We start from the raw sequence: 55,869 nt of genomic DNA, 5'->3' as shown, positions 1-55,869 counted from the left end.
GCCGAGGCCGTCGACAGCCTCGATTCCGACTTCGAGCACCTGTTCGCGTCCTGGTTCAACCGCGGCTTCCTGGTGCTGCGCCGGATCGACTGGACCACCCCGGCCCACATCCTGGAGAAGATCATCCGCTACGAGGCGGTGCACGCGATCTCGGGCTGGGACGACCTGCGCCGGCGGATCGAGCCGCCGGACCGGCGCTGCTTCGCGTTCTTCCACCCGGCGCTCCTCGACGAGCCGCTGATCTTCGTCGAGGTGGCGCTGACCACCGGGATCGCCGCGGCGATCGCCCCGATCCTGGCCCACGAGCGCCAGCACACCGCGACCCGCGAGGCGACGACGGCGATCTTCTACTCGATCTCGAACTGCCAGAAGGGCCTGGCCGGCATCACCTTCGGCAACTTCCTGATCAAGCAGGTGGTGGAGGACCTCTGCCGCGAGATGCCGGCGCTCAAGACCTTCGTGACCCTGTCGCCGGTGCCGGGCTTCCGCACCTGGCTCGACCGCGAGCGCCGGGCCGATGCGCCGCAGGGACTGACCCGCGAGGACGTCGAGACCCTGCGCGTCCTCGACCAGCCCGACTGGCACGCCGACAAGGCCAAGGCCGACGCGGTGAAGAAGGCGCTCCTGCCGGCCGCCGCCTACTACTTCCTGCGCGCCAAGACCCCCCGCGGCAAGCCGGTCGACCCGGTGGCGCGCTTCCACCTCGGCAACGGCGCGCGGCTGGAGCGCCTGAACCACCTCGGCGACGTCTCGCCGAAGGGCCTCTCCCAGGGCTACGGGCTGATGGTGAACTACCTCTACGACCTCGCGGCGATCGAGAAGAACCACGAGACCTACGCCAATCTCGGCACCGTCTCGGCCTCGCTCACGGTCAACCGCGAGCTGCGCCAGAACCTGCCGCCGGCGCGGTCCGTGGCGCTGGCGGAGGCGTGAGAATCCTCCTCTCCCCGCGGGCGGGGAGAGGGCTGTGTTCCCGTTCAGGGAACGCAGCGAGGCGGCAGCCGAGGGTGAGGGGGAGGTGCCGGATGTGGCTCCTCCGGAAATACCCCCTCACCCTCGCCCTTCGGGCTTGCCGTATCTCCTGAACGGAGACACGGCCCACTCCCCGCCCGCGGGGAGAGGAGAGAGACCCGCGTTCTTCGAGTGGACGGCCTAGCCGCTCGTCTCGCCGACGACTGAAGAGTCCCCCATGTCCAACCACTTCTTCGACATCGTCCGCTCCCGCCTTCCCGCCGATCCGTCGGGCCACCTGTTCCTCGAGACGCCGGAGGGCGTGCGCTGGAGCTACGCCGACCTGGTCGCCGAATCGGGCCGTTACGCCGCGGCGCTCGTCGGCCTCGGCGTCGCGCCCGGCGACCGGGTCGCCGTGCAGGTGGAGAAGAGCCCGGCGGTGATCGCGCTCTATCTCGGCTGCGTGCGGGCGGGCGCGGTCTTCCTGCCGCTCAACACCGGCTACACCCCGGCCGAGATCGCCTACTTCCTGGGCGATGCCGAGCCGGCCCTGTTCGTCTGCGATCCGGGCAAGCGCGACGCCCTCGCGCCCGTCGCCGAGGCGGCGAGCGTGAAGCAGGTCGGCACCCTCGATGCGAAGGGCGAGGGCACCATGGCGGCCGAGGCCGCGGGCCAGACCGGCGACTTCGCCGACGTGTCCCGCACCTCCGACGACCTGGCGGCGATCCTCTACACGTCGGGGACGACCGGGCGCTCGAAGGGCGCGATGCTGACCCACGACAACCTGTCGTCGAACGCGCTCACGCTGGTCGATCACTGGCGCTTCACGTCCCGGGACGTGCTGATCCACGCGCTGCCGGTCTTCCACACCCACGGCCTGTTCGTCGCCACCAACACGGTGCTGATGGCGGGCGCAGGCATGATCTTCCTGCCCAGGCTCGACCCTCCGCTGATCCTGTCGCTGATGGGCCGGGCGACGGCGCTGATGGGGGTTCCGACCTTCTACACCCGCCTCCTCAAGGAGCCCGGCCTGACCCGGGAGGCGACCGCGGGCATGCGCCTGTTCGTCTCCGGCTCGGCGCCGCTGCTCGCCGAGACGCATCGCGAGTGGCAGGACCGCACCGGCCACGCGATCCTCGAGCGCTACGGCATGACCGAGACCAACATGAGCACCTCGAACCCCTATGACGGCGACCGGGTCGCCGGCACGGTCGGGTTCCCGTTGCCCGGCGTCTCGCTGCGGGTGGTCGATCCGGAGACCGGCAAGGGGCTCGCGGCCGACGAGGTCGGGATGATCGAGGTGCGCGGGCCCAACGTGTTCAAGGGCTACTGGCGCATGCCGGAGAAGACGGCGGCCGAGTTCAAGGCCGATGGCTTCTTCATCACCGGCGACCTCGGCAAGGTCGACCGGCGCGGCTACGTCCACATCGTCGGCCGCGGCAAGGACCTGATCATCACGGGCGGCTTCAACGTCTACCCGAAGGAGGTCGAGACCGAGATCGACGGGCTGCCCGGGGTGCTCGAATCGGCGGTGATCGGGGTGCCTCACCCGGATTTCGGCGAGGGTGTCACCGCCGTCGTGGTGCCCCGCGGGGGGGAGACGCCGAGCGAGGCCGCGATCCTCTCGGCCCTCGAGGGCCGGCTCGCCAAGTTCAAGCTGCCCAAGCGCGTCATCATCGCGGACGAATTGCCCCGCAACACCATGGGCAAGGTGCAGAAGAACCTGCTGCGCGAGACGCACAAGGGCTTGTACGGGGGCTGAGCGTCGGCTTCGTTCTCTCGATCGTGCGGACACTCCCTGCAATGTCATCCCGGGTTCTCGCCAGGGCGCGCCCCGGGATGACGGCGAGAATTGGCGACCGCAGTGGCGGATCGTCTCAGATGCTTGCCTTCATCTGAGACCGTATCGCCACATGCCTCCTTGACGCCTCCTCGGCCAAGATGCCGACTTGGCCAAGATGCCTACTTGGCCAAGGCCGCCAGGATCCGCGCCCAGCTCCGGGTGCCCTTGTGGAAGCTCTGCAGGTCGTATTTCTCGTTGGGCGAGTGGACCCGGTCGTCGTCGAGCCCGAAGCCGACGAGGAGCGTGTCGAGGCCGAGCGTCCGCTTGAAGTCGCCGACGATCGGGATCGAGCCGCCCGACCCGATCGTGACCGGGGCCTTGCCCCATTCCTCGGCGAGCGCGCCCTTCGCGGCCTCGAGGGCCGGCATGCCGTGGGGGAGCGCCAGCGCCCGCGAGCCCTTGTGGGTGAGGATCTCGACCGAGCAATCGGCCGGGATGCGGGCCTCGACGAAGGACCGGAAGTTGCGGTCCAGCGCCTCCGGATCCTGGTCGCCGACGAGGCGGAACGAGATCTTGGCGCTCGCCTTCGCGGCGATCACCGTCTTGGTGCCCTCCCCCGTATAGCCGCCGATGATGCCGTTGGCGTCGCAGGTCGGGCGGGACTGGATCTGCTCGATCAGCATCCGGTCGCGCTCGCCGGCCGGCCGGTCGAGGCCGACGGTGCCGAGGAAGCTCTCAGGGGTCAGGTCGAGGCCGCGCCACTGCTCCAGGACCTCGGGCGGCGTCTCGTGCACGCCGTCGTAGAAGTGGGGCACGGTCACCCGGCCCTGGTCGTCGTGCAGGTCGGCGATGATGCGCGACAGCACCCGGATCGGGTTGGCGGCCGCGCCCCCGAACAGGCCCGAATGCAGGTCCCGGTCGGCGCAGGAGACGGTGACCTCGAAATAGGCCAGGCCCCGCAGGGACGAGGTGATGGCCGGGGTGTCGCGGTCCCACATGCCGGTGTCGCAGACCAGCGCCAGGTCGGCCTTCAGCTCCTCGCGGTTCGCCGCGACCCATTCGGGCAGGAACTTCGAGCCGTCCTCCTCGGCGCCCTCGACCAGGATGGTGACGCCGACCGGCAATTCGCCGTCGATCGCCTTGAAGGCGCGGCAGGCCTCCACGAAGGTCATCACCTGGCCCTTGTCGTCGCACGCGCCCCGCGCGCTGATCACCTGGCGGCCGTCGGGCAGGGTCGCCATGCGGGGCTCGAAGGGCGGCGTTTCCCAGAGGTCCAGCGGATCGACCGGCTGCACGTCGTAGTGGCCGTAGAACAGCACGTGCGGGGCACCGGGCTTGGGGTAGTGGGCGAGCACCACAGGGTGGCCGCCGGTCTCGCGCAAGGACGCCTCGAAGCCCATGGCGGCGAGATCGCCCTTGAGCCACTCCGCCGCCTTCCGGCACTCCGCCGCGTAGGCCGGATCGGTCGAGATCGACGGGATGCGCAGGAAGGCGAACAGCCGCTCCAGCGAGGTGTCGAGATCGCGGTCGATGTCGTCGAGGATCCGGTCAAGCGCGGCCATGCGGTGTCTCCGGTCTGGCCGGGCCCCCGTGGGCCCGGCATGCGCGCGTCATCCCTAGCGCAGCGCCGCGGTCACCTGAAGCGGCGAGGTGCGGGCCGCCGGCGGCGTCGGACGCATGGCCCGCGGACGGCGGCCCGCGACCCCGCTCTCCCGAAAGCTCCCGCGTGAGCCCCACATCTCTGCGGGTTGTGCCGCATTCGCCTGGTTCGGCCCGAGCGTTCCGACGGTGCGCATTCACCTGTGTGACCCGACCAACGCGGCGGTCCGGGTGAGGCGGTGGCACATAGGTCCCCGCCGGCCGCCGCACCGTCCCTTTCACGCCGCCAGGACGCCCGCCGCTGCTTCAGCCACCCCATCCGTGGCGCGGTTCGCCGCGATCCACGTCGCGGCCGTCTCGGCGGGCAAGCCGCCCTTCGCCTCGTTCTGCGCCGTCACGGTCTCCCGCCGCAGCCGGGCCGCCACGGTCGCATCGGCGTCGCCGGTCGCCGCCGACCGCCGCGGCACCCCAGGTCTCGGCGAGCCCGGAGGGCACGGTGCGCGTCGCGGCGCCTCAGCGGGCGGGCGGCACCATGCCGAGGAAATCCGCCATCAGGGCGAGCTGACCCTCCAGCATCGGCAGGCCCGGATGGGTGCGGCAGCCCCGCGCCGCCGCCTCGCGCAGCAGCCTGGTCTCGGCCGGCTGCATGATGATCTCGGCCACGCGCTGGCCCGGCGCGAGCCGGCTCGCGTCGAGCGGCAGGGGATCGTCGGGGCGCAGGCCCAGCGAGGTGGCGTTGACCACGAGGTCGTGCCCCGTCGGGTCGGGATCGCCGCTCGCCAGCGGCAGGTCGGGAAAGAGCCGGCGCAGGCGGCCGAAGAGGTCCTCCACCCGCGCGGCGGTGCGGTTGTGGACCGTCAGGCGGGCGATCCCCGCCTCCGCCAGCGCGAAGGCGATGGCGTTCGCCGCCCCGCCCGCCCCGGCGAGGTAGGCGCTGCGGCCGCGCAAGTCGTGGCCGGCCGCCCGCAGGCCCGCGACGAAGCCGGCGCCGTCGAGGATCTCGCCGACGAGCCGGCCGTCGGGCTCGCGCCGCACGGCGTTGACCGCCCCGACGAGCCGGGCCGCGTCGCTGACGGCATCGAGGAGCGGCACGATCGCCGTCTTGTGCGGCACGGTGACGATCGCGCCGCCGAAGCTCTTCACCGCCCGCAGGCCCGTCAGCACCGTCGCGAGGTCGGCGGAGGCGACGTGGAACGGCACCATCACGCCATCGACGCCGCGCTCGGCCATGATGCGGTTGAGCCCCTGCGGCGCCTTCACCTGGTGGATCGGGTCGGCGAGGATCCCGAAGACGCGCGTGTGGCCGGTGATCTCGAGCATCGCGCTCAACCTCCGAATCGCTCGGTGCGGATCGTCTGGGGCGGCAGGCCGGCCTCGACCAGGAGGTCGGAGACGGCGGAGACGAAGGGGTTCGCCCCGCACACGAAGGTGTGGGCGGGCTGACCCAGGGCGGCGAGGGCCTCGCCGATCCGGCCCGCATCGAGGCGTCGGCCGCCCGGCACCCGGGTGAGGGTGAGCATCAGCCGGAAACCCGGCTCCTCGGCGTCGCGGCGGATCAGCTCCTCGCGGGCGATCACCTCCTCCTGCGTCCGGGCCGAGTAGAGCAGGAGCGCCGGCACCGCGGGCGCCGCCTCGGCGCGGTGGCGCAGTATGCTGAGGAGCGGCACCACGCCCGAGCCGCCGCCGACGAGGAGGAGCGGCCCGCCCTGCGGGGGATCCCACACGAAGGCGCCGCCGATCGGCCCGCGCAGCTCGATCGCATCGCCGGGCTCGGCCACGTCGGCAAAGAAGCCCGAGACCTCGCCGTCGTCGAGGCGCTCGATCAGGAGGTCGATCGCCTCCGGCCGCGACGGGGACGAGGCGATGGAGTAGCTGCGCTGGGCCTGGTAGCCGTCCGGTGCGGTCAGGCGCACGTCGACGTGCTGGCCGGCCCGGAACGGCCGCGACCAGCCGACCGCGAGCGTCAGGCGCCGCACCCGCGGCGTCTCGGGGGCGGCGGCGGTGATCCGCGCCTCCTGCCAGGTCAGGGCCATGGAATGCCGCTCAATCGCCGGTGAAGCGCTGCTCGCGCCAGGGATCGCCGTACATGTGGTAGCCGCGCAGCTCCCAGAACCCGGCCTCGTCCTTCTGCGTGAAGCGCAGGCCCTTCACCCACTTGGCGCTCTTCCAGAAGTAGAGGTGCGGCACCAGCAGACGGGCGGGTCCGCCATGGTCGGGCGGGATCGCCTCGCCGGCGTAGCGGGTCGCCACCATGCCCTTGCCGCCGGCGAGGTCGGCCACCGGCACGTTGGTGGTGTAGTCGTCGTAGCCTTCCGCGAGCAGGTAGGCGGTCGGCGCCTCGATCCCGGCTGCCGCCAGGATGTCGTCGAAGGTCACGCCCTCCCAGGCGGTGTCGAACTTCGACCACTTGGTGACGCAGTGGATGTCGCCCGCCCAGCGGGTCCGCGGCAGGGCCTCGAACTCCTCCCAGGTCCAGCTCGTCAGGGGCTTGGCCCCCTCGCGCAGGGTGAAGCGCCAGCGCGCGAGGTCGATCTTCGGCGTCGGCCCGAGCTGCAGCACCGGGAAGTCGTCGGTGAGGTACTGGCCCGGCGGCAGCCGCTCCGCGTCCGGCCGCGGTGGGCGGCGCCCCGTGAACCCTCGCGTCACCATCAGGCTTCTCCTCTCCTCCTGTCCTGTCGTCGCCGTGCCGATGGCAGGACGTCCGGCGCATCGGGGCCGACGCGTAGAGCATTTTCCGACGAAGTGGACAGCGGTTCGTCGAAGAAAATGCGGCAAAATCAGAAACCTAGCGCACAGTCCGATTGCAACGCGATCGGGCGGTGCGCTAGCCGGGCTTGCTCGGCCCTCGAAGGCCGAGGGATCATTCGGCCTCACCATCGATGATCCGCGCGATGGCGTCGAGGAGGGAGGTATCCTCCCCGGCCATCCTGTCCATCCCCGCCATGCGGGCGATCACGGTCGCGGCCACCCGCTCCTCGACCGTTCCTTCCGCGTAGGCGAACAGGATCGCGGCGCGCTCGCCGTCGCGGTGGCAGCGGCCCTCGATCTGGCTGAGCTGGATCGCGCTGTGGCGCATGTCGTGGATGATCAGGCTGCGCGGCCGCTCGCCGCCCGGCAGCTCGTTGCGGTGGAGCGAGATCGATTCGGTGACGGTGAACACCACCGCGTCGAGTTCCCCCCGCTGGAAGGCCACCCGCACCGCCTCGTTGGCCTCAGGCGTCTGCGTGCCGTCGATGGTGCCGGCGCGCCAGCCGCGGCCGGTGAAGCCCGCGGCCAGCGCCGCACCGGTCTCCAGGAACGCCACCGAGACCGCGACCTGCTCGCCGGCCTCGAGCAGGTCCTCGGCGAGGTCGAGCGTGCCGGCGACGCGGATCAGGCTCGCCTTCTGGCGAAAGCGCAGATCCGCCGCCCAGCCGGCGGCGCGCCGGTTCGAGCCGCCCGACAGGCCCCATTCCCGGCGGAACTCGCGCCAGGTCGCGTCGTAGAGGCGCTTGGCCGCCGCATCGAGGGCGGTGGGGGCGAGGTCCCGCTGCACCTCGGGCCAGCCCGCGATGTCGGCGGGCCGCCGCCGCAGCCCGATCGCGTCGGCGCCGCGATAGAGCAGGCCGGCCATCGTCTCCGCGTCGCGGGCGTTCGGCTCCCAGGACCAGTTCTGCCAGCGCCCCTTGGCCCGGCCGATCTTCAGGTGCTGCATCAGGGCGCGGAAATCGGCCATCGTCTCGACCGGGCGGCCGACGGCGTGGCCCAGCAGCGTGCCGAGATAGGACAGTTCGTGCGGCGCCTGGCCGGCGGTGGCGCTGGCATAGATCGTGAAGCGTGCGGCCTCGGCCATCCGCCGGCAGGCCTGGCCCTGTTGCGAGTTCGGGTTGCGCAGGCGGTGGGCCTCGTCGAACACCACGATCGGCCAGACCCGCTTCGGTTGCCCGAGCTTGGCGAGCTCGTTGTTCTTCGCCCGCACCGAGCGGCGGGCGCTGGCGGCGGGAAGAGCCAGCAGGGACTTGGTGCGCTCGTAGTTGAGGAGCGTCACGTCCTTGGTCGCCAGCCCCGAACCCCGGATCGTGCGCCGCCATTGCGGCATCGCCCCCTTCGGGCAGACGATGAGCACGGCGCTCTCGGGCATCGCCGCGACGGCCCCCCACACGGACAGCGTCTTGCCGAGCCCGGTCATGTCGCCGAGGAGGAACCCGGGCCGCCCCTCCGCCCGCGCCGCCAGGATGGCGCGGATCGCCTCGACCTGATGCGGACGGGGGATCAGGCGGGGGGCGTCGGGGAGGAAGGTCATGGCGCCCCTATGCCGGCGGCCGGGGCGGGGCTCAAGTCCGCGATCCCGCGGGCCAGCCGTCAACCGACCTCCGGGCACCTCACGCCCGCGGCAGCGGTCCTTCGCAGGCCCTCGCCGCCCGCCAGGCGACGGCGAAGCCAGGGTCGATGACGTAGCCTGTCCCGGCCTCGTCCCGCCGGTACCACCCGTTGATCGCCGGCACGTGGCCCTTGCCGTGAACGGCCGTCGTCACGTGGCCGAGGACGGTCGCGACGAAATCGTCCGATCCGTGCTGGCGCATCTCGGCCTTGGTCACGGTCCGACGCTCGGCGAACATGTCGATCAGCGCGAGGCACTCCCGGTCGGAGACCATACGCCTACGCGCCCCGATGTGCCGGCGCGCCCGGTAGGCCGCGGCTCCCCAATCCATGAAATGATTTCCGCTTGCTCCGTCTCAATAAAGATCGAGCGCGCCTCCCCTCTCCCACACGGGAGAGGGGATCCCGCGCTTTGTTCTGATCGGAATAGATCAAGCGGAGAGCGAATTACAGGCTCGGTCCATCACGGAGCGGCGTCGCATCCTGCCGCCCCGGGCACGATCAATCCTTAGCCGGCCCGGCCTCGGCGAGGTACGCCCAGGCCGCAGCCTCCTCCGACAGGTCGAAGGTCTTGGTCTCGACCGGCAGGACCGCACCCGACAGCGTGATCATGGCGCGGGCGAACATCGGCGCGCCGACCACCACGTAGTTCCGGATATGCGCGACCGAGCGGGCCATGACTCCGCTGGCGTAGCCGTCGAACCGCGCGCCGAGATCGGAGCCCTCGTAGTTCGACATGATGAGCAGCATGTCGATCTTGCCGTGCGTCGTCATGGCCGCGTCGGCGATCGACGACATCCACTCGATATCCGGCTTCGTGATCCTGTCCTTGATCTCGAAGGCGATGAGGTCGGGCCGGGGCGCGTCGCGCCGGATGATCGAACCGTCTGGTGCTGCGCTCATGGAAGCCTCCGCGGCGTCTCTGCGGGTCGTGTCGGGAAGCCGAAAGCCGGGAAGGACGGGGCTTCGTCGTGCCGGAGCCGGGAGCCGGCATGCCGAAGCTCCGTCGATCCCCTACCCCGTTCCCGGGTCGACCTCGACCTTCTGCCGGTCGCCCGCATTGGCGCCTGATGTGTTGGCCTCGCCCTCGCCGTCCTGCGGCACCGCCGCGACGCCCTTCAGGTCGTCCGCCGTGATCGTGTCCTCGCGGGCGGGCTTGCCGCCCCGGTCGTCCTTGCGCTCCGCCATGCCATGCTCCTCACCAATCGACCTTGCCGCCGGTCCTCTCGGTCCGGTATGCGCCGTCCGCGACCTTCTTCCCCTCCGCGGGCCCCTGCGCGGCGACCTGGTCGGAATGGCCGCCGGAGCTGCCGCCGACCGAGACCGGCGGCCGGCCCGGCGTGCCGGCCGAGGACCATTCGCGCGTCCGCTCGGCCTCGTCGCGGCCGCCGCTCCCCTGCCGGGTGATCGCCGCCTGCTCGGGCGTCTGGTGGCCGCCGCCGGCAGCCGGCTCGCCGCGGCTGCCCACCACGTCGTCGGGCTTGCGTGTCATCGCCTCACCCCTCCTCGTCCTTGCCCAAAGACGCGGTCGCCCGGTCGATCGCCTCGCTGGTGGCCGGGCTGCCGGTCGAGGGGTCGCTGATGCGGCGCAGGTTCTCGGGCGGCGTCTCGTCCGCGGTGGCCTGGCTGCCGTCGATCGCGCCGATCGCGTCGCGGCGATAGAAGTCCGAGGCGATCCGGGCGTCGCGGGCCTCGCCCATCGGGTCGTGGTCCATGTCCCTCTGCGTCCGCTGCGGCACCCCGAGGTCGAGGGGAGAATCCTGCCCCATGTCCTGGCCGTTGCGGTCGGTATAGGGGTCGAAATCGCGCAGCGAGGGCCGCGCCTGATCCGTCTTCGCCATGGCCATCTCCTGTTGCGGCGGTCTCGTCGTGTCGGAGACAACACGGGGCGCGGCATGTGGTTTCTGCGGGTCAGGCCCGACCCCGCCCGCTCCCCCCGTGACAATTGCCGCGCTTGCTGGCAGGACGGCGCGAGTCCCACGGAGATCGTCCGCCCGTGACATCCGCCAATTCCCGCACCGCCGACCACCCGATCGACCCGCTGTTTCTCGAGCGCTGGTCGCCGCGCGCCTTCACCGGCGAGGCGGTGCCGCAGGCCGACCTCATGACGATGATCGAGGCGGCGCGCTGGGCCCCCTCGTCCTACAACTCGCAGCCCTGGCGCTTCGTCTACGGCTTACGCGACACGCCCGCCTGGGAGACGCTCCTCGGCCTGCTGGTGCCGTTCAACCAGGGCTGGGCGAAGAATGCCGGCGCGCTGGTCTTCCTGGTCTCGAACGAGATGATGCCCGGCAAGGACGGGCCGCAGCCCTCCTACAGCCACTCCTTCGATGCCGGCACCGCCTCGGCCCATTTCCAGCTCCAGGCGATCCGGATGGGCTGGCACGCCCACGGCATGGTCGGGTTCGATCAGGAGCGGGCGCCCGCCGCCCTCGGGCTGCCGCCCCACCACCGGGTCGAGGCCGCCTACGCGGTCGGGCGCCGGGGCGACCCGGCGATCCTGCCGGAGGGCATCCGCGCCCGCGAGGCCCCGAGCGGCCGCAACCCCCTCTCCGCCATCGCCTTCGAGGGCGGGTTCCCGACGGGCGAGGCGTGAGCCCCACCTCCTACGACGCGATGGTCTCCGGGTTCCGCTGGCGGATCCCGGACCGCTACAACATCGCGGTCGACGTCTGCGACCGCTGGGCCGCGGCCGACCCGGAGCGCCCGGCGATCCTCGACGTCGCCGCGAACGGCCGGGTCGAGACCTGGACCTACGCCGCCCTGCGCGAGGCCTCGAACCGCTTCGCGAACGCGCTTCGCGCTCACGGCGTCCAAGCCGGCGACCGGGTGGCGGTGCTGCTGCCGCAATCGCCCGCCGTGGTGGTGGCCCACCTGGCGATCTATAAGCTCGGCGCCGTGGCGCTCCCGCTCGCCGTGGTGTTCGGGCCCGAGGGCCTGCTCCACCGGCTGCGCGACGCCGGCGCGAAGGCGGTCGTGACCCATGCGGCCGGGGTCGCCAAGCTGACGCCCCTGCGCGGCGAGTTGCCGGACCTCGATCTCCTCGTCTCGACCGACGGGGCGTCGGACGGGGCGCTGGGCTATGCCGACCTGATGGCGGCGGCCTCGCCCGACCTCGTCCCGGTCGACACCCTGGCCGACGACCCGGCCCTGATGATCTACACCTCCGGCACCACCGGCCCGCCGAAGGGCGCGCTGCACGGCCACCGGGTGCTCCTCGGCCACCTGCCGGGCTTCGCCATGATGCACGAGTTCATGCCGAAGGCCGGCGACCGGATGTGGACACCGGCGGACTGGGCCTGGGCCGGGGGCCTGCTGAACGCGCTCCTGCCGAGCCTGCATCACGGCGTCGCCGTGGTGGCGCGCAAGGCGGAGAAGTTCGACCCCGAGGAGGCCTTCCGGCTGATGGCCGACCTCTCGGTCGCCAATGCCTTCGTGCCGCCGACGGCGCTCAGGATGCTGCGCATCGTCGAGGATCCGCGCCGGCGCTTCGACCTTCGCGCGCTGCGCACCCTGGCCTCCGCCGGCGAGATGCTGGGGCCGGAGACGTTCCACTGGGCGAAGGGCGCGCTCGGGCTCACCATCAACGAGGCCTACGGCCAGACCGAGTGCAACCTGGTGCTCGCCTCCTGCGCGGCGATCGGCGTCGCGCGGGCGGGCTCGACCGGCCGTCCCGTGCCCGGCCACCGGGTGGCGGTGATCCGCCCGGACGGCAGCCCGGCTTCCATCGACGAGACCGGCCAGATCGCCGTCGCCCGGCCCGACCCGGTGATGTTCCTGCGCTACTGGAACGACCCCGACGCCACGACGAGGAAGTTCCTGAGCGATGGACTTTCGGGCGACTGGATGACCACTGGCGACCAGGGCCGGGTCGATGCGGACGGCTACGTCCACTTCGTCGGGCGCGACGACGACGTCATCACCTCGTCGGGCTACCGCATCGGCCCGGGCGAGATCGAGGATTGCCTCCTGCGCCACCCGGCGGTGGCGCTCGCCGCCGCGGTCGGCAAGCCCGACCCGGTCCGCACCGAGATCGTCAAGGCCTTCGTGGTGCTGCGCCCCGGTCACACGGCCTCCGACGCACTCGCGGCCGAGATCCAGGCCTTCGTGCGCACCCGCCTCTCGGCCCACGAATACCCGCGCGAGATCGCCTTCCGGGGCAGCCTGCCGCTCACCACCACCGGCAAGATCATCCGTCGGGTGCTGCGGGACGAGGCGTAGGGCCATCGAGCCGGATCAACGATCGGAACTCGGCCGTGGCGAGACGGCGGGTCGCGCCTCTGCATCACGGCAGGGCGGAGGCGAGCCGCGCACCGCCAATGCAGCGAAGACTTGTCAGAACAAGAACATCGTCTTCTTCGAAAACCATTGATTTGATTGCAAAACAATCTTGCACTCGATCGCTTCACGCGCGAGTGGCAATGTCTGGACCGTCGAACGACCATAAACAAGACTGATTACCTACAGTTAGTCCATGGATGTCGTCGTATTGCAATCGCTTGTTAACGCGTGGCAGGCGAAAAATTCTACCTGCCCCAGCGTCATACACCTGCGATCTGCTCCGTGCCTCTGCGACCTCTCCGAGACGTTCCGGTCGCCGCCATGCGGAACCGGAACAGCATGCTCCTGCTCGTCGGCGGCCTGCTGCTGCCGAACGCCCTCGCGCTGGTCGCGGGCCTCGTGGCGGGCGTTCCCCCACGCACGAGCGCCATCGCGCTCTACGCCGCCCTCGGCCTCCTGGCGGGGCGGATCCCGGGCTGGCTGCTCGGGCTGCTCTGCCTGCCGGTGCTGATCCTCGACGTCGTCCTCGTCATCGACCGGATGTTCTTCCTCGGCCTGCCGGTCCTCGTGGACCTGATCGACTCACGCGTGCTTGTCGGCCTCCTGGCCTCGCCCCTCTATGCCGGCCTCGCCCTGGCGCTCCTCGGTTCCACGGCTGCATACCTGGCCTTCATGGTCCGGGCCGGCGCGGCGATGCGACGGGGCAGCCGTCCCGTCTTCGCGGCGGCCGCGGCAGCGCTGCTGATCGGCGACGCCGTGCTCAACGGTTCGGCGGCCTACGATTTCGGCCCGCTCGCGAGCGCCGCCAAGCCGTTCGAGTCGGCCAGCATCCAGTCCGGATTCGACGCCCTGCCCGACCAGACGCGACCACCCCGCCGGGTCCTGCTGGTCATGGTCGAGAGCCTCGGCGTCCTGCGCGATCCGGCCCAGCGCGCGGTCCTGACGGCGCCGTTCGAGGATCCGGCGCTGCGCCAGCTCTACGCGGTGGCGACCGGCACGAGCCCCTTCTTCGGCGCGACCGCCTCGGGCGAGATGCGCGAATTGTGCCGGACCTATGGCGGGCCCCGGCAGCTCCTTGGCGGGGAGGACCCGGCCTGCCTGCCCGAGCGGTTCGCCGCCCGCGGCTACCGGACGGCGGCGGTGCACGGCTTCCACGCCGGGTTCTACGACCGCGCGCGATGGTACCCGCAAGTGGGCTTCCAGCGCAGCCTGTTCGGCGAGGCCCTGGCGCCGCGTTTCGCCCGCCGCTGCCCAGGCCCCTTCCCGGGCCCCTGCGACACCGACCTGGTGGAGGCGGTCGGTGCCGAAATGCGGGAAGGGCAGGCCTCGTTCGTCTACTGGCTCACGCTGAACTCGCACGTGCCGGTACCGGGCGGGCTGGCGACGCCGAGGCTGGGCTGCGGGCGGCCAGGCAGCGTGTTCGCCGACGCGGAGGTCTGCGCCATGGTGGAGATCTGGCAGGACCTGTTCGGGGCGGTCGCCCGTCTCGCCCTCGCCCACCCGGGCACCGAGATCCTGCTCGTCGGCGACCACGCCCCGCCGCTGTGGCGCCGGGCCGCCCGCGAGGGCTTCGAGCCGGGTCAGGTCGCCTGGATCCGGCTCTCGCCGCTCCCGGTCGCGACCGCCGCCCTGCCCTGACGCGAAAGGGGCGGCGGGATTCCTCGATCCCGCCGCCCCTTTCGCGACGTCCCTCGCCGACAGCTCGGCGATCAGAAGCTCAGCGCCACCTTGGCCTCGCGCAGCTGGGCGATCTGACCCTCGATGTCGCGCTTGCGGTCGTAATCGTCGGTGGCGTCGTACTGGAGCTCGGCCGCCGCGATGTCGGCGTCGATGATCTCGGGCGTCAGCTCCTCGACCGGGGTCGCGCGCTCGGCGATCACGGTGAGCGAGGTGGCGTTGATCTCGGCGAAGCCCCCGCGCACCAGCACCCGCTTGCCGTGCTGCGGGCTCTCGGTGATGACCAGCATGCCGGTCTTGAGGGTGGTGAGCACGGGCGCGTGCCCGGGCAGCACCGTCATCTCACCCTCGGAGCCCGGCAGCTGCACGGCATCGACCGCGCCGGAATAGAGGATCCGCTCGGGGCCGACGAGGTCGAACTGGAAGGTGGCCATGGGGTCAGGTCGATTCCGGTTTCGGCAGACGCAAGAAGGGGCTTTGCGCGAAAGGGCCCGGCCGTGAGGCCGGGCCCGCTTTGGACGTTGCCGATCAGGCCGCGGCGGCGAGGCGCTGGGCCTTCTCCTTGGCCTCCTCGATCGAGCCGACCATGTAGAAGGCCGCCTCCGGGAGGTTGTCGTACTCGCCGTCCACCAGGCCCTTGAAGCCCTTGATGGTGTCCTCGAGCGCCACGAGCTTGCCGGGCGAGCCGGTGAAGATCTCGGCGACGTGGAACGGTTGGCTCAGGAAGCGCTCGATCTTGCGGGCGCGGGCGACCGTCAGCTTGTCCTCCTCGGACAGCTCGTCCATGCCGAGGATCGCGATGATGTCCTGGAGCGCCTTGTAGCGCTGCAGCACCTGCTGGACCCGGCGGGCGACGGTGTAGTGCTCCTCGCCGAGGATTGCCGGCGAGAGCATGCGCGAGGTCGAGTCGAGCGGGTCCACCGCCGGGTAGATGCCCTTCTCGGCGATCGAGCGCGACAGCACGGTCGTGGCGTCGAGGTGGGCGAAGGAGGTGGCGGGCGCCGGGTCGGTCAGGTCGTCGGCCGGCACGTAGATCGCCTGCACCGAGGTGATCGAGCCCTTGGTGGTGGTGGTGATGCGCTCCTGCAGGGCGCCCATGTCGGTGGCGAGCGTCGGCTGATAGCCCACCGCCGAGGGGATGCGGCCGAGCAGCGCCGACACTTCCGAGCCCGCCTGCGTGAAGCGGAAGATGTTGTCGACGAAGAACAGCACGTCCTGGCCTTCATCGCGGAAGTGCTCGGCGACGGTGAGGCCGGTCAGCGCGACGCGGGCGCGGGCGCCCGGGGGCTCGTTCATCTGGCCGTAGACCAGGGCGCACTTGGAGCCTTCCGCGGAGCCGTGCTCCTTGGGGTCCATGTTCACCTTGGACTCGATCATCTCGTGGTAGAGGTCGTTGCCCTCGCGGGTGCGCTCACCCACGCCCGCGAACACCGAATAGCCCGAATGGGCCTTCGCGATGTTGTTGATGAGCTCCATGATCAGCACGGTCTTGCCGACGCCGGCGCCGCCGAACAGGCCGATCTTGCCGCCCTTGGCGTAGGGAGCCAGCAGGTCCACCACCTTGATGCCGGTGACGAGGATCTGCGCCTCGGTCGACTGCTCGGCATAGGAGGGGGCCGGCTGGTGGATGGCGCGGAGCGCCTCGGTCTTGATCTCGCCGGCCTCGTCGATCGGCTCGCCGATGACGTTCATGATGCGGCCGAGCGTGTTGTTGCCGACCGGCACGCGGATCGGCGAGCCGGTGTCGGTGACCTCCTGGCCGCGGACCAGGCCCTCGGAGGTGTCCATGGCGATGCAGCGCACGGTGTTCTCGCCGAGCTGCATGGCGACCTCGAGGACGAGGCGGTTGCCCTGGTTCCTGGTCTCGAGGGCGTTCAGGATCTCGGGCAGGTGGCCCTCGAACTGCACGTCGACGACCGCGCCGATGACCTGGGTGATGTGGCCGACCTTGTTCGAGCCGGCGCCGGGGGTGGCAGTGTTCGCCATGATGCTAATCCCTGATTACGTGCGGTCAGAGCGCCTCGGCGCCCGAGATGATCTCGATCAGCTCCTTGGTGATCATCGCCTGGCGCGTCCGGTTGTAGATCAAGGTCTGCTTCTTGATCATCTCGCCGGCGTTGCGCGTGGCGCTGTCCATGGCGCCCATGCGCGCGCCCTGCTCGGAGGCGGCGTTCTCCAGGAGCGCCCGGAGGATCTGAACGGTGAGGTTCTTCGGGAGCAGGGCAGCCAGGATCTCGCCCTCGCCCGGCTCGTACTCGTAGACCGCATCGGCCGAGGCGCCGCTGGCGGCCGCGGTCGTGGCGATCTCGGCCGGGATGATCTGCTGCGCCGTCGGGATCTGGGCGATCACCGAGCGGAAGCGCGAGTAGAACAGCGTGGCGATGTCGAACTCGCCCGCGTCGAAGCGGCCGAGCAGGTTGCGGGCGATGCCTTCCGCATTCTCGAAGCCGAGCTGGCGCACGCCGCGCAGCTCGATCAGCTCGATGATCTGGTCGCGGAACTCGCGACGCAGGACGTCGTAGCCCTTCTTGCCGACGCAGATGATCTTGACCGTCTTGCCCTCCGCCATCAGGCGGCGGGCATGGTCGCGGGCGAGACGCGCGATCGAGGAGTTGAATGCGCCGCACAGGCCGCGCTCCGCCGTGCAGACGAGGAGCAGGTGGGTGCGGTCCTGGCCGGTGCCGGAGAGCAGCCGGGGCGTCTCCGCCCCGGGGGTCAGGTTGGCGGCGAGGTTGCCGAGCACCTGGGCCATGCGCTCGGCGTAGGGCCGGGCGCTCTCCGCCGCATTCTGCGCCCGGCGCAGCTTGGCGGCGGCGACCATCTGCATCGCCTTGGTGATCTTCTGGGTCGCCTTCACCGAGGTGATGCGATTGCGCAGGTCCTTCAGACTCGGCATCGGAGAGTCCCTTGCTGTCGAGCCGGAAGCTTACTGGAACGACTTGGCGAAGGACTCGACCACGCCCTTCAGCTTGGCGCCGCTGTCGGCCGACAGCTCCTTCGAGGTGCGGATCGTGTCGAGCAGGTCGGCGTGGCGGGTGCGCAGGGTCGAGAGCAGGCCGTCCTCGAAGGCCCGGACCCGGTTGACCGGGACCGCGTCGAGGTAGCCGTTCACGCCGGCATAGATCACCGCGACCTGCTCCTCCATCTTCAGCGGCGAGAATTGCGGCTGCTTCAGGAGTTCGGTCAGGCGGGCGCCACGGTTGAGCAGCTTCTGGGTCGAGGCGTCGAGGTCCGAGCCGAACTGCGCGAAGGCCGCCATCTCGCGGTACTGCGCCAGCTCGCCCTTGATCTTGCCGGCGACCGACTTCATCGCCTTGGTCTGGGCGGCGGAGCCGACGCGGGACACCGAGAGGCCGACATTCACCGCCGGGCGCACGCCCTGGTAGAACAGGTCGGTCTCAAGGAAGATCTGGCCGTCGGTGATCGAGATCACGTTGGTGGGGATATAGGCCGAGACGTCGTTGGCCTGGGTCTCGATGACCGGCAGCGCGGTCAGCGAGCCGGCGCCGGCGGCGTCGCCCATCTTGGCGGCGCGCTCGAGCAGGCGGGAATGCAGGTAGAACACGTCGCCCGGATAGGCCTCGCGGCCCGGCGGGCGGCGCAGCAGCAGCGACATCTGGCGGTAGGCCACGGCCTGCTTCGACAGATCGTCGTACACGATCACGGCGTGCATGCCGTTGTCGCGGAAATACTCGCCCATGGCGCAGCCGGCAAACGGCGCCAGGAACTGCATCGGCGCGGCGTCCGAGGCGGTGGCCGCGATGACGATCGAGTATTCGAGGGCGCCGTTATCCTCCAGCACCTTCACGAACTGGGCGACGGTGGAGCGCTTCTGGCCGACCGCGACGTAGACGCAGTACAGCTTGGCCTTCTCGTCGGTGCCGGCATGGGCCGGCTTCTGGTTCAGGATGGTGTCGAGGGCGACGGCGGTCTTGCCGGTCTGGCGGTCGCCGATGATCAGCTCGCGCTGGCCGCGGCCGATCGGGATCAGGGCGTCGATCGCCTTGAGGCCGGTCGCCATCGGCTCGTGCACCGACTTGCGCGGGATGATGCCCGGGGCCTTCACGTCGACCCGGCGGCGCTCCTCCGCCACGATCGGGCCCTTGCCGTCGATCGGGTTGCCGAGCGCGTCGACGACGCGGCCGAGCAGGCCCTTGCCGACCGGCACGTCCACGATGGCGCCGGTGCGCTTGACGGTCTGGCCTTCCTTGATCTCGCGGTCGGCGCCGAACACCACGACGCCGACATTGTCCTGCTCGAGGTTCAGGGCCATGCCGCGCACGCCCGACTCGAACTCGACCATCTCGCCGGCCTGGACGTTGTCGAGGCCGTAGACGCGGGCGATGCCGTCGCCGACCGACAGGACCTGACCGACCTCGGTGACTTCGGCCTCCTGGCCGAAGTTCTTGATCTGCTCCTTCAGGATGGCGGAGATCTCGGCGGCACGGATGTCCATCTGGACCTTCCCTCGTTCTTTCGGTGTCGGGCGTTGTTCAGAAGCGGCGGGTGCGTCGGGGGCCTTAGCGGGCGCCCTGCATCGCCAGGCGGATGCTGTTGAGCTTGGTGCGCAAGGAGGCGTCGACCATGCGGCTGCCGAGCTTGACGACGATGCCGCCGATCAGGCTCGGGTCGATGCGCAGGTCGAGGTCGACCTCGGCCTTGGCGACGTCACGCAAGGACGCCTTGATGTCCTGGAGCACCGCGTCGGACGGCTGCTCGGCGAGCCGCACCTCGGCGCGGACGATGCCCTTCGATTCGCGCACCAGCTCGCGATAGGCGCGGATCATGTCCGGCAGGGCGAAGAGCCGGCGGTTGGCGGCCGACAGGCGGATGAAGTTGGCGGCCAGGCCCTGGATCCCGGCCTTGGCAAGCACCGCCTCGATCGCCTTGACCTGGTCCTCGGCCGAGAAGGCCGGGCTGCGCACGAGGCGCCGCAGGTCGGCGCTCTCGGCCAGCAGGGCGTCGAACCGATCGAGCCCCTCGGCCACCGCGTCGACGGCCCGCTCGTCGCGGGCGAGCTCGAACAACGCCGAGGCGTACCGCCCGGCCACGCCCGCCAGGGGAGAACCCGATTCCGATGCGTTCTGAGCCACCAGCGCTCTCTCTTCGTGTCCTGGCCCGACGGGTCCGGCCGCATCGCGCCGGTCTTGGAAAAGAGCGGCGGCGGCGCGCGGCCCGTCGATGATGGGAAAGGCTCCGGCGCGAGGAGACAGCCCCCTCCCCCGGCGCGGCGCCGGCCTAGCATGGGTTCACGGGGGGCGCAAGGCGAGCGGGCGCGCGCGCAATCGCGAGGCGGGGCGTGGGCTTAAACCCGCCCGAGGGTGCCCCGCGATGGTCCGGCGGCGCCGGTTCGACGATGGTCGGATCGCGCGCGGGGGTCGCGCCGATGGCGGCGCGCGGCGCCGGTCTCCGGCCGTGCACAGGTTTCGGCCGGGTTTCCGAACGATTCTGCCTTCCCGCCGGGGCGGATCAGCTCGCGCAGGCGATCTCGTCGCACTCGGCCACCGCCGCGATCACCCGGGCGAGGCTCCTGGGTCCCGGATAGCCGAGCAGCGCCGAGGTGCCGACGACGTAGGACGGGGTCGCGTGCAGGCCGAGATTCGCGGCGAGCCGCATCTGCTCCTTGAGGGCGTCCCGCACCTCGTCCGAATCCGCCGCCTGCTCGATCCCCGCCCGGTCGTGGCCGAGGCGCGCCGCGGCGTCGAGCGCCCGGGGCCCGTCGATGCGCCCGGATGTGCCGGGCCCGAGGAGCGTGGCGTAGAGCTTCGCGGTCGCCGGCGAGCCGCCGGCGCGCTGCACCGCCAGCGCCACCTTCGCGGCCTGGGCCGACTGCACCGAGAGGATCGGGTTGTTGACGAGGCCCAGCCGCAGGTCCGGGTTGGTCGTGACCAGGTCGTCGAGGTCGCGCGCCGCCGCCCGGCACCACGGGCAGTTGTAGTCGAAGAACTCGTAGAGCGTGACCGAGGCCTCCCGCGGCCCGAGCCAGGTCACGCCGCGCAGACGGCCGATCTCGGAGGCGAGCTCGCCCGGCAGGCGGGTGTTGGGGATCGGCTGGCCGTTGTCGCCGGTGACCGCGCGCCACTGTCCCTCGGCCTGCGCCTGGGCCCTGGTGGCGAGGGCGGGGATGGCCGCCAGGGAGGCGGCAAGGAGGGTGCGGCGGGAGAGCGGCATGGTTCTGCGTCCAGGGCGACGGGACCTCGTCACCCCATGGGACTAGCTCGGCCATTTTGGCCGGATGATGGCCTCACGCCGCCTCCGCCAGCGCCTTCACCACCGCCGCCTCCAAGGCCTGCGGCGTCACCCGAGGCGCAAAGCGCGCGATCACCCGCCCGTCGCGGCCAACCAGGAACTTGGTGAAGTTCCATTTGATCGCCCGGGTCCCGAGGAGACCCGGCCTGGCCTCCTTGAGGTGGGCAAACAGCGGCTCGGCCTTCGCGCCGTTGACCTCGACCTTCGCGAGGAGCGGGAAGGTGACGTCGTAGTTCACGGTGCAGAACCGGGCGATCTCCTCCGCGTCGCCCGGCTCCTGGGCGCCGAACTGGTTGCAGGGAAAGCCCAGCACCACGAGGCCCGCGTCGCGGTGGCGGCGCCACAGCGCCTCAAGACCGGCATAGTGCGGGGTGAAGCCGCAGCGCGATGCGGTGTTGACGACGAGGAGCACCTTGCCGCGGTACTGCGCCAGCGGATGGGGCGTGCCGTCCGGGGCGGCGGGGGCGAAATCGTGGACCGTGCTCATGGTCCGCTTATGCCCCACCCGGCAGCCAGGGTCTCCTTACCCCGCCAGCACCCGCTCGGCCGCCGCCCCCAGCACCCGCACGCCGAGAGCCAGGTCGTCCTCCTTCGTGTCCTCGGCCCAGTGATGGCTGATGCCGCCGATCGAGGGCACGAACAGCATCGCGGCGGGCATCACCTTGGCGACGTTCTGCGCGTCGTGGCCGGCGCCGGACGGCATCGCCTGCCAGCCGCCGGGACACAGGGCCTCGGCCGCCTGCGTGAGCGCCCCCATCAGGCCCGGATCGCACAGGGCCGGGGTGGCGCGGGAGATTTCCTGGAGGGTCGCGGTGCAGCGCTCGCGCCGGTTGCTCTCGCGGATCAGCGCCCGCAGGGTCGCCTCCATCCGCTCCAGCACCGGCACGGAAACGTCGCGGAACTGGAACAGGATCTCGGCCCGGCCCGGGATGATGCTCGGCGCGCCGGGATCGAGGCTGATGCGGCCGGTGGTCCAGGTGCTGCGCTCGCCGCAGACCGTCGGGAAGGCCTGGTCGATGGCGGCGAGCAGGCGCACGGCGGTGAGCCCCGCATCCCGGCGCTCCGCCATGGTGGTGCCGCCGGCATGGTCCTGCTGGCCCTCGATGACGATCCGCCACTGCCAGATCGCCACGATGCCGGTCACGATCCCGAGGCGCAAAGCCGCCGATTCGAGCTGCGTGCCCTGCTCGATATGCATCTCGAGGAAGCCGCGGTAGCGCCCGGCCTCGAGCTGCATCCGCGGCAGGCCGGCGAGACCGGCGGCGGACAGCGCCTCGCGCAGGGGCGTGCCGTCGGTGCGGTTGCGGCTCCGGTCGATCTCGGCCTCGGTCACCTCGCCGATGGCCGAGCGGCTGCCGAGGAAGCCGACGTCGAAATGCCCCTCCTCGTCCGCGAAGGCGATGACGTCGACCGGCAGCCCGGCCCGGGCCAGCGCGATCCCGGCCACGACGCCGAGCGCCCCGTCGAGCCAGCCGGCCTCGTTCTGGCTCTCGATGTGGCTGCCGACGAGGAGGTGCGGGCCTCGCCCCGGATGCCGCCCGAGAACGGTCCCGACGCCGTCGATCGTGGGCGCAAGCCCGCATTCCTCCAGGCGCCGCATCAGCCAGCGACGGGACTCCATGTCCTGGGGCGAGTAGGTCGGACGGTGCACGCCGGTGCGGAAACGGCCGATTCCGCGCAATTCGTGCAGGCCGCGCAGGAAGGCCTTCGTGTCGATCTCGGGCATGGGACTCAAGACGTGTCGGGGTTGCCGCCGGACCGCGCGGGCGCGGTCAGGGTCGCGATCCCGGATGCGGTCGCACGATCCATACCATCACGATCTGATCCGCAAGATCTAACACACTGCCATGGGGCGGCCGCTTCAGCCGAACGCGGCAAAAAAAAGGCCCGCGAGAGCGGACCTTGGTCGCAGTTCCCGCCCGGGAACCGCGCGGCAGGGGACCGGGTTTGTCCTGTGCAGGGCGGTGGCGATGCCGCTGCGCTGCTCGCGCCCTCCTCGGGCGTTTCCTCCCCAGACTCGGGCCGCCTTCTCGTGGGCGGCCCTTTTTTCGTCCAGGATCGTTAACCTAACTCAAAGATGCGCGTCGGGTTGCATCATCCGTTGGCAACCTGCCGCACGATCGCCCGTCCGTCCCTTGGCGGATCACCGCTCCGCCGCAAGATACCCCCCGGTTAGGCCTGCGGCCGGTCGTCCGGCATCAGCTCCTTCGGGACATGGCCGCCATTCTCGGCGAGCTTGCGCATCACCTGCCCGTGCAACCAGACGTTCATCGCGGCGGAATCGCCCGTGTCGCCGGGATAGTGCAGCTCGCGCGCCAGCTCCTGGCGGGCCGGCAGGCTGCTGTCGAGACCGAGCAGCTTCATCAGGTCGACGATCGAGCGCCGGTAGTCGAGCGTCTGCCCCGACCGGGCGGCGAGGTCCCGCAGCACCGCGCCGACATCCACCCCGGCCGGCGTGCCCGCCGTCGGGTCGTTGGCCACCGGGGACGGCGCCCCGCTCATCGCCGGGACCGCGGCGCTGCTCGCGCCGCCGGACGGCCCGCCCCGGCCGGTGCCGCCCCCCGCCGCGACGGTCGGCATCTCGGCCGCGTGCGGGGCGGCGGCCTGGGCGGCCGCGGGGCCGCCGAAGATCCTGGTCATGATCGACCCGAAGATGCTCATCGTCATGCTCCTCGCGCGCGCTCGGCTGAAAGCCCTCAGGCCGTCGCCCACTCGTCCTTGGCCTCGTCGGTGGTGCGGTTGAGGCGCACCTGCCCGCCCTCGACGCTGGCGATGGAATCGACGTGGATGAAGTGATGGCGTCCGCCCGCCGCCGGGTCGGTCCTGGTCAGCTTGATCCGCTGCCCGTCGAGGTGGTCGATCGTGCCGACATGGCCGCCGTCGGAGCCGACGACCGGCATGTGCTCCTTGATGCTGCTGGTATCGACCATGGCGCGCGCTCCTGCTGATGCGGCGACCAACGGGGATACAGGGGGTGAGTTCCGGGCCCTGTGGTGCGCGGGGGCGTTCCGGCGTCCGCCGGACGAGGCGCGGGTTACCCCTCTCCAATCCTCTAAGGATCAGGCACGGGATCCCCTCTCCCACACGGGAGAGGGGATCCCGCGCCAGTCTCGTATCCCGACAGCCCTGCGCCCGCCGGGAGACGGCTCACGCCCCCGGCGCCACGAGTTTCCCGTCCTGCCGCCGCCACAGCTTGAGCGGGTTGCCGTCGCGCAGAGCCGCCGGCAGCAGGGCCTCGGGGAGATCCTGGTAGCTCACGGGCCGCAGGAAGCGGTGGATCGCCAGGCTGCCGACCGAGGTGGTGCGGCCGTCCGAGGTCGCCGGGTAGGGCCCGCCATGCACCATCGCGTGGCCGACCTCGACGCCGGTGCCGAAGCCGTTGACCAGGATGCGGCCGACCCGGCGCTCCAGCACCGGCAGCAGCGCCCGGGCGGCGTCGTGGTCGCCCTCGTCGAGATGCACGGCCGCGGTGAGCTGGCCCTCCAGCCGCTCCAGCACCGCGCGGATCGCCGCGAGGTCGGGGCAGCGCACCACCAGGGAGGCGGCGCCGAAGACCTCCTCGGCGAGACTGTGGTCGGCGAGGAAGGCTTGCGCCGTGGTGGAGAAGAGCGCCGCCTGGCCCTGATGCGTGCCGCCGGCGAGGCCCTGCGCCAGCGTGGTCACGGCGGGGTTGGCCTCGAGCGCCGCGACGCCGGCGCAATAGGCCTTGTGGATGCCGGGCGTCAGCATCGTGGCGGCCTGGGTCTCCCTGAGGGCGGCGGAGGCCGCCTGCAGGAAGCCGTCGAGGCCGGCGCTCTCCACCGCCAGGATCAGGCCCGGATTGGTGCAGAACTGGCCCGAGCCGAGGGTGAGCGAGCCCACGAAGGCACGGCCGATGTCGCGGCCGCGGGCCTCGAGCGCCGCCGGCAGCAGGACGACCGGGTTGATGCTGCTCATCTCGGCATAGACGGGAATCGGCTGCGTGCGGGCAGCCGCCGCCTGCATCAGCGCGACGCCGCCGCGGCGCGAGCCGGTGAAGCCGACCGCCGCGATGCGCGGATCGGCCACCAGCGCCTGGCCGACCGCGATGCCGGAATCCATGAGGAGCGAGAACACGCCCTCCGGCAGGCCGCATTCCTTCACCGCCGCCTGCACCGCGCGGCCGACGAGCTCCGAGGTGCCGGGATGGGCGGGGTGCGCCTTGGCGACCACCGGGCAGCCGGCGGCGAGCGCCGAGGCGGTGTCGCCGCCCGCGACCGAGAAGGCGAGCGGGAAGTTCGAGGCGCCGAACACCGCGACCGGGCCGACGGCGATCTGGCGCAGGCGCAGGTCCGGGCGCGGCAGCGGCTTGCGGTCGGGTTGGGCCGGATCGATGCGGGCCTCGAGGAAGCCGCCGTCGCGCACCACCCCGGCGAACATCTTGAGCTGGCCGACGGTGCGGCCGCGCTCGCCCTCGAGGCGCGCCCGCGGCAGGCCGCTCTCGGCCATGCAGCGCACGATCAGCTCGTCGCCGATGGCGACGATGGCGTCCGCCACCGCCTCGAGGAAGCGGGCACGGTCCTCGAGCGAGGTCTCGCGGTAGCTGTCGAAGGCCTCGGCGGCGAGCGCGCAGGCCCGCTCGACATCGGTGGGCGTCGCCGAGGCGAAGGCCGGCTCCAGGCTGTTGCCGGTCGCGGCCTCGACGGCGCGGAACGTCTCGCCTGCGCCGCGGCGGGTCGCGGCGCCGATCAGGTTCTCTCCGGTGATGGGCATGGGTCGCGTCCTCTCCTGTGTGGCGGGTGTGGGGCGGGCTTATGCCCCGCCGGGCGGGGGATGATCCACCGGCTGCCCGAGAAAATTCGGCGCCGTCCCCGCTGCGACGGTCTGTCCCGAGGGGCCGGCGCTTGCCGTGGGGGTCATTGGGCCGATGTGCCCCCGACCGGCGTTACAGGTCTAACGCCGCCGGGACGAACCCGATCGAAGGACCCGATGCAGATTCATCTCGACGCCGTCGGAGGCGTGGCCGGCGACATGGTCGTGGCGGCCCTCCTGGACGCCTTTCCGGAGCACGAGGCGGGCGTGCGCGAGAGCGTGGCGCGGGCGAGTCGCGGCCGCACCGCCTGCACGCTCCTCGCCCACGGCGACGGCGTGCTCCAGGGCCGGCGCTTCGCCGTGACGGGTCCGGAGGGCGAGGCGCCGGAGCATCCGGCCGACGACCATGGCCACCACCATCACCGCCACGACGAGCACCACGAGCGTCACGGCCACCACCACCACGACGGCGGCCGCCACGCGCACCGGCACTGGTCGGGGATCAGGCGCGACCTCGAGGCGAGCGGGCTCTCCCCCGCCGTGCTCGCCCACGCGCTCGCGATCTTCGGGCACCTGGCGCAGGCCGAGGCGCGGGTGCACGGCATCCCGGTCGAGGAGGTGGCGTTCCACGAAGTCGGGGCCTGGGACTCGATCGCCGACATCGTGGCGGCGGCGCATCTCGTCGACGCGCTTCGTGCCACGGCCTGGTCCGTCTCGGCCCTGCCCCTTGGCTCCGGCCGGGTGCGGACCCAGCACGGGCCCCTGCCCGTCCCCGCGCCGGCCACCGCGCTGCTCCTCCAAGGCTTCCTCACCGTCGACGACGGCGTGCCGGGCGAGCGCGTGACACCGACGGGCGCCGCGATCCTGCGCCACCTCTGCGACGACCAGCCCCGCAGGAGCGGGCCGCGCCGCCTCCTGCGCAGCGGCCTCGGCTTCGGCACCAAGGTGCTGCCGGGCCTGAGCAACGTCCTGCGGGTGCTGGCCTTCGAGGAGCAGGGCGAGACCGGATCGCCCGGCCACCGCGAGCTCGGCATCATCGAGTTCGAGGTCGACGACCAGTCGGCGGAGGACCTCGCCATGGGGCTCGACCGGCTACGGGCGCACCCCAAGATCTTCGACGTCGTGCAGATGCCGGTCTTCGGCAAGAAGGGCCGGATGATGACCCATGTCCGGGCGCTCGCCCGGGCCGACGCGATCGAGGAGGCGATCGAGGCCTGCTTCCGCGAGACCACCACGATCGGCCTTCGCCACCACACCGTCTCGGGCGCGGCGCTCCGGCGGCGCCTCGACACCGTCGAGGTGGCGGGCCGGCCCGTGCGGGTGAAGAGCGTCGAGCGGCCGGGCGGGCGCACCGCCAAGGCCGAGGCCGACGACGCGATGGGCACGGAGGGCCACGCCGCCCGCCAAGACCTGCGCCGCGAGGCCGAGCGGCTGGCGCTCGAACTGCCGGAGGACCAGCGATGAGCGCACGCCTCGAATCCGTCCTGTCGGGATTGGGGCCGGTTGCCGTCGCGGTGAGCGGCGGGGTCGACAGCCTGACGCTCGCGACGATCGCGCATCGGACCGCGCCCGAGCCGCCCCTGATGGTCCATGCGGTCTCTCCGGCGGTTCCGGGCGAGGCGACCGCGCGCGTGCGGGCGGAGGCGGCCCGCGAGGGCTGGCGGCTCCGGGTGATCGAGGCCGGCGAGTTCGCCGACCCCGCCTACCGCGACAACCCGGTCAACCGCTGCTTCTTCTGCAAGACCAACCTCTACGGGGCGATCCGCCGGGTGACCGAGCGCCGGATCGTCTCGGGGGCCAACCTCGACGACCTCGGCGAGTACCGCCCCGGCCTCGACGCCGCCCGCGAGCACGGGGTGCGCCATCCCTTCGTGGAGGCGTCCTTCAGCAAGGCGATGGTGCGGGCGCTCGCCCGCGACCTCGGCCTCGGGGCGGTGGCGGAGCTGCCGGCCGCGCCCTGCCTGTCGAGCCGGGTCGAGACCGGCATCCGCATCGAGCCCGAGACCCTGGCCTTCATCCACGCCGTCGAGCGGCTCGTGGGCGAAGACCTGGACGTGACGGGCGCCAGGAGTGCGGTGCGCTGCCGGGTGCGCGCCGCCGGCATCGTGGTCGAACTCGATGCCCAGAGCCTCGCCAGCCTGCCGGAGACGGCGCAGGCCGATCTCGGCCGCCGTATCTCCGAGCGCGCCCCGGCCCGGCTCTCCGACGCACCGGTCTCCTTCGCGCCCTATCGTACCGGCAGCGCCTTCCTGACCGGCGGTTCACGACCCGGAGGGTCACCCCGGTGAGTGTGCAGGACGAGTTCACCCTCGACTTCGCCCGACCTGAGCGGATCGGCCTCGAAGAGGCGGTGTTCGCCGCCGGCAAGTCGCCGGCGCAGATCGACGCCATCCTGGCGGCGGCCGAGGAGCGCGGCGCGCGCTTCCTCGTCACCCGCCTCGACCCGGAGCGCTTCGCGGCCCTCCGGTACAGGGACAGGCTCGATTACTGCCCGGTCTCGCGCACCGCGTTCTTCGGCGAGGCGAGGCGGGTCGAGGGCCCGGCCCGCATCGCCATCGTGGCGGCCGGCACCTCGGACGTGCCGGTGGCGCGCGAGGCGGAGCGCACCCTCGCCTATCAGGGCCGTGCCACCACGCTCATCGCCGATGTCGGCGTCGCGGGCCTATGGCGGCTGACCCGGCGGATCGAGGAGATCCGGGCCCATCCGGTGGTGATCTGCGCCGCCGGCATGGACGCGGCCCTGCCGAGCGTCCTGGGCGGCCTCGTAGCCGGGGCGGTGATCGCGGTGCCGACCTCGGTCGGCTACGGCGTCGCGGAGGGCGGGCGCGCCGCCCTCGACGCGGTCCTGGCGAGCTGCGCCCCGGGCATCGCGGTCGTCAACATCGATAACGGCTACGGCGCCGCCTGCGCGGCCCTGCGCCTGCTCCACGCGGCAGCCCGGCTCGCGGAGGCCTCCCGATGACTCAAGGAGAATTCCCATGGAACGTCGCAGCTTCCTGCAGGGCGCGGCCCTCGGGGCCGGTCTCGCGGTCACCAGCGGCGCGGGGGCGGCCGTGAACGCCCCGCCCGCCCCGCTCCCCGGCACCCGGCCCACGGATCCCGCCGACCTGCCGCTCGTCACCGATCCCGGCGAGCGCCGGGGCGAGATGCTCTACCGCGCCTTCGGGCGGACGGGCGAAAAGATCTCGGCGATCGGCATGGGCGGCTTCCACCTCGGCAAGAGCGCCGTGACCGACGCCGAGGCGACGCGGCTGATCCACGAGGGTGTCGACCGCGGCATCACCTTCATGGACAATTGCTGGGACTACAACGAGGGCCGCTCCGAGGAGCGGATGGGCATCGCCCTCGAGCAGGGCGGCTACCGCAACAAGGTCTTCCTGATGTCCAAGATGGACGGGCGGACCAAGCAGGAAGCCATGAAGCAGATCGACCAGTCGCTGCGCCGCCTGCGCACCGACCGGATCGACCTCGTCCAGCACCACGAGATCCTGCGCTACGACGACCCCGACCGGGTCTTCGCCGAGGGCGGCGCCATGGAGGCGTTCGAGGAAGCCAAGAAGGCCGGCAAGCTGCGCTACATCGGCTTCACCGGCCACAAGGACCCGCGCATCCACCTGCAGATGCTCGAAGTGGCGGCCGAGCGCGGCTTCCACTTCGATGCGGTGCAGATGCCCCTCAACGTGATGGACGCGCATTTCCGCAGCTTCGGCCACCTCGTGCTGCCCTACCTCGTCCAGAACGGCATCGCGGCGCTCGGCATGAAGACGTTCGGCGACGGCGTGATCCTGAAGAGCGACGCGCCGATCAAGCCGATCGAGTACCTGCACTTCTCGCTCAACCTGCCGACCGCGGTGGTCATCACCGGCATCCAGAACCAGCGCGACCTCGACCAGGCCTTCGAGGCGGTGAAGACGTTCAAGCCGATGGACAAGGCGGCGGTGGCGGAACTCCTCAACCGCAGCCGGCCCTACGCGCTCGAGGGCAAGTACGAGCTGTTCAAGACCAGCGCGACCTTCGACGGCACCGCCAAGAACGCCGCCTGGCTCGGCGAGGACGTGCCGGGGGTGAAGAAGCTCGCCCCCACCATGGAATGAGGCCGGCGGGGTGAGATGACACAACCATGACGGCGGCCGGCGCGTTGACGTTCGTCTTCACGCCGGCACGAGGCCGCCCCCATGAACGCTTCCACGAGCGACATCCCCGCCCCTTCCCGCAACCCGTCCGCCGAGTTGCGCACGATGAACGACCGCCTCGCCGCCTGGGCCGCCTGCACGGCCGAGGACAGCCCGGCGCTGATCGAGCGCTTCGAGGCGATGGGCTACGCGGTGCGGGGCAGGTCGCGGGAGGAGGTGGAGGCGGTGTTGCGCTGCGCGCCGACGCGGGCGGGGCGGGCGTGAGCGAAATCCCTCTGCAAGATAACTTCCGCCTGAACCGACCGTTTCAAGGGAGAGCGCGTCTTCCCTCTCCCGTTCGGGAGACGGAGTTCCGCGCGCGATCTCCAGAGGGGTCTTATCCCTGAGAGCCTGTTTGATTGCCGAGAACCGCGTCACATGGGTCTAATCCGTCCAATCCACGACCTCATCCTGAGGTGCTGGCGATCGAAGATCGCACGTGAAAGGAGCCTCGAAGGAGGGCTCCAGAAGGCTCAGTGATCCCTGGAGCCCTCCTTCGAGGTCAGTCGATCTTCAATCGTGCGCGATCTTCGATCGCCGACACCTCAGGATGAGGTTGAGGGTGGGATAATTTTGGAAGGCACGTCAAACAGGCTCTGACAGCCCGGCGGACCACGGCACCGCTCACCGCCCTCACCCCTTCGGCCCCCCCGCGATCACCACCCGGCGATGGGTCGCGAGGAGCCCCGGCAGGGCGGCGTCGAGCATCGCGGCGCGGACGGCGTCGCGATCGGGGGTGCCGTCGATGCCGTAGACCCGGGAGCGCAGGCCGACATAGACCAGGGCGCCGTGGATGCCGAACAGCAGCTCGAACTCGTCCGGGGCGAGCGGCTGCTCGCGCGGGCTCGGCAGGTTCGATTCCGCCCGCATCCCCTCGAGCAGCGGCGCGAAGATGCGCTCGCGGACCATTCCGAGATAGCGGCTCGGCAGGTCGAAGCCCTTGAGCCCCGCCGAGACGAAGATCCGCAGCCAGGCATAGTCGTCGATCCGGCGCTGGTAGTCGATCTCGAAGCGCCGGAAGCGTTCGAGGCAAGGCAGCGCACCGTCGCGCACGACCGCCTCCCAGCCCGCGTCCCAGCGCCGGAGATAGACCTCCTGGTAGATGCGCTCGATCAGCGCGGCCTTGGTGGGGAAGTAGCGGAAGAGCAGCGGCTGCGCGATGCCGAGCCGGCGCGCCAGCTCGCGGGTATGCCCGTCCAGCCCGACCTCCGCGAAGTAGGCGATCGCCCCCTCGACGATCTGCCGCTCGCGGTTCTCCGCGGTGAGCCGGCGGCCGGTCGGGCCGCCCGTCGTGGTCTCGCGCCTGCTTGACACCATCGCCGCTTGGCCTTCTATTGAGCGAACGATCAACAAGGGCTTCCAGCGTGTCCCATCGGGGGCCGCCAGAGCAAGCCCAGCGGGGAGGACGAGGGCTTGAAGGCGCCCGACTTCGCCTATGCGCGCCCGGCCTCGCTCGACGAGGCGCTGGCCCTGCTCGCCGCCCATGGCGGCGACGCCGTCCCGCTCGCCGGCGGGCAGAGCCTGATCACGACCCTCAACATGCGCCTCGCCGCGCCCGCCCTGCTGGTCGACCTGAACGCGATCCCGGGTCTCGCCGGGATCTCGGAGGCGGACGGCGTGGTGCGGATCGGCGCGATGACGCGCCACCGCGACGTCGGCACCGACCCCCTCGTGCGCGAGCGCCTGCCGCTGCTGGCCGCCGCGCTGCCGCACATCGCCCATCCGGCGATCCGCAACCGCGGCACGATCGGCGGCTCGGTGGCGCTCGCCGATCCGGCGACCGAGTGGCCGGCCTGCTGCCTCGCCGGCGAGGCGACGATCGTCGTGCGGGGCCCGCAGGCCGAGCGGCGCATCGCGGCGGAAAACTTCTTCCTCGGCCTCTACACGACGGCGCTGGAGCCCGGCGAGATCGTCACCGCGGTCGAGTTCCCGGTGCCGGGCCCCGACGCGGTCTGGGGCTTCGAGGAGCTGTCGCGCCGCCACGGCGACTACGCGCTCGCCGGCCTCGCCGCCACGGCGCGGCGGGGCGCGGGCGGCCTGACGGGGGTGCGGCTCGCCTTCTTCGGCCTCGCCGACCGGCCGGTCCTCGCCCGTGCGGCCGCCGCGGCGATCGAGGCCGGCGACGTCAAGGGCGCGCAAGGGGCCCTCTCCGGCGAGCTCGACCCGCCGGAGGATCCGGCCTTGAGGCCCGCGACCCGGCTGCACCTCGCCCGCGTCATCCTGGGCCGCGTGGCGGGCCGGATGCTGGACAAACCTGCTCAGGATGGGGTCCCGCATGCCGTCTGACGCCCCGGACCGCGACACCGCAGTCGCGCGCGAGCATGCGGTCAGCTTCACGCTGAACGGCGAGCGCGTCCGCTGCCAGGTCCCGGCCCGGACCCATCTCGGCGACCTCCTGCGCGGGACGTTCGGCCTCACCGGGGTCCATCTCGGCTGCGAGCACGGCGTCTGCGGCGCCTGCACGGTCCTGGTCGACGGGCGGGCGGTGCGCGCCTGCCTGATGCTCGGGGTCCAGGCCGAGGGCGCGACGATCGAGACCGTTGAGGGCTTGAGCGAGAGCGGGCGCATCCGCGACCTGCAGGACGCTTTCCACGCCCGCAACGCCCTGCAATGCGGCTACTGCACCCCCGGGATGCTGGTGACGGCGGCCGAGCTTCTGGCGGAGTGCGCGGGCGAGATTCCCTCGCGCGAGGCGATCCGGGCGGCGATCTCCGGCAATTACTGCCGCTGCACCGGCTACCACGCCATCGTCGACGCCATCGCCACCACCGCCGAGGCCCGCGCCGCCCGGGAGACCGCCGAATGAGCACCGACCCGGGCGGCCTCACCTTCCTCGACCGGCCCAACAGCTATATCGGCCGCTCGGTCCCGCGGCCGAACGCCCGGCGCCTGCTGGAGGGCCGCGGCGTCTACGTCGACGACGTGGCGATGGCGCGCCTCGGCCACGTCGCCTTCCTGAGGAGCCCCCACGCCCACGCCCGGATCCTGTCTCTCGAGACCGGCGCGGCCCGGGCGATGCCCGGCGTGATCGCGGTGGTGACCGGAAGGGAGCTGGCGGAGGTCTGCACGCCCTGGATCGGGGTGCTCGGGCACTTCAAGGGCCTGCGCTCGGCGCCCCAGCACGCCCTCGCGGTCGACAGGGTGACCTGGGTCGGCGAGCCGTTCTGCGCCGTCGTCGCCCGCAGCCGGGCCGAGGCCGAGGACGCGCTCGCACTCATCGCGGTCGAGTTCGAGCCGCTGCCGGCGGTCGTCGACATGGAGACGGCCCTCGACCCCGGGACGCCGGCGATCCACCCCGATCTCGGCGACAACCTCGCCTTCGAGCGCGTCCTCGATGTCGGGGACGTCGACGCCGCCTTCCGGGACGCGGCCTGCGTCGTCGAGGAGACCTTCCGGTTCGGCCGCCACACCGGCGTGTGCCTGGAGCCGCGGGCGATCATGGCCGACTGGGCGGCGGCGGACGGGATGCTGACCGTCCACCACTCGTTCCAGGCGCCGCACATGATGCAGGACATCCTGGCCAAGCACCTCTCCCTGCCGGAGGGCGCGGTCCGGGTGATCTGCCGGGACGTCGGCGGCTCGTTCGGGATCAAGGTCCACATCTACCCCGACGAGATGGCGACCTGCGCCCTGGCGCTGATGCTCAAGCGCCCGGTCAAGTTCGTGGCCGACCGGCTGGAGAGCTTCCAGAGCGACATCCACGCCCGCGACCACCGGGTGACGGCGCGGATGGCCTTCTCGGCCGAGGGCGACATCCTGGCCGTCGACATGGACGACCTGACCGGGATCGGCCCCTACTCGGTCTATCCCCGCACCAGCGCGGTCGAGGCCAACCAGGTCGTCAACCTGACGGGCGGTCCCTACCGGCACCGGCATTACCGCGCCCGGGCCCGGGTGGTGCTCCAGAACAAGGCGCCGACCTGCCAGTACCGGGCGGTGGGCCACCCCATCGCCACCATGGTGGCGGAAGGGCTCGTCGATCTCGGCGCCGCGCGCCTCGGGCTCGATCCCTTCGCGGTGCGCGAGCGCAACGTCATCCGGGACGACGCCTATCCGTGCGCGGGCGTCTCCGGGATCAAGCTCGAGACGCTGTCGCACCAGGCCGCGCTCGCCAAGCTCAAGGCGATGATGGATTACGAGGCGCTGCGCGCCGAGCAGGCCGCTCTGCGCGAGCGCGGCATCCACCGCGGCATCGGGCTTGCCGCCTTCATCGAGATCACCAACCCGTCGGCGGCGTTCTACGGGGTCGGCGGCGCCCGCATCTCGTCCCAGGACGGCTGCACGATCCGCCTCGACCCGCAGGGCGGCATCGTCGCCGCGGTCAGCGTGACCGAGCAGGGCCAGGGCACCGAGGCCATCATCGCGCAGATCGTCGCCACCGCCACGGGCGTGCCGATCGAGAAGGTGCGGGTGATCTCGGGCGATACGCAGGCAACGCCCTATGGCGGCGGCACCTGGGCCTCGCGCGGGGCCGGCATCGGCGGCGAGGCCGCCTGGCAGGCCGGCAAGGCGCTGCGCGAGAACGTCGTGGCGGTGGCGGGCGCGATCCTGCAGGCCGATCCCGCAAGCCTCGACGTGCGCGGCGGCGCGGTGGTGGATGCCGCGACCGGCACCGAGCGGATGCCGCTCGCCGAGCTCGGCCGCATCGTCTATTTCCGGCCCGACACCCTGCCGCCGGGCGTGCAGCCCGAATTCGTCGCGACCCGGCACTACGTGCCGAAGGACTATCCCTTCGCCTTCACCAACGGCGTCCAGGCCTCTTACGTCGAGGTCGATCCCGAGACCGGCTTCGTGCGCCTGCTCAAGCACTGGTGCGTCGAGGATTGCGGCACGGTGCTCAACCCGCTCCTCGTCGACGAGCAGATCCGCGGCGGCATCGTCCAGGGGATCGGCGGGGCGCTGTTCGAGCACTGCCTCTACGACGCGGACGGCCAGCTCCTCAACGGCTCGATGGCCGACTACCTGGTGCCGATGGCCGGCGAGATGCCGGACATCGCGGTCGCTCACGTCGTCTCGCCCACCGCCTCCTCGGAGATCGGCGCCAAGGGCGCGGGCGAGGCCGGCACCGCCGGCGCGCCGGCGGCGGTCGTCAACGCCATCAACGATGCGCTGCGCCCGTTCGGCGCCCGGGTCGCCCGCCAGCCGGTGACGCCCGAGGTGGTGCTGGAGGCGCTCGGCCTGATTTGAACGAGTGTCGGGAAACGGTCCGCGAGAGACCGGGCCCGAGGGACAACGCCACGCCGGATCGCCACGGCAAGCGGAGGGACGACAGGATGACGACGGGCATCGACAGGCGCGGGCTGCTCCGGGGCAGCGCGGCCGCATCCGCGCTGGCGCTCGCCGCCCCGGCGCTCCTGCGCTCGGCCGCCGCGCAAGGAGCGCCGATCCGGATCGGCTTTCCGGTGCCGCTCACCGGCGCCTTCGGGGCCGAGGCGAACGACCAGGTGCGCGCCGCCCAGCTCGCGATCAAGGAGTTCAACGAGGCCGGCGGCTTCCAGGGCCGCAATGCCGAGCTGATCGTGCGCGACGACAAGCTCAATCCCGGCGAGGCCGCCGGCCGCACCCTCGAGCTGATCGAGAAGGACAAGGTCAACTTCCTGGTCGGCGGCCTGTCGGCGGCGGTGACCCTGTCGATCAACAACGTCGCGCGCGAGCGCGGGGTGATCTACAACTCGATCAGCCAGTCCGACGCGATCAACGAGGCCAAGGATTTCGGCCGCACCACCTTCCACGAGGCGCTGAACCCGCACATGACCGCGGGCGCGGTCGGCCGCTACGTCTTCCCGAAATCCGGCAAGCGGGTCGCTTTCCTGAGCGCCGACTACGCCTATGGCCACGAGATGATGCGCGGCTTCAAGCGCGCCGGCGAGGCCTCCGGCATCGAGGTCGTGGCCGATATCCGCCACCCGATCGGCGCCTCGGACTATTCCGCCTTCCTGCCCCGTATCGCGGCGCTCAAGCCCGACGTGCTCTGCCTGTGCAATTTCGGCCGCGACCAGGTCGTGTCGATCCAGCAGGCGACCGAGTTCGGCCTCAAGCGCACGACGAAGCTCGTCGCCCCGATCCTGCTGTTCACCGCCCGCAAGGCCGGCGGCGACGCCTTCGACGGCGTGATCGGCGGGACCTCGTATTACTGGCGCCTGGAGGACAGCGTGCCGAGCGCCAAGGCGTTCAACGACCGCTTCCGCGCCGCCTATGGCGGGGCGGTGCCGTCCGATTACGGCGCGCTCGGCTATGCCGGCGTCCGCTCGGTGCTGGAGGGCGTGAAGGCGGCCGGCTCGGTCGAGACCGACAAGGTCGTGGCCGCGATGGAGACCCTCAAGGCCGACTTCTACAAGGGGCCGCAGAGCTTCCGGAAGTGCGACCACCAGCTGGTCCAGTCGGTGCTGATCGTCGAGTCGAAGTCGAAGGGCCTGAAGACCCCCGACGACGTCTTCACGATCCTCGGCACGGAGGGGCCCGACGAGCGGTTCCTGCGCAGCTGCGACGAGCTCGGCCACAAGGCGTGAGGACCCTGCGCGTGACGGCAGTCTCGAGGAGGGCGCGGCTGTGAGCGGCATCACGATCGGCGGCTTCCCCCTCGATCTCATCGGCCTCCAGCTCGTCACCGGCATCGCGCTCGGGGCGATCTACGTGCTCGTCGGCATCGGGCTGTCGCTGATCTTCGGGCTGATGAACGTCGTGAACTTCGCGCACGGCGCCTTCTTCATGGTCGGCGCCTATGTCGGGGTTTTTCTCTACGGCTATACCGGCAGCTTCTGGGTCAGCCTGGTGGCGGCCCCGCTCGCGATGGGGCTCCTCGGGCTCGCCGTCGAGCGGGTGCTCGTGCGCCCGCTCTACGGGCGCGGCATCGACGACCCGCTGCTCCTCACCTTCGGGCTGTCCTACGTCATGGTCGAGAGCGTGCGCATCGCCTTCGGGCTGACCGGGCTGCCCTTCGGGGCGCCGCCGGAGCTGCGCGGCGCGGTCGATATCGGGATCGGCTACTTCCCGCTCTACCGCCTCTTCCTGATCGCCTTCTCGCTGGCGGTGGTGGGCGCCCTGTGGCTGTTCATCGAGCGCACGCCCTTCGGCCTGGTGATCCGGGCCGGCGCCCGCGACCCGCAGATCGTGCAGGTGCTCGGCATCGAGATCGCGAAGGTCTGGCTCGCGGTCTTCGCTCTCGGCTGCGCGCTGGCGGGCCTCGCCGGCATCCTGGCCGCGCCGCTCCAGGGCGTGACGCCGGAGATGGGGATCCCGGTCCTGGCGGAAGCCTTCGTGGTGACGGTGGTCGGCGGCATGGGCTCCCTCGCCGGCGCCGTGCTGGCCGGCCTCATCGTCGGCATCGTGGTGGCGATGACCTCCCTCGTCGCCCCCGACATGACCAAGATGGCGATCTTCGCCCTGATGGCCCTGGTGCTGCTCGTGCGCCCGCGGGGCCTGCTTGGCCGGGCAGGAGCCCTCGGATGAGAGGAGCCCTCGGATGAGCGCACCGCTCACGCGCATCGCCGCCGCGGAGGACGGCGTCCCGGCGGCCCGCCCGGGCTCGGGCCGGACCGGGCGCTGGCTGCGGCGTGCCGGGCGCCACCGCGTCGCGCTGACGCTCGCCTTCCTCCTCATCCTGCCCTGGATCGCACCCTACCAGGCGCTCGCCGTCACCATCCTGGTGCTCGGGCTCTACGCCCTCGGGTTCAACCTGCTGTTCGGCTATACCGGGCTCCTGTCCTTCGGCCACGCCGCCTTCCTGGGCGGCGGCGCCTATGGCTGCGGCATCGCGATCGTCCGCTACGGGCTGCACCCGGTCCTGGCCCTCGTCGCCGGCACGCTGCTCGCCACCCTGATCGCCGCCGCGATGGGCGTGCTCGCCATCCGCACCCGCGGCATCTACTTCGCGATGACGACGCTCGCGCTGTCGATGTGCGTCTATTACGGGTTCTACCAGGCCGAATCGTTCACCGGCGGCGAGAACGGCCTGCGCGGCATCAACGTGCCGAGCCTGACCCTGCCGGGCTTGCGCCTCAGCCTCCTCGACCCGATCGTGAAGTACTACGCCGTGCTCGCAGTGGTCGGGCTCGCCGTCTGGCTCTTCTCGCGGCTCCTGTCGTCGCCCTTCGGCGCCGCCCTCGAGGCGATCCGCGAGAACGAGAGCCGGGCCCAGGCCTGCGGCTACGACGTGCGCCGCATGAAGCTTGTCGCCTTCGTGCTCTCGGGCGCCCTGTGCGGCCTCGCCGGCGCGCTCCAGGCGATCCACCTGTCGATCGTCCCGATCGAGACCATGCATTATTCCACCTCCGGCCAGGCGGTGATGATGGCGCTCCTCGGCGGCATGGGGACGTTCTTCGGTCCCTTCGTGGGGGCGGCGACCTTCGCGCTGCTGCAGGACGGGCTGGCGACGCTGACGAGCCACTGGCAGCTCTTCGTCGGCGCCATCTTCATCGCCTTCGTGCTGTTCCTGCCGCTCGGCATCTGGGGCGAGGTGCTGGCGCGCCTGAGGCGGGCCGGATGGTGAGCGCGGCCCCCCTGGCGGTGCCCGCCGCGCCTCCGATCCTCGCCGCGCAGGGGCTCGGCAAGCGCTTCGGGCATTTCCGCGCCCTGTCGGGCGTCACGGTCGACTTCTCCGAGGGCGGCATCACCGCGATCATCGGCCCGAACGGGGCCGGCAAGTCGACCTTCTTCAACCTCATCTCGGGCGCCTTCCCGCCGAGCGAGGGGCGGGTGCTGTTTCGCGGGCAGGACATCACCGGCCGGCCGCCGCACCATTTCGCCCGCATGGGCATCGCCAAGTCGTTCCAGATCACCAACCTCTTCCCGCACCTCAGCGTGCGCGAGAACGTGCGGGTGGCGGCCCAGGCGCGCCGGGTCCGCTTCGCCTTCTTCCGCGACCGCGCCGCCTACCCGGAGCTCACCGAGCGGGCGGAGGCGCTCCTCGCCGAGGTCGGGCTCGGCGACCGGATGGACCGGCTGGCCCGCGAGCTGGCGCATGGCGAGCAGCGCGCCCTCGAGATCGCGGTGGCGCTCGCCGCCGAGCCGACCCTGCTGCTCCTCGACGAGCCGACCGCCGGGATGAGCCCGGAGGAGACCCGCGACATGATGGATCTCGTGCAGCGCCTCGCCGAGACGCGCACGCTCATCCTGGTCGAGCACAAGATGAAGCTCGTCATGGGCCTGTGCCGCCGCCTCGTCGTCCTGCACCAGGGCGAGCTCCTCGCCGAGGGCAGCCCCGACGACATCCGCGCCCATCCCGAGGTGCGCCGCGTCTACCTGGGCACCCGGGCATGAGCGCCGCGCCACAAGCCGCGCCGCTCCTCGCGGTCGAGAACCTCCGGGCGTGGTACGGCCATTCCCACATCCTGCAGGGCCTCTCGCTGGAGGTCTGCCCGGGCGAGATCGTCACCCTGGTGGGCCGCAACGGCGCCGGCAAGACGACGACCCTGAAGGCGATCATGGGCCTCGTGCCGCGGCGCCAGGGCCGCGTCACCTTCGCGGGCGCCGACATCCTCGACCGGCCGCCCCACGAGCGCTTCCACCGCGGGCTGGCCTACGTGCCGGAGGAGCGGCGCATCGTGCCGGGCCTCACCGTCGAGGAGAACCTGCGCCTCGGCATCCTGGCCGCGCGCGGCGAGCGGGCGTCGCGCCGGGACGAGGCGCGGCGGATCGAGGCGATCGCCGAGACCTTCCCGCGGCTCAAGCAGCGCCTGCGCCAGGAGGCGATCACGATGTCGGGCGGCGAGCAGCAGATGCTCGCCATCGCCCGCGCGCTGATGGCCGAGCCCGTGATGGTGCTGCTCGACGAGCCCTCCGAGGGGATCATGCCGATCCTCGTCGAGGAGATGTTCGCGCAGTTCGTCGCGATGAAGCAGGCCGGCACCACGATCCTGCTCGTCGAGCAGAACGTGGAACTCGCGCTCGAGGTCTCCGACCGCGTCTACATCGTGGACGGCGGCGCGGTCGTCTACCACGCCCCGGCCGCCGAGCTGCGGGCGGATCCCGAGATCCAGGCGCGCTACTGCGCGGTTTAACAATTAGGAATGTCTCCAAACAAACGCTCAAGCACCTCATCGAGAGAATTCAATTTTTCATAGTATCTGCGTGGCACAACACGATGATTAGGTCGTTCTGTCTTCGTTCCCTGAGCATTCCCTTTGGTGTGACTAGCAATCTTGAAGCCCGTGATATCAGGCAATGGCTCACCCGGCCTACCTCCAAAATAATAAAATGAATGAAATGATAAATCATCATTGACGATCATCCAAATGACACAGCCGCTTGGTTTCGCCAATAGATTTAGATTGATATTTGCTTCTCTTGTCTTACCATCATACTTCGTTGTTTTAAATTGAATATGTCGTACGATTTTTCCACGCGCCATCACCAAATCGTATCCTCCAGCGTCGAATTCAGAACGCAGCACTTCGACGTCAAACACCCTGTGTTGCCAAAGTCGGCGCAGGGCATCGCCAATAAAAACATGCTCAATTATTCGCTCGCGCAGCGTGGATTGTATAGAATTGATACTTGAGTCATTGTCCATGTCCATATCAGGAAGCTTTCACATCATTTTGCTTGCTAATTTAAAAATTTACGCGCGATTATCCAACAGATTCATCAGGGCCAAGTTGCTCGCCATGCGAACATGCAGGGTGCACAGGTTGCGACAGCGAGGCTGGCTGGCCCGAATACTGTTTGGTGGCCGCGGGTTCATTGCGAGCGGGACGCCGGGTGAAGCGCCGGACGTCACGCCGCCGGGATGTCGGTTTGGGTGAAGTCGTTGCCCTTGAACAGCAGCGGCTCGCCGGTGGCCTTGGCCAGCGCGTAGGCGAAGCAGTCGCCGTAGTTCAGGCCGGCGCGGTGGCGGCCCTTGCCGAAATCGAGAAATCCCTGACGCGCCAGCTCGCCGTGCTCAAGGGTGAGGGGCTCGATGACGATGCCGGCGCGGTTCAGGAAGGCCTCGGCTTGGCGCATGCCGTCCGGACCGAGCTGGCTCTCGACCACGAGAGCGAGTTCGACCCAGGTGGCCACGCTCATGCGGCAGGTCTCGGCCGCGTGGATGCGGCGAACGAAGGCTTCTGCCTCCGGCTCACGGTAGAGGATGGCGACGAGGGCCGAGGTGTCGAGGATCATTTCGGCAGGCCGCTGTCGTCATAGAGCAGCTCGGCGTGCGCGGCGTAGGGCGGCTTCACGTGGGCGGCGGCGCGGTCGGCGATGGCGAGCAGTTCGTCGACGCTGGCGCGCGCCCGGCGGCGCTCGATGCGCATCAGGCGGTCGCGCAGAGCTTCGGTGACGGCGCGGGTCATGGTCTCGCCGGTGGCCTGGGCGATGGCCTGGGCGAGCCGATGGGCTTCCGGATCTTTGATGTTGAGGCTCATCAATGCGTCCGCGCGTCTACCTTGATGACGATACGTCTACCATTCTATCGAATGTCGCATCGTGCGCCAGCGATTGATCGAGTCGCGCTTGGCAAGGAAAATTGCCAGACCCCGCTACGCTGGCGAGATTGGTCGCACACAACCAGTCACGTCGCGATCCGGAGCCTTCACGGCATCCGAAGAGCATCGCCCCGCTCCAGGTCGGGCCGCTCACCCCGCGCGCAACCCCGCCGCGATCTCCCGCACCGCGGCCCAGGCGATCATCACATCCTCCCGGGTCGTCGCAGTCTGGCCGACCTGGAAGCGGATCACGAAGCGGCCGTCGTGGCGGGTCTGGGTCAGGTAGGTGCGGCCGTCGTCGTTGATCCGCTCGAGGAGGCGGGCGTTGAGCGCGTCGAGGGCGTCGGTGCCCGCACCGGTGCCTGCACCGGCCGGCGCGTAACGGAAAGTGAACAGGGACAGGATCGGCGCGGTGGTCAGCTCGAAATCGGGATCGGCCGCGATGATCCCGGCGAGTTCCCGCGCCCAGGCGACATGGTCGCGGATCATGCCCTGCAGCGCCTCGACGCCGTAGGAGCGGATCACGAACCACAGCTTCAGCGCCCGGAAGCGGCGCCCCAGCGGGATCGACCACTCGTTGTAGTCGACGAAGCCGTCCTGGCCCAGCGTGCGCAGGAAGGGCGGGCGGATGCCCAGCGTGTCCGTCAGCGCCTTCGGGTCGCGGACGAATTGGGCCGAGCAGTCGAAATGGGTGAACAGCCACTTGTGCGGGTTGAACACCAGGCTGTCGGCGGCTTCGGCGCCCCGCATCAGGTCGCGGAACTCGGGGCAGATCATCGCGCTGCCGGCCCAGGCGGCGTCGACGTGGAGGAAGACCCCATGCCGGCGCGCCACCGCGGCGACGGCCTCGATCGGATCGCAGGCGCCGATGCTGGTGCCGCCGAGGCAGGCGACGATCGCGGCCGGAACCAGGCCCGCCTCGCGGTCGGCCCGGATCGCCGCGTCGAGGGCGTCCGCGTCCATGCCGTGGAGCGGGCCCGAGACCGGGATCCGCACCAGGTTGGCGTCGCCGTAGCCGGCGATGCGCACCGCCTTGTCGACGGAGGAATGGACCTGCGCCGAGGCGTAGACCCGCAAGACCGGCCCGCCGGCGAGGCCCTTCTGGTTGCCGGAAAAGCCGAGGGCCCGCTCCCGCGCGGTGAGGAGCGCCGCGAGCGTCGCGCCGGAGGCCGAATCCTGGATCACGCCCGAGAAACCGTCCGGCAGGCCGATCATCTGGCGCAGCCAGTCCATCACCCGGGTCTCGAGCTCGGTCGCGGCCGGCGAGGTCTGCCAGAGCATGCACTGCGCGGCGAGCGCCGCGGTGACGAACTCCGCCACGAGCGAGGGCGGGCTCGCATTGGCGGGGAAGTAGGCGAAGAAGCGCGGGTGCTGCCAGTGGGTCATGCCAGGCATCACCACCCGGTCGAGGTCGGAAAAGATCCGGTCCATCGGCTCGCCCTCGGCCGGGGGGGCGGCGGGCAGCTGGCGAAAGATCTCGCCCGGCGCCACCTGCGCCCGCACCGGCCGCTCGCCGACGCCCGCGAGGTAATCCACCGACCAATCGGCGGCCCGATGCGCCCAGGCCCGAAACGTCTCGTCGTCCATGCCCACGCGATCCTCCCGCCGGCCCGGCCTTCCGGTTCCCGGCCGGGTGTTTAGCAGGTTTCGCGAGGCACGCCTCCCCGCCCGCAGCCTTGCGCGCGGAGGCCCGGGAGGTCGCGCGACCGGAGGTCCGAGGATGGACGATCCGAGAGTGGACGACCCGAGAGTGGAGGTGGGGCCCTGCACCGGGCGGGTGACGGCCAGGACCGTCGTGCCGTCCCGACGGTACGATGGTCAGAGCAGACTGGCGCGGGCGACAGTGGGTCGCATGCCGACCCGATCGCCTGCCTGCTTGCGCCGTTCCTTCCTCGCGACGAGGCGCGCCTTGATTGCCGGAACCAGGCTATTCAAGACGATGACGTTGATCACGATCGCGACAAGTATCACGAATATCGGCATCTCCACGATCAGCATGAATATCAGACGAAGTATCGTGTCCGACGCCTGACTGCCGCTCACGAGCAGGAACGTCGCGCGGACAACGACGTATGACAGCGCGGCTATTTTCGTGACGGTCTCCCGGACCGGAAACGCGCTCTCGATGCTCACAGGATGCTCCTTCTGCCGGCCGTATCAATCTGGACAAGGTCGAACACGGGAGGGCGCGGCGCGTCCGGCCTTCCCCAGGGACAGTCTTACGGGAATCCGATCGTCCTGTAGATGTTCGAAACTGCCGATATGACTACGTAATGCCTCGGAACCCCATTCGGAAACGCGGCTTGTCTGGGGAAAAATTCGCATCCCATCAGATCGCACGTGCATTGCCAGGCAGCGCAGCATTCAAGAAAGCATTCCCCTGTCGGGCATCGTGGAAAACATGCCGACGCATGATTTTCAATCTTCGCATCCAAGCAGCGCTATTCTGATACAAGAACCTGGACAATTGTCAGGCTTGCCGCCGATCAGCGGCCGACTATCGCTGCGTCGGCAAGTCAACGCGCTCCCGGCCGGGCGCTCTGCGGGCGAACCCGGGCGTCATGCGGCTCCAGGCCGATCGCTCCACGATCCGGAGGCCGGCCTCGATCGGACGCCCGGCGCGCGCCTGCGACGGGCGCGTCGACCTCCCGGAACCGCGAACCGGTCCCCGACCGTCCACAGCCGGGCCTGCCCTTCTCTCCCGGCCCGCCCCGCCGGGGCCGCACGATCCCCGCGCCAATCGGCCGAATTGCCGAACCCGGGGCCGGGGCCCATGGTGAAGGCCCATGCGGCGCCACGTTCCCATCGTCCTCGCGGCCATTCTCGCCCTCGTGGCGACGGGCCTGCTCGCCTACCAGTGGCTCGGGCAGCCGACCACCCTGCGCGTCGCGGTCGGGCCGGCGGGGAGCGAGGATGCGCGCCTCGTCGCGGCGGTCGCCCAGTCGCTCGCCCGCACCCACGAGGACGTGCGCCTGCGCCTGGTCGTGACGGGCGGCGTCGCCGAGAGCGCGAGCCTGGCCGAGCAGGGCAAGGTCGACCTCGCGGTGGTGCGCTCGGATGTCGGCATCCCGGCGAGCACCCAGACCGTGGCGATCCTGCACCGCAACGCGGTGCTGCTGCTGGCGGCCGATCCGGGCCTCGCCGCCGTGCCGGACCTGCGCGGGCGACGGATCGGGATCGTGCGCAACTCGGCCGGCAACACCCGGCTCCTCGGCAACATCCTGGAGCATTACGATGTGCCGGCGGGCGCCGTCACGATCGTGCCCCTCGGCGACGGGCAGGAGGCCGGGGAGGCCCTGCGCGGACACCGGGTCGACGCCGTGATGGTGGTGAGCCCGCCGACCGGCCGCACCGCGGGCGAGGTGGTGGCGAGCATCGCCAAGGGAGACGGAAACCCGGGAGACGGAAACTCGGCTGGCGGCACGCCGACTTTCATCCCGATCGGCGAGGCGGCGGTGCTGGCCCGGCGCTGGCCGGCGCTGGAGAGCATCGAGATCGCCCGCGGCACCTTCGGCGGCACGCCGCCGCGGCCGGTCGAGCCGATCACCACCGTCGGGGTCAGCCACCGGCTGGTGGCCCAGGCACAGCTGTCAGACTCGGCGGTGTCGGAGCTGACCCGGCTGCTCTTCGTCAACCGGCCGGGCCTTGCCGCCGAGGTGCCGCTCGCCAATCAGATCGAGGCGCCCGACACCTCGAAGAGCGCCTCGCTTCCGGTCCATACCGGCGCGCAGGCCTATTACGAGGGCGAGGTCGAGAGCTTCTTCGACCGCTACGGGGACTGGTTCTACCTGATCGTGATGTGCGTCTCGATCCTGGGCTCGGCCGCCGCCACCCTGGTGTCGCGGGCCGCCAACCGGTCGCGGGCCCGGGACATGGCGCTCCTGCGCCAGCTGCTGGCCATCGTGCGGGCGAGCCGCGACGTCGAGGACGAACTTGAGCTCACGGATCTCGACCGGCAGGCCGACGAGATCCTGGCCGCGGCGCTCGCCCGGGCTGGCGCCGGCGCCATCGACAATGCCGGCGTGGCGGCCTTCACCCTCGGCCTCGACCAGGCGCGGCGCGCCATCGCCGAGCGCCGGGCGACCCTGCAGGAGCGGCAGGCGCAAGGCATCGAGCGCGGACCGGATCCGCTCTCCGCCGCGGCGGAGTGACGCGACCGGGGCGGGCCGCCCTCTTGCGATCGGGCGCCACACCTTATATTGCGACGCAACAGTTTTCCCCTGGCTCGATGCGTCCGGCTGCCATTCTGGCGGCCCGCGGCGTGCCGGGCTTTGTTTGCTTCGGACATCCCATGAAGCTGCGCAACATCGCCATCATCGCCCACGTCGACCACGGCAAGACGACCCTGGTCGACAAGCTGCTCCAGCAATCGGGCTCGTTCCGCGAGAACCAGCGGGTCGAGGAGCGGGCGATGGACTCGAACGACCTCGAGAAGGAGCGCGGCATCACCATCCTGGCCAAGGCCACCTCGGTGGTCTGGAAGGACACCCGGATCAACATCGTCGACACCCCCGGCCACGCCGATTTCGGCGGCGAGGTCGAGCGCATCCTGTCGATGGTCGACGGCGTGATCGTGCTGGTCGACGCCGCCGAGGGCCCGATGCCGCAGACCAAGTTCGTGGTCTCGAAGGCGCTCAAGATCGGCCTGCGCCCGATCGTGGCGGTCAACAAGGTCGACCGGCCGGACGCCCGGATCAACGAGGTGGTCAACGAGGTCTTCGACCTGTTCGCGGCCCTCGACGCCACCGACGAGCAGCTCGACTTCCCGATCCTGTACGGGTCGGGCCGCAACGGCTGGATGGCGACCTCGCCGGACGGCGATTCGTCGGAGGGCCTCGCCCCCCTGTTCGACCTGGTGCTCGCGCACGTGCCCCAGGCCCGGACCGAGGAGGGCCCGTTCCGGATGCTCGGCACCCTGCTCGAGGCCAACCCCTTCCTCGGCCGCATCATCACCGGGCGCATCGCCTCCGGCACCGTGAAGCCGAACCAGCAGGTCAAGGTCCTCGACCGCGACGGCAAGGTGGTGGAGACCGGCCGCGTCTCGAAGATCCTGGCCTTCCGCGGCCTCGAGCGCCAGCCGATCGAGGTCGGCGAGGCCGGCGATATCGTGTCGATCGCAGGGCTCGTGAAGGGCACGGTGGCCGATACCTTCTGCGACCCGCAGGTCGAGACGCCGATCCAGGCCCAGCCGATCGACCCGCCGACCGTGACGATGTCGTTCATCGTCAACGACAGCCCGCTCGCCGGCACCGAGGGCGACAAGGTCACGAGCCGCATGATCCGCGACCGCCTGTTCAAGGAGGCCGAGGGCAACGTCACGCTCAAGATCGAGGAAGCCGCCGACAAGGATTCGTTCTACGTCTCGGGCCGCGGCGAATTGCAGCTCGCGATCCTGATCGAGACGATGCGCCGCGAAGGGTTCGAGATCGCGGTGTCCCGTCCCCGCGTCGTCTTCGAGAAGGACGAGGCCGGCGAGGTGCTCGAGCCGATCGAGGAGGTCGTGATCGACGTCGACGAGGAGTATTCCGGCGTCGTCGTGCAGAAGATGTCGGAGCGCAAGGCCGACATGATCGAGATGCGCCCGTCGGGCGGCAACCGCCTGCGCCTCGTCTTCCACGCCCCGACCCGCGGCCTGATCGGCTACCAGGGCGAGCTGATGACCGACACCCGCGGCACCGCGATCATGAACCGGCTGTTCAAGGCCTACGAGCCGTTCAAGGGCGAGATCGCCGGCCGGCGCAACGGCGTGCTGATGTCCAACGACCAGGGCGAGGCCGTCGCCTACGCCTTGTGGAACCTCGAAGATCGCGGCCCGATGATGATCGAGCCGGGCTGGAAGGTCTATCAGGGCATGATCATCGGCGAGCACAACCGCGAGAACGATCTCGAGGTGAACGTGCTCAAGGGCAAGAAGCTCACCAACATCCGCACCACCTCGAAGGACGAGGCGGTGCGCCTGACCCCGCCGATCCGCATGACCCTCGAGCGCTCGCTGGCCTGGATCCAGGACGACGAGCTCGTCGAGGTGACCCCGAAGTCGATCCGCCTGCGCAAGGCCGTGCTCGACCCGAACGACCGCAAGCGGGCGGAGCGGGCCAAGGAGGCGCTCAGCGCCTGATCCGGCCGATCGGCGGACCCTGAATCATCCCTCGCCCCGGCCCGGGGCGGGGGATTTTGTTGTGTCGGATGGTGGACGGACGGCCCGGCCACGTGGATTCCCGGGCCGACCTCCCGTATCCCGTGGTTCAGCCCGACACAGGATCCAGCGCCGGATCCCCTCTCCAGGCGATGCCGGGCAAGCCCGGCATCGCCTGGAGAGGGGATCCGGCGATCTGTTCTGCCTCCAAGGCATCCCCGGACAGCGGCGGCAGGAGGGCGTGTGGAACTCGAGATCTACCGCTGGTTCGGGATCCTGACCTCGATCCGGACCGAGGTGCTGACGCCGATCGGGCTCGCCATCGCGGTCATCGTCACCGTGCACGCGCTGATGAACAAGCGCGAGGTCAGCGCGGCGATCGGCTGGATCGGCCTCGCCTGGCTCTCGCCGCTCCTCGGCAGCGGGCTCTACGTGCTGTTCGGCATCAACCGGGTGAGCCGGCGCGCCCGGAAGCTGCCGGTGCTGCCCGGCCCGCGGCCCGGCGCGCCGCCGCCCCCGGTGGCCGAGGTGCCGGAGGCGTTCGAGCCGCTGAAGCGGGCGGTCGAGCGGATCAGCGGCCTGCCCCTCGTCGCCGGCAATCGCATCGTCCGCTACCGCCACGGCGACGAGGCCTATCCGGCGATGCTGGCGGCGATCGACGCGGCGCAGACCAGCGTCGCGCTCTCGAGCTACATCATGCGCGACGACGACAGCGGCCGGGCCTTCGCGGACGCCCTCTCCGCCGCCAAGGCGCGGGGTGTCGCGGTCTGCGTGCTGATCGACGGCATCGGCAGCGGCTACTTCTTCCCGGCGATGTACCGGCGCCTGCGGGCGCGAGGATTGCCGGCCGGGCTGTTCATGCACTCGGCCCTGCCCTGGCGGATGCCGTTCTTAAACCTGCGCACCCACAAGAAGCTGCTCCTGGTCGACGGCCGGGTCGGCTTCGTCGGCGGGGTCAACATCGCCGACGAGAACGTCATGGCAAAGAACCCGCCGGAGCCGGTGCGCGACAGCCATTTCCGCATCGACGGGCCGGTGGTCGGCCAGCTCGCCCAGGCCTTCTGGCGCGACTGGGCCTTCGTCAAGGGCGAGGACCTGGAGGGGCCGGCCTGGTTCCCGGAGATCCCGCCCGCCGGCGCCTCCCTCGCCCGGGTCGTCACCTCGGGGCCGGACGCCGACATCGAGAAGATCGAGTTCGTGGTGCTGGAGGCGGTCGCCACCGCCCGGCGCTCGGTGCGCCTCGCCACCCCCTACTTCCTGCCGAGCGAGATGCTGCTGACGGCGTTAGGCCTCGCGGCGATGCGGGGCGTGACCGTCGACGTCATCATCCCGCAGGCGAGCAACCACCGGGTGGTCGACTGGGCGACGCGGGCCCATGTCGGGCCGCTCTTGGAGGCGGGGGTCCGGATCTGGCTCGACCGACCGCCCTTCGACCACTCGAAGCTGATGGTGGTCGACGATGCCTGGTGCTTCGTCGGCAGCGCCAACTGGGACAGCCGCAGCTTCCGCCTCAACTTCGAGCTGAACGTCGAGGTCTACGACCCCGACTTCGCCGCCGATCTCGATCGCTTGATGCGGGCCAAGATGGAGCAGCGGCTGACGGTGGACGACCTCAACTCTCGCGGGATGGGCGCGCGGCTGCGCGACGCCGCCGTGCGATTGCTGCTGCCATATCTTTGATCGGCACCCGCCGGCGGAAATCCTCGGCCCGGTCGCGAAACGCCTCGATGCGGTCGCGCAGGAGGTCGCGTCTCGGCTCGCGTTTCCCCTGCGGGTTGCCGGGCTCGAGATGGACCACGATCGGCCGGTGGTCGGAGGCGCCGCGGGGCAGAACCGCCTGGCCGCGGCAGGTGAGCCCCCGCACGAGGCAGCGGTCGAGGCGCAAGGGCACGAGATCCACCATGGCGTGGGTCGGGTGGCGCGGCCCGACATCCTGGAAGCCCGGCAGCAGGGCCGGCCCGACGATGTTGTAGTCGCCGAGCACCGCGGCGCGCACCGGCAGGTGCTGGGCGATGCGGCGCAGCTGGCGCCGGTTCAGCACCTGGCCGTGCGAGAGATGCACGTTGGCGACCCCGAACGGGCCGAGATCGAGGATCTGGCACACCCGGTCGATCAGCGCGCCGGACGGCAGGGTCACCACCCGGGGCGGGTTCGGCCACGGCGTCGGGCTCCACATCGCCAGGCCGTGGATGCGCCGGGGCAGCGGCGCCCAGGCGTAGTGCCCGCCGGCCCGGGCCTGCAGCTCGGTGATGTCGACGGTCGCCTCCTGCATCAGCAGCAGGTCCGGCTTCTCCTGCGCGATCAGCGCCTCGAGGGCGTCGACGGTCGCGCCGGTCCGCCGCAGCAGGTTCCAGCTGATGATCTTGCGCGGGCCGGCGCGGTGCGGGGCGTGGCCGGGGGAAGATACCGGCGAGTCGGCGGGCAGGAGGCGTTGGGGCGGCAGCATGGCACCGGCTGAGAAGCGTCAGGTAAGCCGGCACGATGGCGCGAGGCGCTCCCGTCGGCGCGACGCGGCATACCCCGATTTGCCGATTCGGGGAACGGCGCCTCAGGCACCGGGCGGTTGCAGGCCCGGAAGGGCCCGCACGAGGCCGCGGAACTGGTCGCCGCGATCCTCGAAGCTGCGGAACTGGTCGTAGGACGCGCAGGCCGGCGAGAGCAGCACCACCGGCTCGGCCGCGGAATCCCCTGTCGTCCCTTGCCGCTCCGCCGCCGCGGCGGCCTCGGCGACGGCGGCCGCGAGGGTCCCGCAGCGGCTGTACGGCACCTGTCCGTCGAGGGTCGCGGCGAAGACCTCGGTCGCCGCCCCGATCAGGTAGGCGTGGGCGATGCGGGGGAAATACGGTGCGAGGCTCGCGATGCCCCCTTCCTTCGGCTTGCCGCCCAGGATCCAGTGGATCTGCTGGAAGGCCGAGAGCGCCTTCTCGGTCGAATCGGCGTTGGTGGCCTTCGAATCGTTGATGAACAATACGGGGCCGCGCCGGCCGACCTCCTCCATCCGGTGCGGCAGGCCCGGGAAGCTCGCCAGCGCCGCCGCGAAGGCGTCCGGCGTGACGCCGAGCGCGCTCGCCACCGCGTAGGCGACGGCCGCATTCTGCCAGTTATGCGCGCCGCGCAGGGAGCCGATCCCGGCGAGGTCCGCCACCGGCTCGGCAGGGGCCTTTCGCCCATCGATGACGACGCCGGCGCGGGCGAGGATGCCGGGGCCCTCCCCTGCCTCGCCGACATGGACCCGGGTGAGCGGCCCCGTCCGGCGCCCGGCGATCGCTTGGGCATAGGCGTCGTCGACCCCGATGACCGCATGCGCCGCGCCCGCGACCAGCCGCTCCTTGATGGCGGCATAGGAGGCCATGTCGCCGTGGCGGTCGAGGTGGTCGGGCGTGATGTTGAGGAGCACCCCGATCGTCGGCGCCAGCGAGGGCGTCAGGTCGATCTGGAACGAGGACAGCTCGATCACGTGGACCCGATGGGCTGAGGGCGGCTCCAGGGACAGGATCGCGGTGCCGATGTTGCCGCCCATCTGGACGTCGCGCCCGGCGGTCCTCAAGACATGGGCGATCAGCGCCGTGGTGGTCGACTTGCCGTTGGTTCCGGTGATCGCCACGAAGGGCGCGTCCGGGCTTCGCGCCGCACGCTCGCGGCAGAACAGCTCGATGTCGCCGATCACCGGTACGCCGGCGGCCTTGGCGAGGTCCACCGTCCAGTGCGGCGCCGGGTGGGTGAGCGGCACGCCGGGGGCGAGGACGAGCGCGGCGAACGCACCCCACTCCGCGTCGCGCAGGTCGTCGGTCTCGACCCCCTGCGCGCGGGCCGCCTCCATCCGCGCCGGATTGTCGTCGCAGGCGACCACCCGGGCGCCGCCGGCCCTGAGGCTGAGCGCCGTGGCGAGGCCCGAGCCGCCGAGCCCGAACAGGGCGACCGTCCGGCCGGCGAAGGTGGTGGAGGGTGTCATGCGGTGTCCGCCGGTCGATCGGAATGGCGCGGGATCCCCTCTCCCCTGTGGGAGAGGGACAGCGCCTTCCTTTCAAGCGTCGGCGGAGATTGCAAGATGCAGCCCGGCCGGAGCCTACCGCAGCTTCAGCGTCGCGAGCCCCAGGAGCGCCAGGATCACCGCGATGATCCAGAACCGGATCACCACCTGCGGCTCCTTCCAGCCCTTCTGCTCGAAATGGTGGTGGATCGGCGCCATGCGGAAGACGCGCTTGCCGGTGAGCTTGAACGAGGCGACCTGGATGATCACCGAGAGGATCTCGAGCACGAACAGGCCGCCGACGATGCCGAGCACGATCTCGTGCTTGGTCGCCACCGCGACGGTGCCGAGCAGGCCGCCCAGCGCCAGCGAGCCGGTATCGCCCATGAAGATCTGGGCCGGCGGCGCGTTGAACCACAGGAAGCCGAGGCCCGCCCCGATCAGCGCCCCGCAGACCACCGCCAGCTCGCCGGTGCCCGGCACGTAGTTCACCTGCAGGTACGAGGCGTAGATCACGTTGCCGACGAGGTAGGCGATGACGCCGAAGGTCGCCGCCGCGATCATCACCGGCACGATGGCCAGCCCGTCGAGGCCGTCGGTGATGTTGACGGCGTTGCCGGCGCCGACGATCACGAAGCCCGCGAAGGCGACGTAGAACAGCCCGAGATTGATGATCGCGTCCTTGAACACCGGGAAGGCGAGCCGGTAGGCGAGGCCCGGGGCCGAGTATTCCGCCACCGCCACGCAGGCCGCGACGGCGATCAAGGCCTCGAGCCCGAGGCGGAACTTGCCGGAAAAGCCCTTGTGGCTCTGCTTCGTGACCTTCAGGAAGTCGTCGTAGAAGCCGATGGCGCCGAAGCCCAGCGTCACCATCATGACGATCCAGACGTAGTGGTTGCGCGGGTTGGCCCAGAGCAGGACCGCGACCAGCACGCCGGCGAGGATCATCAGCCCGCCCATGGTCGGCGTGCCGCGCTTGGTCAGCAGGTGGGATTGCGGGCCGTCCTCGCGGATCGGCTGGCCCTTGCCCTGGCGCAGGCGCAGGAGCGAGATGATCCAGGGCCCGAACCAGAACACGAAGAAGCCGGCCGTGAACAGCGCGCCGCCGGTCCGGAAGGTGATGTAGCGGAAGACGTTGAGCGGCGAGAAGACGCCGCTCAGGTCGGAGAGGAGGTAGAGCATCCCGGGGGCATCCGATCCTGGGCGAGCGGCAGCGCCGGGGTGAGCCCGCGCCGCTGCGTCAGAGGTCCTGTGAGGTGGCTCAGCCGGACCGGCCGATGGCGAGATCCTGGTCCGCGCCGCCCCCGTAGCGGGCTTTGAGCGCCTCGACAATCCGGCCCATGCGGGTGCTGTTCGAGCCCTTGACCATCACGGCGTCACCGGGCCGCAGGGCCTCGAGCACCGGGTCGACCAGCTCGGCGGAACCCGCCCGGGCGGCGGCGCGCCGGGAGGCCGGGAGGGCATCGTGCAGCTCCTGCATCAGCGGGCCGGCGGTGAAGACGAGGTCGATGCCGTGCTCCTCGACCGCCTCGGCCAGCTCGCGGTGGAGGCGCGGCGCCTCGGCGCCGAGTTCCATCATGTCGCCCAGGACCGCGATGCGCCGGCCGGCGGTCTCGACGCCGGCGAGCGTGCTGAGGGCCGCCCGCACCGAGGCCGGGTTGGCGTTGTAGCTCTCGTCGACGAGGAGCGCCTCGCCGCTCGCGACCTGGAGGACGTGGCGGGCGCCGCGCCCGGCGGGCGGGCGCAGCTGCGCGAGCGAGAGGGCGGCCAGCGCCAGGTCGGCGCCGAGCGCCTGCACGGCGGCGATGACCGCGAGCGAGTTCAGCGCCGTGTGCCGGCCCGGGGTGCCGAGCTGGTAGGTGACGGCCAGGCCCATCGCCCGCACGTCGACGATCGACAGGTCGGGCCGCATCACGATGCGCTCGGCCCGCACGTCGGCCTCGCGATGCTCGCCGAAGCTCACCACCCGGCCGGCGCGGGAGGCGAGCGCGTGGGCCTTCAGGCGCTCGTAGTTCGGGTTGTCGCGGTTGATGATCGCGACGCCGCCGGGCTCGAGCCCGGAGAAGATCTCGCCCTTGGCGTCGGCGATGCCGGACAGCGAGCGGAAATGCTCGATATGGACGGGCTCGACGGTGGTGACGATCGCCACCTCGGGACGGACCAGCCGGGTCAGGGGGGCGATCTCCCCGGCGTGGTTCATGCCGACCTCGAACACCCCGAAGGCGCTCGATGCCGGCATCCGGCTCAAGGTGAGCGGCACGCCCCAGTGGTTGTTGTAGGAGGCGACCGAGGCGTGGGTGGGCCCTTGCGCGGCCAGCACGTGGCGCAAGGCCTCCTTGGTGCCGGTCTTGCCGACCGAGCCGGTCACGGCGAGGACCCGCGCGCCCGTGCGCGCCCGGGCCGCCGCGGCGAGGCCGCGCATGGCGGCGAGCACGCCGTCATCCGGCGAGGACGGCACCGCGATCAGCGGCCCGGCGTCGGCGAGGTCGGCCGCGCGCTCCTCGGAGACCACCGCCGCGCCGGCGCCGCGGGTCAGCGCGTCGCGCACGAAGTCGTGGCCGTCGCGGGCCTCGCCCCGGATGGCGAAGAACAGGTCGCCGACCTTCAGGGTGCGGGTGTCGATCGAGATCCCGGAGAGGGTCTGTGCGGCGGACGCGTCCGCGACCACCCGGCCGCCCATGGCGGCGGCGGCCTCGATCAGGGTCCAGAGGGGCTCGGTCATGCGCGGGTCTCCTCGATCGCGCTCAGGACCGCGTCGCGGTCGGAGAATGGCAGCGTGCGGTCGCCGATGATCTGGCCGGTTTCATGACCTTTGCCGGCCACCACCAGCACGTCGCCGGCCCGGAGATCGCGCACAGCCGCCCGGATGGCTTGCGAACGGTCGCCGATCTCCTCCGCGCCCGGGGCCGCCGCCAGGATCGCGGCCCGGATCGCCGCCGGATCCTCGCTGCGGGGATTGTCGTCGGTGACGATGACCCGGTCGGCCTTCTCGGCGGCGATGCGGCCCATCAGCGGACGCTTGGCCCGGTCGCGGTCGCCGCCGCAGCCGACGACGCAGACGAGGCGGCCGGCGGTGAAGGGCCGCAGCGCGTCGAGGACGCCCGCCAGGGCGTCGGGCTTGTGGGCGTAGTCGACGATGCAGAGGGCGTCCCGCACGGTGGCGACCCGCTCGAGCCGCCCCGGCACGCCGGCGAGGTGGCCGAGCGCCGCGATCACCTCGGCCGCGCGACCGGCCCCGGCCGGGGTCGCCAGCACGAGGCCGGCGGCGAGAAGCGCATTCTCGACCTGAAAAACCCCGACGAGGGGCAGGTCGACGGAATGGGTCGTGCCCGCGACACTGATCTCGAGGCGCTGGGCGAAGCCGTGGGTGCGGGCGGAGACGAGGCGGATCCCCTCCCCGGCACGGCCGGTCGTGACGAGCGGCAGGCCCCGGTCCCGGGCCGCCGCGATGAAGGCCGCGCTCTGCGCCCCGTCGGCGTTGACGACCGCGGTGCCGCCATCCGGCAGCAGGGTCGTGAACAGCCGCAGCTTCGCCTGGAGATAGGATTCCGGCGTGCCGTGGTAATCGAGGTGGTCGTGGCCGAGATTGGTGAAGCCGGCGGCCGTCAGGCGCACTCCGTCGAGGCGGCTCTGCTCGATGCCGTGCGAGGAGGCCTCCATGGCAAGCTCGGTGACGCCGTCGCGGGCGAGCCGGTCCAGGGTCTGGTGGAGCGTGATCGGGTCGGGCGTCGTCAGGGAGCCGTAGGCGGCGCCCGACGTCGTGATGACCCCCAGCGTCCCGAGGCTCGCCGCCTCGAGGCCGAGCCGGCCGTAGATCTGGCGCACGAAATCGGCGACCGAGCTCTTGCCGCTGGTGCCGGTGACCGCGACGACCGTCGCGGGCTGGCCCGGATGCAGCCGGGCGGCAGCCTGCGACAGGGCGCGACGCGCATCCGGAACGGAGAGGTAGGCGACCGCGTCCGGCAGGTCGGCGGGGCGCTCGCCTTGCGCCACCATCGCGACCGCACCGGCAGCGGCGGCCTGCGCGGCGAAGAGCCGGCCATCGGCGGCGGTGCCGGGCACCGCCAGGAACACGAAGCCGGGCGCGACCTTGCGGCTGTCGGCGGTGAGGCCCGTGACGGGGAGGCCGGCGGCTTTGCCGGCATCTTGGCCGGGACCTCGGCCGGCCTCCGGGAACAGGTCGCCGAGGGTGAGGCTCATCGTCCGTCCAACTGGTTGACGTGATAGGCGCCGAGCTTGACCATCAGCGGGAACGGCTTCGCCGGCGGCTCGAATTGCGGCGGCAGGCCGATGATCGGGGCGACGCGGGCGATCACCCGGCCGGTGACGACGCCGGAGTTCCAGGCGGCGGTGGCGTAGCTGCCCGATTCCGCCGCCACGGCCTGCGGCTCGTCCATGATCGTGACGAAGAGGTATTTCGGCTTGTCCATGGGAGCGGCCGCCATGAAGGTGGTGAACAGCCGGTTCTTGACGTAGCGGCCGCGGATCACCTTCTCGGCGGTGCCGGTCTTGCCGCC

At 71.1% G+C, this 55,869-nt stretch carries 55 protein-coding genes (2 of these 55 running past the window's edge); 21 read left to right on the top strand and 34 right to left on the bottom strand.

The annotated features are described in order from the left end of the window. Both EU555_RS14050 and EU555_RS14045 read left to right on the top strand, forming a co-directional pair. Positions 1-933: the 3' portion of a malonyl-CoA decarboxylase gene (locus tag EU555_RS14050; RefSeq protein WP_135415261.1), read on the top strand. 474 nt of this gene lie to the left of the window's left edge; only the last 933 of its 1,407 coding nucleotides appear in the window; its start codon lies off the left edge, out of view; its stop codon occupies positions 931-933. Between the two features lie 256 nt (positions 934-1,189). Further along, on the top strand, positions 1,190-2,713 hold the full coding sequence (locus tag EU555_RS14045; protein ID WP_135415260.1) for a malonate--CoA ligase: 1,524 nt from the start codon (positions 1,190-1,192) through the stop codon (positions 2,711-2,713). 200 nt (positions 2,714-2,913) lie between these two features. Here the strand turns inward: EU555_RS14045 and EU555_RS14040 are convergent, their stop codons facing one another. The 11 genes from EU555_RS14040 to EU555_RS13995 all read right to left on the bottom strand — a co-directional run bounded on the left by EU555_RS14040 (position 2,914) and on the right by EU555_RS13995 (position 10,533). Further along, a complete protein-coding gene (locus EU555_RS14040) occupies positions 2,914-4,296 on the bottom strand; it encodes a M20/M25/M40 family metallo-hydrolase (RefSeq protein ID WP_135415259.1) in 1,383 nt (460 codons plus the stop codon). A 315-nt stretch (positions 4,297-4,611) separates the two neighbouring features. Further along, positions 4,612-4,800, bottom strand: coding sequence for a hypothetical protein (locus EU555_RS14035; protein WP_135415258.1), 189 nt, complete (start codon positions 4,798-4,800; stop codon positions 4,612-4,614). A gap of 46 nt (positions 4,801-4,846) precedes the next feature. After that, a complete protein-coding gene (locus EU555_RS14030; protein ID WP_135415257.1) occupies positions 4,847-5,653 on the bottom strand; it encodes a shikimate dehydrogenase family protein in 807 nt (268 codons plus the stop codon). 5 nt (positions 5,654-5,658) lie between these two features. Then, entirely contained in the window at positions 5,659-6,366 is a 708-nt protein-coding gene (locus EU555_RS14025; RefSeq protein ID WP_135415256.1) for an FAD-binding oxidoreductase, read from the bottom strand. 10 nt (positions 6,367-6,376) lie between these two features. Further along, a complete protein-coding gene (locus tag EU555_RS14020) occupies positions 6,377-6,982 on the bottom strand; it encodes a sulfite oxidase-like oxidoreductase (RefSeq protein ID WP_135415255.1) in 606 nt (201 codons plus the stop codon). Between the two features lie 211 nt (positions 6,983-7,193). After that, positions 7,194-8,615 carry an SNF2-related protein gene (locus EU555_RS14015; protein WP_135415254.1) on the bottom strand — a complete coding sequence of 474 codons (1,422 nt, stop codon included), beginning with the start codon at positions 8,613-8,615 and terminating at the stop codon, positions 7,194-7,196. A 79-nt stretch (positions 8,616-8,694) separates the two neighbouring features. Beyond that, on the bottom strand, positions 8,695-9,024 hold the full coding sequence (locus EU555_RS14010; RefSeq protein ID WP_135415253.1) for a hypothetical protein: 330 nt from the start codon (positions 9,022-9,024) through the stop codon (positions 8,695-8,697). Between the two features lie 169 nt (positions 9,025-9,193). Then, complete coding sequence (locus EU555_RS14005; RefSeq protein ID WP_135415252.1) at positions 9,194-9,595, bottom strand: SpoIIAA family protein; 402 nt, start codon at positions 9,593-9,595, stop codon at positions 9,194-9,196. A gap of 111 nt (positions 9,596-9,706) precedes the next feature. Beyond that, positions 9,707-9,880: a hypothetical protein gene (locus EU555_RS36160; protein WP_167858544.1), complete on the bottom strand. Its 174-nt coding sequence runs from the start codon at positions 9,878-9,880 to the stop codon at positions 9,707-9,709. Positions 9,881-9,890: 10 nt separating this feature from the next. Then, positions 9,891-10,184, bottom strand: coding sequence for a hypothetical protein (locus EU555_RS14000; RefSeq protein ID WP_135415251.1), 294 nt, complete (start codon positions 10,182-10,184; stop codon positions 9,891-9,893). 4 nt (positions 10,185-10,188) lie between these two features. Beyond that, on the bottom strand, positions 10,189-10,533 hold the full coding sequence (locus tag EU555_RS13995) for a hypothetical protein (protein ID WP_135415250.1): 345 nt from the start codon (positions 10,531-10,533) through the stop codon (positions 10,189-10,191). A gap of 155 nt (positions 10,534-10,688) precedes the next feature. Here EU555_RS13995 and EU555_RS13990 point away from each other — a divergent pair, with 155 nt between their 5' ends. The 3 genes from EU555_RS13990 to EU555_RS13980 all read left to right on the top strand — a co-directional run bounded on the left by EU555_RS13990 (position 10,689) and on the right by EU555_RS13980 (position 14,611). Then, complete coding sequence (locus EU555_RS13990; protein ID WP_135415249.1) at positions 10,689-11,288, top strand: nitroreductase family protein; 600 nt, start codon at positions 10,689-10,691, stop codon at positions 11,286-11,288. Between the two features lie 20 nt (positions 11,289-11,308). Continuing rightward, the gene (locus tag EU555_RS13985) at positions 11,309-12,913 is read left to right on the top strand and encodes an AMP-binding protein (RefSeq protein WP_135415362.1); all 1,605 of its coding nucleotides are present in this window, start codon (positions 11,309-11,311) and stop codon (positions 12,911-12,913) included. Positions 12,914-13,312: 399 nt separating this feature from the next. Then, positions 13,313-14,611, top strand: a complete 1,299-nt coding sequence (locus tag EU555_RS13980) for a sulfatase-like hydrolase/transferase (protein ID WP_167858543.1) — start codon at positions 13,313-13,315, stop codon at positions 14,609-14,611. Between the two features lie 71 nt (positions 14,612-14,682). Here the strand turns inward: EU555_RS13980 and atpC are convergent, their stop codons facing one another. From atpC to EU555_RS13925, 11 genes are all read right to left on the bottom strand, one after another. Beyond that, on the bottom strand, positions 14,683-15,084 hold the full coding sequence (atpC, locus tag EU555_RS13975; protein ID WP_135415247.1) for an ATP synthase F1 subunit epsilon: 402 nt from the start codon (positions 15,082-15,084) through the stop codon (positions 14,683-14,685). 94 nt (positions 15,085-15,178) lie between these two features. Beyond that, on the bottom strand, positions 15,179-16,636 hold the full coding sequence (gene atpD, locus EU555_RS13970) for a F0F1 ATP synthase subunit beta (RefSeq protein ID WP_135415246.1): 1,458 nt from the start codon (positions 16,634-16,636) through the stop codon (positions 15,179-15,181). Between the two features lie 25 nt (positions 16,637-16,661). Then, positions 16,662-17,546, bottom strand: coding sequence for a F0F1 ATP synthase subunit gamma (locus EU555_RS13965; RefSeq protein ID WP_135415245.1), 885 nt, complete (start codon positions 17,544-17,546; stop codon positions 16,662-16,664). A gap of 30 nt (positions 17,547-17,576) precedes the next feature. Further along, on the bottom strand, positions 17,577-19,106 hold the full coding sequence (gene atpA, locus EU555_RS13960; protein ID WP_135415244.1) for a F0F1 ATP synthase subunit alpha: 1,530 nt from the start codon (positions 19,104-19,106) through the stop codon (positions 17,577-17,579). A 64-nt stretch (positions 19,107-19,170) separates the two neighbouring features. Then, on the bottom strand, positions 19,171-19,743 hold the full coding sequence (locus tag EU555_RS13955; RefSeq protein WP_135415243.1) for a F0F1 ATP synthase subunit delta: 573 nt from the start codon (positions 19,741-19,743) through the stop codon (positions 19,171-19,173). Positions 19,744-20,119: 376 nt separating this feature from the next. Continuing rightward, positions 20,120-20,821, bottom strand: coding sequence for a DsbA family protein (locus tag EU555_RS13950; RefSeq protein ID WP_135415242.1), 702 nt, complete (start codon positions 20,819-20,821; stop codon positions 20,120-20,122). A 73-nt stretch (positions 20,822-20,894) separates the two neighbouring features. Continuing rightward, positions 20,895-21,386, bottom strand: coding sequence for a glutathione peroxidase (locus EU555_RS13945; protein ID WP_135415241.1), 492 nt, complete (start codon positions 21,384-21,386; stop codon positions 20,895-20,897). 36 nt (positions 21,387-21,422) lie between these two features. Beyond that, on the bottom strand, positions 21,423-22,625 hold the full coding sequence (locus EU555_RS13940; protein WP_135415240.1) for a Zn-dependent hydrolase: 1,203 nt from the start codon (positions 22,623-22,625) through the stop codon (positions 21,423-21,425). A 446-nt stretch (positions 22,626-23,071) separates the two neighbouring features. Beyond that, positions 23,072-23,560 (bottom strand): DUF3597 domain-containing protein, encoded by a 489-nt coding sequence (locus EU555_RS13935; RefSeq protein WP_135415239.1) that lies wholly within the window; start codon positions 23,558-23,560, stop codon positions 23,072-23,074. 35 nt (positions 23,561-23,595) lie between these two features. Further along, the gene (locus EU555_RS13930) at positions 23,596-23,829 is read right to left on the bottom strand and encodes a DUF2171 domain-containing protein (RefSeq protein ID WP_135415238.1); all 234 of its coding nucleotides are present in this window, start codon (positions 23,827-23,829) and stop codon (positions 23,596-23,598) included. A gap of 217 nt (positions 23,830-24,046) precedes the next feature. After that, positions 24,047-25,630, bottom strand: coding sequence for an aldehyde dehydrogenase (NADP(+)) (locus EU555_RS13925; protein WP_135415237.1), 1,584 nt, complete (start codon positions 25,628-25,630; stop codon positions 24,047-24,049). Between the two features lie 216 nt (positions 25,631-25,846). Here EU555_RS13925 and larC point away from each other — a divergent pair, with 216 nt between their 5' ends. The 5 genes from larC (at position 25,847) to EU555_RS13900 (ending at position 30,066) form a co-directional block, all read left to right on the top strand. Then, positions 25,847-27,133 carry a nickel pincer cofactor biosynthesis protein LarC gene (gene larC / locus EU555_RS13920; protein ID WP_135415236.1) on the top strand — a complete coding sequence of 429 codons (1,287 nt, stop codon included), beginning with the start codon at positions 25,847-25,849 and terminating at the stop codon, positions 27,131-27,133. Continuing rightward, positions 27,130-27,957, top strand: coding sequence for an ATP-dependent sacrificial sulfur transferase LarE (larE, locus tag EU555_RS13915; protein ID WP_135415235.1), 828 nt, complete (start codon positions 27,130-27,132; stop codon positions 27,955-27,957). The genes larC and larE overlap by 4 nt, the downstream gene beginning before the upstream one ends. Further along, the gene (gene larB, locus EU555_RS13910; protein ID WP_135415234.1) at positions 27,954-28,631 is read left to right on the top strand and encodes a nickel pincer cofactor biosynthesis protein LarB; all 678 of its coding nucleotides are present in this window, start codon (positions 27,954-27,956) and stop codon (positions 28,629-28,631) included. The genes larE and larB overlap by 4 nt, the downstream gene beginning before the upstream one ends. 16 nt (positions 28,632-28,647) lie before the next feature. Continuing rightward, positions 28,648-29,763, top strand: a complete 1,116-nt coding sequence (locus tag EU555_RS13905; protein WP_135415233.1) for an aldo/keto reductase — start codon at positions 28,648-28,650, stop codon at positions 29,761-29,763. An 81-nt stretch (positions 29,764-29,844) separates the two neighbouring features. Then, positions 29,845-30,066: a hypothetical protein gene (locus tag EU555_RS13900; protein WP_135415232.1), complete on the top strand. Its 222-nt coding sequence runs from the start codon at positions 29,845-29,847 to the stop codon at positions 30,064-30,066. Between the two features lie 408 nt (positions 30,067-30,474). Here the strand turns inward: EU555_RS13900 and EU555_RS13895 are convergent, their stop codons facing one another. Continuing rightward, positions 30,475-31,158: a TetR/AcrR family transcriptional regulator gene (locus EU555_RS13895; RefSeq protein WP_135415231.1), complete on the bottom strand. Its 684-nt coding sequence runs from the start codon at positions 31,156-31,158 to the stop codon at positions 30,475-30,477. Between the two features lie 96 nt (positions 31,159-31,254). On the opposite strand from EU555_RS13895, the gene EU555_RS13890 reads away from it, so the two are divergent. The 8 genes from EU555_RS13890 to EU555_RS13855 all read left to right on the top strand — a co-directional run bounded on the left by EU555_RS13890 (position 31,255) and on the right by EU555_RS13855 (position 39,839). Beyond that, positions 31,255-32,127, top strand: a complete 873-nt coding sequence (locus tag EU555_RS13890; RefSeq protein ID WP_135415230.1) for an FAD binding domain-containing protein — start codon at positions 31,255-31,257, stop codon at positions 32,125-32,127. Beyond that, positions 32,117-32,647: a (2Fe-2S)-binding protein gene (locus EU555_RS13885; protein WP_135415229.1), complete on the top strand. Its 531-nt coding sequence runs from the start codon at positions 32,117-32,119 to the stop codon at positions 32,645-32,647. Before EU555_RS13890 ends, EU555_RS13885 begins: the two co-directional genes overlap by 11 nt. Beyond that, a complete protein-coding gene (locus tag EU555_RS13880) occupies positions 32,644-35,028 on the top strand; it encodes a xanthine dehydrogenase family protein molybdopterin-binding subunit (protein WP_135415228.1) in 2,385 nt (794 codons plus the stop codon). Before EU555_RS13885 ends, EU555_RS13880 begins: the two co-directional genes overlap by 4 nt. A gap of 86 nt (positions 35,029-35,114) precedes the next feature. Then, entirely contained in the window at positions 35,115-36,350 is a 1,236-nt protein-coding gene (locus EU555_RS13875) for an ABC transporter substrate-binding protein (RefSeq protein WP_135415227.1), read from the top strand. A gap of 40 nt (positions 36,351-36,390) precedes the next feature. Continuing rightward, the gene (locus EU555_RS13870) at positions 36,391-37,290 is read left to right on the top strand and encodes a branched-chain amino acid ABC transporter permease (RefSeq protein ID WP_135415226.1); all 900 of its coding nucleotides are present in this window, start codon (positions 36,391-36,393) and stop codon (positions 37,288-37,290) included. Positions 37,291-37,303: 13 nt separating this feature from the next. After that, entirely contained in the window at positions 37,304-38,329 is a 1,026-nt protein-coding gene (locus tag EU555_RS13865) for a branched-chain amino acid ABC transporter permease (RefSeq protein ID WP_135415225.1), read from the top strand. Then, complete coding sequence (locus tag EU555_RS13860) at positions 38,323-39,099, top strand: ABC transporter ATP-binding protein (RefSeq protein WP_135415224.1); 777 nt, start codon at positions 38,323-38,325, stop codon at positions 39,097-39,099. Before EU555_RS13865 ends, EU555_RS13860 begins: the two co-directional genes overlap by 7 nt. Further along, positions 39,096-39,839, top strand: a complete 744-nt coding sequence (locus EU555_RS13855; RefSeq protein WP_135415223.1) for an ABC transporter ATP-binding protein — start codon at positions 39,096-39,098, stop codon at positions 39,837-39,839. The genes EU555_RS13860 and EU555_RS13855 overlap by 4 nt, the downstream gene beginning before the upstream one ends. Here EU555_RS13855 and EU555_RS13850 read toward each other — a convergent pair. The 5 genes from EU555_RS13850 to EU555_RS13830 all read right to left on the bottom strand — a co-directional run bounded on the left by EU555_RS13850 (position 39,836) and on the right by EU555_RS13830 (position 43,379). After that, positions 39,836-40,351 (bottom strand): hypothetical protein, encoded by a 516-nt coding sequence (locus tag EU555_RS13850; protein ID WP_205820924.1) that lies wholly within the window; start codon positions 40,349-40,351, stop codon positions 39,836-39,838. The two genes, EU555_RS13855 and EU555_RS13850, sit on opposite strands and share 4 nt — an antisense overlap. 203 nt (positions 40,352-40,554) lie before the next feature. Then, complete coding sequence (locus tag EU555_RS13845) at positions 40,555-40,941, bottom strand: type II toxin-antitoxin system VapC family toxin (protein ID WP_135415221.1); 387 nt, start codon at positions 40,939-40,941, stop codon at positions 40,555-40,557. Further along, a complete protein-coding gene (locus EU555_RS13840) occupies positions 40,938-41,186 on the bottom strand; it encodes a type II toxin-antitoxin system VapB family antitoxin (protein WP_135415220.1) in 249 nt (82 codons plus the stop codon). Before EU555_RS13840 ends, EU555_RS13845 begins: the two co-directional genes overlap by 4 nt. A gap of 210 nt (positions 41,187-41,396) precedes the next feature. Further along, on the bottom strand, positions 41,397-42,833 hold the full coding sequence (locus EU555_RS13835) for a pyridoxal phosphate-dependent decarboxylase family protein (protein ID WP_135415219.1): 1,437 nt from the start codon (positions 42,831-42,833) through the stop codon (positions 41,397-41,399). Between the two features lie 231 nt (positions 42,834-43,064). After that, positions 43,065-43,379, bottom strand: coding sequence for a hypothetical protein (locus EU555_RS13830; RefSeq protein WP_135415218.1), 315 nt, complete (start codon positions 43,377-43,379; stop codon positions 43,065-43,067). A 653-nt stretch (positions 43,380-44,032) separates the two neighbouring features. Here EU555_RS13830 and EU555_RS13825 point away from each other — a divergent pair. From EU555_RS13825 to EU555_RS13815, 3 genes are all read left to right on the top strand, one after another. Continuing rightward, on the top strand, positions 44,033-45,397 hold the full coding sequence (locus tag EU555_RS13825; protein ID WP_135415217.1) for a TAXI family TRAP transporter solute-binding subunit: 1,365 nt from the start codon (positions 44,033-44,035) through the stop codon (positions 45,395-45,397). A 140-nt stretch (positions 45,398-45,537) separates the two neighbouring features. Beyond that, positions 45,538-47,364: a translational GTPase TypA gene (gene typA / locus EU555_RS13820; RefSeq protein WP_135415216.1), complete on the top strand. Its 1,827-nt coding sequence runs from the start codon at positions 45,538-45,540 to the stop codon at positions 47,362-47,364. 261 nt (positions 47,365-47,625) lie between these two features. Further along, positions 47,626-49,062: a phospholipase D-like domain-containing protein gene (locus tag EU555_RS13815; protein WP_245524297.1), complete on the top strand. Its 1,437-nt coding sequence runs from the start codon at positions 47,626-47,628 to the stop codon at positions 49,060-49,062. Here the strand turns inward: EU555_RS13815 and EU555_RS13810 are convergent. From EU555_RS13810 to EU555_RS13785, 6 genes are all read right to left on the bottom strand, one after another. Beyond that, a complete protein-coding gene (locus tag EU555_RS13810; RefSeq protein WP_135415215.1) occupies positions 48,995-49,828 on the bottom strand; it encodes an endonuclease/exonuclease/phosphatase family protein in 834 nt (277 codons plus the stop codon). The genes EU555_RS13815 and EU555_RS13810 overlap by 68 nt on opposite strands. A gap of 102 nt (positions 49,829-49,930) precedes the next feature. Next, positions 49,931-51,334: a UDP-N-acetylmuramoyl-L-alanine--D-glutamate ligase gene (murD, locus tag EU555_RS13805; protein ID WP_135415214.1), complete on the bottom strand. Its 1,404-nt coding sequence runs from the start codon at positions 51,332-51,334 to the stop codon at positions 49,931-49,933. Positions 51,335-51,448: 114 nt separating this feature from the next. Next, on the bottom strand, positions 51,449-52,534 hold the full coding sequence (gene mraY, locus EU555_RS13800; protein WP_135415213.1) for a phospho-N-acetylmuramoyl-pentapeptide-transferase: 1,086 nt from the start codon (positions 52,532-52,534) through the stop codon (positions 51,449-51,451). Positions 52,535-52,613: 79 nt separating this feature from the next. Further along, the gene (locus tag EU555_RS13795; RefSeq protein WP_135415212.1) at positions 52,614-54,074 is read right to left on the bottom strand and encodes a UDP-N-acetylmuramoylalanyl-D-glutamyl-2,6-diaminopimelate--D-alanyl-D-alanine ligase; all 1,461 of its coding nucleotides are present in this window, start codon (positions 54,072-54,074) and stop codon (positions 52,614-52,616) included. Continuing rightward, positions 54,071-55,552: a UDP-N-acetylmuramoyl-L-alanyl-D-glutamate--2,6-diaminopimelate ligase gene (locus EU555_RS13790; protein ID WP_135415211.1), complete on the bottom strand. Its 1,482-nt coding sequence runs from the start codon at positions 55,550-55,552 to the stop codon at positions 54,071-54,073. The genes EU555_RS13795 and EU555_RS13790 overlap by 4 nt, the downstream gene beginning before the upstream one ends. Beyond that, positions 55,549-55,869: the 3' end of a peptidoglycan D,D-transpeptidase FtsI family protein gene (locus EU555_RS13785; RefSeq protein ID WP_135415360.1), read on the bottom strand. The gene runs 1,452 nt beyond the window's last position; 321 of the gene's 1,773 nt are visible here — the last part of the coding sequence; its start codon lies beyond the right edge, outside the window; it ends in the stop codon at positions 55,549-55,551. The genes EU555_RS13790 and EU555_RS13785 overlap by 4 nt, the downstream gene beginning before the upstream one ends.

The organism is Methylobacterium nonmethylotrophicum (assembly GCF_004745635.1).
GTDB classification, from domain to species: Bacteria; Pseudomonadota; Alphaproteobacteria; order Rhizobiales; family Beijerinckiaceae; genus Methylobacterium; species Methylobacterium nonmethylotrophicum.
The sequence above is the reverse complement of the archived record's forward strand: the minus strand, read 5'-3'. Positions and strand labels throughout refer to the sequence as shown.

Bases quoted from the DNA above. Each gene is read 5' to 3' on its own strand.
- larE (WP_135415235.1), top strand. From the start codon at position 27,130: ATGAGCGCACGCCTCGAATCCGTCCTGTCGGGATTGGGGCCGGTTGCC.
- EU555_RS14015 (WP_135415254.1), bottom strand. From the start codon at position 8,615: ATGACCTTCCTCCCCGACGCCCCCCGCCTGATCCCCCGTCCGCATCAG.
- EU555_RS13860 (WP_135415224.1), top strand. From the start codon at position 38,323: ATGGTGAGCGCGGCCCCCCTGGCGGTGCCCGCCGCGCCTCCGATCCTC.
- EU555_RS13855 (WP_135415223.1), top strand. From the start codon at position 39,096: ATGAGCGCCGCGCCACAAGCCGCGCCGCTCCTCGCGGTCGAGAACCTC.
- EU555_RS14040 (WP_135415259.1), bottom strand. From the start codon at position 4,296: ATGGCCGCGCTTGACCGGATCCTCGACGACATCGACCGCGATCTCGAC.
- EU555_RS13835 (WP_135415219.1), bottom strand. From the start codon at position 42,833: ATGGACGACGAGACGTTTCGGGCCTGGGCGCATCGGGCCGCCGATTGG.
- EU555_RS13875 (WP_135415227.1), top strand. From the start codon at position 35,115: ATGACGACGGGCATCGACAGGCGCGGGCTGCTCCGGGGCAGCGCGGCC.
- EU555_RS14030 (WP_135415257.1), bottom strand. From the start codon at position 5,653: ATGCTCGAGATCACCGGCCACACGCGCGTCTTCGGGATCCTCGCCGAC.
- EU555_RS13995 (WP_135415250.1), bottom strand. From the start codon at position 10,533: ATGGCGAAGACGGATCAGGCGCGGCCCTCGCTGCGCGATTTCGACCCC.
- EU555_RS14020 (WP_135415255.1), bottom strand. From the start codon at position 6,982: ATGGTGACGCGAGGGTTCACGGGGCGCCGCCCACCGCGGCCGGACGCG.
- atpD (WP_135415246.1), bottom strand. From the start codon at position 16,636: ATGGCGAACACTGCCACCCCCGGCGCCGGCTCGAACAAGGTCGGCCAC.
- EU555_RS13795 (WP_135415212.1), bottom strand. From the start codon at position 54,074: ATGACCGAGCCCCTCTGGACCCTGATCGAGGCCGCCGCCGCCATGGGC.
- EU555_RS13945 (WP_135415241.1), bottom strand. From the start codon at position 21,386: ATGAGCACGGTCCACGATTTCGCCCCCGCCGCCCCGGACGGCACGCCC.
- EU555_RS13940 (WP_135415240.1), bottom strand. From the start codon at position 22,625: ATGCCCGAGATCGACACGAAGGCCTTCCTGCGCGGCCTGCACGAATTG.
- EU555_RS14025 (WP_135415256.1), bottom strand. From the start codon at position 6,366: ATGGCCCTGACCTGGCAGGAGGCGCGGATCACCGCCGCCGCCCCCGAG.
- EU555_RS13985 (WP_135415362.1), top strand. From the start codon at position 11,309: ATGGTCTCCGGGTTCCGCTGGCGGATCCCGGACCGCTACAACATCGCG.
- EU555_RS13885 (WP_135415229.1), top strand. From the start codon at position 32,117: ATGCCGTCTGACGCCCCGGACCGCGACACCGCAGTCGCGCGCGAGCAT.
- EU555_RS13845 (WP_135415221.1), bottom strand. From the start codon at position 40,941: ATGATCCTCGACACCTCGGCCCTCGTCGCCATCCTCTACCGTGAGCCG.
- EU555_RS14005 (WP_135415252.1), bottom strand. From the start codon at position 9,595: ATGAGCGCAGCACCAGACGGTTCGATCATCCGGCGCGACGCGCCCCGG.
- EU555_RS13980 (WP_167858543.1), top strand. From the start codon at position 13,313: ATGCTCCTGCTCGTCGGCGGCCTGCTGCTGCCGAACGCCCTCGCGCTG.
- EU555_RS13880 (WP_135415228.1), top strand. From the start codon at position 32,644: ATGAGCACCGACCCGGGCGGCCTCACCTTCCTCGACCGGCCCAACAGC.
- EU555_RS13810 (WP_135415215.1), bottom strand. From the start codon at position 49,828: ATGCTGCCGCCCCAACGCCTCCTGCCCGCCGACTCGCCGGTATCTTCC.
- EU555_RS14045 (WP_135415260.1), top strand. From the start codon at position 1,190: ATGTCCAACCACTTCTTCGACATCGTCCGCTCCCGCCTTCCCGCCGAT.
- EU555_RS13895 (WP_135415231.1), bottom strand. From the start codon at position 31,158: ATGGTGTCAAGCAGGCGCGAGACCACGACGGGCGGCCCGACCGGCCGC.
- EU555_RS13935 (WP_135415239.1), bottom strand. From the start codon at position 23,560: ATGAGCATCTTCGGGTCGATCATGACCAGGATCTTCGGCGGCCCCGCG.
- mraY (WP_135415213.1), bottom strand. From the start codon at position 52,534: ATGCTCTACCTCCTCTCCGACCTGAGCGGCGTCTTCTCGCCGCTCAAC.
- typA (WP_135415216.1), top strand. From the start codon at position 45,538: ATGAAGCTGCGCAACATCGCCATCATCGCCCACGTCGACCACGGCAAG.
- EU555_RS13925 (WP_135415237.1), bottom strand. From the start codon at position 25,630: ATGCCCATCACCGGAGAGAACCTGATCGGCGCCGCGACCCGCCGCGGC.
- larC (WP_135415236.1), top strand. From the start codon at position 25,847: ATGCAGATTCATCTCGACGCCGTCGGAGGCGTGGCCGGCGACATGGTC.
- EU555_RS13825 (WP_135415217.1), top strand. From the start codon at position 44,033: ATGCGGCGCCACGTTCCCATCGTCCTCGCGGCCATTCTCGCCCTCGTG.
- EU555_RS36160 (WP_167858544.1), bottom strand. From the start codon at position 9,880: ATGGCGGAGCGCAAGGACGACCGGGGCGGCAAGCCCGCCCGCGAGGAC.
- EU555_RS14010 (WP_135415253.1), bottom strand. From the start codon at position 9,024: ATGGATTGGGGAGCCGCGGCCTACCGGGCGCGCCGGCACATCGGGGCG.
- atpA (WP_135415244.1), bottom strand. From the start codon at position 19,106: ATGGACATCCGTGCCGCCGAGATCTCCGCCATCCTGAAGGAGCAGATC.
- EU555_RS14000 (WP_135415251.1), bottom strand. From the start codon at position 10,184: ATGACACGCAAGCCCGACGACGTGGTGGGCAGCCGCGGCGAGCCGGCT.
- EU555_RS13850 (WP_205820924.1), bottom strand. From the start codon at position 40,351: ATGGACAATGACTCAAGTATCAATTCTATACAATCCACGCTGCGCGAG.
- murD (WP_135415214.1), bottom strand. From the start codon at position 51,334: ATGACACCCTCCACCACCTTCGCCGGCCGGACGGTCGCCCTGTTCGGG.
- EU555_RS13840 (WP_135415220.1), bottom strand. From the start codon at position 41,186: ATGAGCCTCAACATCAAAGATCCGGAAGCCCATCGGCTCGCCCAGGCC.
- EU555_RS13950 (WP_135415242.1), bottom strand. From the start codon at position 20,821: ATGCCGCTCTCCCGCCGCACCCTCCTTGCCGCCTCCCTGGCGGCCATC.
- EU555_RS13865 (WP_135415225.1), top strand. From the start codon at position 37,304: ATGAGCGCACCGCTCACGCGCATCGCCGCCGCGGAGGACGGCGTCCCG.
- EU555_RS13965 (WP_135415245.1), bottom strand. From the start codon at position 17,546: ATGCCGAGTCTGAAGGACCTGCGCAATCGCATCACCTCGGTGAAGGCG.
- EU555_RS13900 (WP_135415232.1), top strand. From the start codon at position 29,845: ATGAACGCTTCCACGAGCGACATCCCCGCCCCTTCCCGCAACCCGTCC.
- EU555_RS13905 (WP_135415233.1), top strand. From the start codon at position 28,648: ATGGAACGTCGCAGCTTCCTGCAGGGCGCGGCCCTCGGGGCCGGTCTC.
- EU555_RS13930 (WP_135415238.1), bottom strand. From the start codon at position 23,829: ATGGTCGATACCAGCAGCATCAAGGAGCACATGCCGGTCGTCGGCTCC.
- EU555_RS13790 (WP_135415211.1), bottom strand. From the start codon at position 55,552: ATGAGCCTCACCCTCGGCGACCTGTTCCCGGAGGCCGGCCGAGGTCCC.
- atpC (WP_135415247.1), bottom strand. From the start codon at position 15,084: ATGGCCACCTTCCAGTTCGACCTCGTCGGCCCCGAGCGGATCCTCTAT.